Annotated in this window: 54 protein-coding genes (2 of these 54 cut by a window edge); 41 read left to right on the top strand and 13 right to left on the bottom strand. The window is 62.8% G+C overall.

From position 1 onward, the window contains the following. The 4 genes in view from EV686_RS06305 to EV686_RS06290 are tightly spaced (at most 25 nt apart) and all read right to left on the bottom strand, a layout consistent with a single transcriptional unit that may run on beyond the window. Positions 1-592, bottom strand: partial view of a M3 family metallopeptidase gene (locus EV686_RS06305; RefSeq protein WP_132474616.1) — the beginning only. It extends 1469 nt beyond the left edge of the window; the window shows 592 of its 2061 coding nt (coding positions 1-592); the start codon lies at positions 590-592; the stop codon falls past the left edge of the window. Between the two features lie 25 nt (positions 593-617). Further along, complete coding sequence (gene folD / locus EV686_RS06300) at positions 618-1481, bottom strand: bifunctional methylenetetrahydrofolate dehydrogenase/methenyltetrahydrofolate cyclohydrolase FolD (RefSeq protein ID WP_132474614.1); 864 nt, start codon at positions 1479-1481, stop codon at positions 618-620. Continuing rightward, positions 1478-2104: a response regulator transcription factor gene (locus EV686_RS06295; RefSeq protein ID WP_132474613.1), complete on the bottom strand. Its 627-nt coding sequence runs from the start codon at positions 2102-2104 to the stop codon at positions 1478-1480. Before EV686_RS06295 ends, folD begins: the two co-directional genes overlap by 4 nt. Next, complete coding sequence (locus EV686_RS06290; RefSeq protein ID WP_132474611.1) at positions 2101-3858, bottom strand: PAS domain-containing sensor histidine kinase; 1758 nt, start codon at positions 3856-3858, stop codon at positions 2101-2103. The genes EV686_RS06295 and EV686_RS06290 overlap by 4 nt, the downstream gene beginning before the upstream one ends. Positions 3859-4132: 274 nt before the next feature. Between EV686_RS06290 and aceE the strand changes: the two genes are divergently transcribed. The 8 genes from aceE (at position 4133) to purF (ending at position 14947) form a co-directional block, all read left to right on the top strand. Beyond that, the gene (gene aceE / locus EV686_RS06285; RefSeq protein ID WP_132474609.1) at positions 4133-6829 is read left to right on the top strand and encodes a pyruvate dehydrogenase (acetyl-transferring), homodimeric type; all 2697 of its coding nucleotides are present in this window, start codon (positions 4133-4135) and stop codon (positions 6827-6829) included. A 15-nt stretch (positions 6830-6844) separates the two neighbouring features. Beyond that, on the top strand, positions 6845-8218 hold the full coding sequence (aceF, locus tag EV686_RS06280) for a dihydrolipoyllysine-residue acetyltransferase (RefSeq protein ID WP_132474608.1): 1374 nt from the start codon (positions 6845-6847) through the stop codon (positions 8216-8218). Between the two features lie 8 nt (positions 8219-8226). Then, a complete protein-coding gene (gene lpdA / locus EV686_RS06275) occupies positions 8227-10023 on the top strand; it encodes a dihydrolipoyl dehydrogenase (protein ID WP_132474606.1) in 1797 nt (598 codons plus the stop codon). Between the two features lie 166 nt (positions 10024-10189). Further along, a complete protein-coding gene (locus EV686_RS06270; RefSeq protein ID WP_132474604.1) occupies positions 10190-10459 on the top strand; it encodes a hypothetical protein in 270 nt (89 codons plus the stop codon). A gap of 161 nt (positions 10460-10620) precedes the next feature. Continuing rightward, the gene (gene folC, locus EV686_RS06265) at positions 10621-12078 is read left to right on the top strand and encodes a bifunctional tetrahydrofolate synthase/dihydrofolate synthase (protein ID WP_132474602.1); all 1458 of its coding nucleotides are present in this window, start codon (positions 10621-10623) and stop codon (positions 12076-12078) included. A gap of 39 nt (positions 12079-12117) precedes the next feature. Then, a complete protein-coding gene (locus EV686_RS06260; protein ID WP_132474600.1) occupies positions 12118-12924 on the top strand; it encodes an SPOR domain-containing protein in 807 nt (268 codons plus the stop codon). Then, entirely contained in the window at positions 12921-13409 is a 489-nt protein-coding gene (locus EV686_RS06255; RefSeq protein WP_132474599.1) for a CvpA family protein, read from the top strand. Before EV686_RS06260 ends, EV686_RS06255 begins: the two co-directional genes overlap by 4 nt. 32 nt (positions 13410-13441) lie before the next feature. Continuing rightward, positions 13442-14947: an amidophosphoribosyltransferase gene (gene purF, locus EV686_RS06250; RefSeq protein ID WP_132474597.1), complete on the top strand. Its 1506-nt coding sequence runs from the start codon at positions 13442-13444 to the stop codon at positions 14945-14947. 142 nt (positions 14948-15089) lie between these two features. Here purF and EV686_RS06245 read toward each other — a convergent pair whose 3' ends face one another. Genes EV686_RS06245 through map form a run of 3 tightly spaced genes read right to left on the bottom strand, consistent with a single transcriptional unit; the run spans position 15090 to position 19020 of the window. Then, complete coding sequence (locus EV686_RS06245) at positions 15090-15581, bottom strand: disulfide bond formation protein B (RefSeq protein WP_132474595.1); 492 nt, start codon at positions 15579-15581, stop codon at positions 15090-15092. 46 nt (positions 15582-15627) lie between these two features. Next, on the bottom strand, positions 15628-18207 hold the full coding sequence (locus tag EV686_RS06240; protein ID WP_132474593.1) for a [protein-PII] uridylyltransferase: 2580 nt from the start codon (positions 18205-18207) through the stop codon (positions 15628-15630). A gap of 9 nt (positions 18208-18216) precedes the next feature. Beyond that, on the bottom strand, positions 18217-19020 hold the full coding sequence (map, locus tag EV686_RS06235; RefSeq protein WP_132474922.1) for a type I methionyl aminopeptidase: 804 nt from the start codon (positions 19018-19020) through the stop codon (positions 18217-18219). A gap of 313 nt (positions 19021-19333) precedes the next feature. Here map and rpsB point away from each other — a divergent pair, with 313 nt between their 5' ends. From rpsB to EV686_RS06155, 16 genes are all read left to right on the top strand, one after another. After that, positions 19334-20089 (top strand): 30S ribosomal protein S2, encoded by a 756-nt coding sequence (rpsB, locus tag EV686_RS06230; RefSeq protein ID WP_132474592.1) that lies wholly within the window; start codon positions 19334-19336, stop codon positions 20087-20089. Between the two features lie 126 nt (positions 20090-20215). Then, on the top strand, positions 20216-21091 hold the full coding sequence (gene tsf, locus EV686_RS06225; protein WP_165972520.1) for a translation elongation factor Ts: 876 nt from the start codon (positions 20216-20218) through the stop codon (positions 21089-21091). Between the two features lie 97 nt (positions 21092-21188). After that, positions 21189-21908, top strand: coding sequence for a UMP kinase (pyrH, locus tag EV686_RS06220; RefSeq protein WP_132474590.1), 720 nt, complete (start codon positions 21189-21191; stop codon positions 21906-21908). Positions 21909-21922: 14 nt separating this feature from the next. Then, positions 21923-22483 carry a ribosome recycling factor gene (gene frr, locus EV686_RS06215; protein ID WP_132474588.1) on the top strand — a complete coding sequence of 187 codons (561 nt, stop codon included), beginning with the start codon at positions 21923-21925 and terminating at the stop codon, positions 22481-22483. Between the two features lie 41 nt (positions 22484-22524). Next, positions 22525-23295, top strand: coding sequence for a polyprenyl diphosphate synthase (gene uppS, locus EV686_RS06210; RefSeq protein ID WP_132474586.1), 771 nt, complete (start codon positions 22525-22527; stop codon positions 23293-23295). Positions 23296-23325: 30 nt separating this feature from the next. Beyond that, positions 23326-24180 carry a phosphatidate cytidylyltransferase gene (locus EV686_RS06205; RefSeq protein ID WP_132474585.1) on the top strand — a complete coding sequence of 285 codons (855 nt, stop codon included), beginning with the start codon at positions 23326-23328 and terminating at the stop codon, positions 24178-24180. After that, on the top strand, positions 24180-25382 hold the full coding sequence (gene ispC, locus EV686_RS06200; protein ID WP_132474583.1) for a 1-deoxy-D-xylulose-5-phosphate reductoisomerase: 1203 nt from the start codon (positions 24180-24182) through the stop codon (positions 25380-25382). The genes EV686_RS06205 and ispC overlap by 1 nt, the downstream gene beginning before the upstream one ends. Positions 25383-25453: 71 nt before the next feature. Then, positions 25454-26785, top strand: coding sequence for an RIP metalloprotease RseP (gene rseP, locus EV686_RS06195; protein ID WP_132474581.1), 1332 nt, complete (start codon positions 25454-25456; stop codon positions 26783-26785). A gap of 54 nt (positions 26786-26839) precedes the next feature. Then, entirely contained in the window at positions 26840-29194 is a 2355-nt protein-coding gene (gene bamA / locus EV686_RS06190; protein ID WP_132474579.1) for an outer membrane protein assembly factor BamA, read from the top strand. A 54-nt stretch (positions 29195-29248) separates the two neighbouring features. Then, positions 29249-29812 (top strand): OmpH/Skp family outer membrane protein, encoded by a 564-nt coding sequence (locus EV686_RS06185; protein WP_132474577.1) that lies wholly within the window; start codon positions 29249-29251, stop codon positions 29810-29812. A 4-nt stretch (positions 29813-29816) separates the two neighbouring features. Continuing rightward, complete coding sequence (gene lpxD, locus EV686_RS06180; protein WP_132474575.1) at positions 29817-30926, top strand: UDP-3-O-(3-hydroxymyristoyl)glucosamine N-acyltransferase; 1110 nt, start codon at positions 29817-29819, stop codon at positions 30924-30926. 47 nt (positions 30927-30973) lie between these two features. Next, positions 30974-31429, top strand: a complete 456-nt coding sequence (gene fabZ, locus EV686_RS06175) for a 3-hydroxyacyl-ACP dehydratase FabZ (protein ID WP_132474573.1) — start codon at positions 30974-30976, stop codon at positions 31427-31429. Further along, on the top strand, positions 31429-32226 hold the full coding sequence (gene lpxA, locus EV686_RS06170) for an acyl-ACP--UDP-N-acetylglucosamine O-acyltransferase (RefSeq protein ID WP_132474571.1): 798 nt from the start codon (positions 31429-31431) through the stop codon (positions 32224-32226). Before fabZ ends, lpxA begins: the two co-directional genes overlap by 1 nt. Before the next feature lie 119 nt (positions 32227-32345). Beyond that, entirely contained in the window at positions 32346-33527 is a 1182-nt protein-coding gene (gene lpxB / locus EV686_RS06165; RefSeq protein ID WP_243650782.1) for a lipid-A-disaccharide synthase, read from the top strand. Continuing rightward, on the top strand, positions 33514-34134 hold the full coding sequence (gene rnhB, locus EV686_RS06160; protein ID WP_132474567.1) for a ribonuclease HII: 621 nt from the start codon (positions 33514-33516) through the stop codon (positions 34132-34134). The genes lpxB and rnhB overlap by 14 nt, the downstream gene beginning before the upstream one ends. Next, positions 34131-34955 (top strand): TrmH family RNA methyltransferase, encoded by an 825-nt coding sequence (locus EV686_RS06155; protein ID WP_341539328.1) that lies wholly within the window; start codon positions 34131-34133, stop codon positions 34953-34955. Before rnhB ends, EV686_RS06155 begins: the two co-directional genes overlap by 4 nt. Positions 34956-35038: 83 nt before the next feature. On the opposite strand, the gene ppsR is transcribed toward EV686_RS06155, so the two are convergent. Beyond that, complete coding sequence (gene ppsR / locus EV686_RS06150; protein ID WP_132474564.1) at positions 35039-35872, bottom strand: posphoenolpyruvate synthetase regulatory kinase/phosphorylase PpsR; 834 nt, start codon at positions 35870-35872, stop codon at positions 35039-35041. A 170-nt stretch (positions 35873-36042) separates the two neighbouring features. Here ppsR and ppsA point away from each other — a divergent pair, with 170 nt between their 5' ends. From ppsA to EV686_RS18700, 3 genes are all read left to right on the top strand, one after another. Next, positions 36043-38409 carry a phosphoenolpyruvate synthase gene (gene ppsA / locus EV686_RS06145; protein ID WP_132474562.1) on the top strand — a complete coding sequence of 789 codons (2367 nt, stop codon included), beginning with the start codon at positions 36043-36045 and terminating at the stop codon, positions 38407-38409. 202 nt (positions 38410-38611) lie between these two features. After that, on the top strand, positions 38612-39937 hold the full coding sequence (locus tag EV686_RS06140; protein WP_132474560.1) for an NAD(P)/FAD-dependent oxidoreductase: 1326 nt from the start codon (positions 38612-38614) through the stop codon (positions 39935-39937). Between the two features lie 17 nt (positions 39938-39954). Beyond that, positions 39955-40707, top strand: coding sequence for a methylated-DNA--[protein]-cysteine S-methyltransferase (locus tag EV686_RS18700; RefSeq protein ID WP_207901698.1), 753 nt, complete (start codon positions 39955-39957; stop codon positions 40705-40707). A gap of 2 nt (positions 40708-40709) precedes the next feature. Here EV686_RS18700 and smpB read toward each other — a convergent pair whose 3' ends face one another. Further along, positions 40710-41168, bottom strand: a complete 459-nt coding sequence (smpB, locus tag EV686_RS06130; protein ID WP_132474558.1) for an SsrA-binding protein SmpB — start codon at positions 41166-41168, stop codon at positions 40710-40712. A gap of 57 nt (positions 41169-41225) precedes the next feature. On the opposite strand from smpB, the gene EV686_RS06125 reads away from it, so the two are divergent. The 3 genes from EV686_RS06125 to EV686_RS06115 are packed head-to-tail and all read left to right on the top strand — an operon-like array spanning position 41226 to position 43115. Continuing rightward, positions 41226-41660: a type II toxin-antitoxin system RatA family toxin gene (locus tag EV686_RS06125; RefSeq protein ID WP_132474556.1), complete on the top strand. Its 435-nt coding sequence runs from the start codon at positions 41226-41228 to the stop codon at positions 41658-41660. Continuing rightward, positions 41650-41985 (top strand): RnfH family protein, encoded by a 336-nt coding sequence (locus EV686_RS06120; RefSeq protein ID WP_132474554.1) that lies wholly within the window; start codon positions 41650-41652, stop codon positions 41983-41985. Before EV686_RS06125 ends, EV686_RS06120 begins: the two co-directional genes overlap by 11 nt. Next, complete coding sequence (locus tag EV686_RS06115; RefSeq protein WP_132474552.1) at positions 41982-43115, top strand: enoyl-CoA hydratase/isomerase family protein; 1134 nt, start codon at positions 41982-41984, stop codon at positions 43113-43115. Before EV686_RS06120 ends, EV686_RS06115 begins: the two co-directional genes overlap by 4 nt. A 160-nt stretch (positions 43116-43275) precedes the next feature. Here EV686_RS06115 and ygfZ read toward each other — a convergent pair whose 3' ends face one another. Further along, entirely contained in the window at positions 43276-44214 is a 939-nt protein-coding gene (gene ygfZ / locus EV686_RS06110; RefSeq protein WP_132474550.1) for a CAF17-like 4Fe-4S cluster assembly/insertion protein YgfZ, read from the bottom strand. Positions 44215-44348: 134 nt separating this feature from the next. Here ygfZ and mltG point away from each other — a divergent pair, with 134 nt between their 5' ends. The 5 genes from mltG to EV686_RS06085 all read left to right on the top strand — a co-directional run bounded on the left by mltG (position 44349) and on the right by EV686_RS06085 (position 48912). Continuing rightward, on the top strand, positions 44349-45359 hold the full coding sequence (gene mltG / locus EV686_RS06105) for an endolytic transglycosylase MltG (protein WP_132474548.1): 1011 nt from the start codon (positions 44349-44351) through the stop codon (positions 45357-45359). After that, on the top strand, positions 45356-45991 hold the full coding sequence (gene tmk / locus EV686_RS06100) for a dTMP kinase (protein ID WP_377748089.1): 636 nt from the start codon (positions 45356-45358) through the stop codon (positions 45989-45991). The genes mltG and tmk overlap by 4 nt, the downstream gene beginning before the upstream one ends. A gap of 7 nt (positions 45992-45998) precedes the next feature. Further along, a complete protein-coding gene (gene holB, locus EV686_RS06095) occupies positions 45999-47069 on the top strand; it encodes a DNA polymerase III subunit delta' (RefSeq protein WP_377748090.1) in 1071 nt (356 codons plus the stop codon). Between the two features lie 87 nt (positions 47070-47156). Continuing rightward, positions 47157-47927, top strand: a complete 771-nt coding sequence (locus tag EV686_RS06090; protein WP_132474546.1) for a TatD family hydrolase — start codon at positions 47157-47159, stop codon at positions 47925-47927. Positions 47928-48117: 190 nt separating this feature from the next. Continuing rightward, entirely contained in the window at positions 48118-48912 is a 795-nt protein-coding gene (locus EV686_RS06085; protein WP_165972519.1) for an ankyrin repeat domain-containing protein, read from the top strand. A 40-nt stretch (positions 48913-48952) separates the two neighbouring features. Here the strand turns inward: EV686_RS06085 and EV686_RS06080 are convergent, their stop codons facing one another. Next, the gene (locus EV686_RS06080; RefSeq protein ID WP_243650765.1) at positions 48953-49795 is read right to left on the bottom strand and encodes an RsiV family protein; all 843 of its coding nucleotides are present in this window, start codon (positions 49793-49795) and stop codon (positions 48953-48955) included. Positions 49796-49872: 77 nt separating this feature from the next. Here EV686_RS06080 and arsC point away from each other — a divergent pair, with 77 nt between their 5' ends. Both arsC and EV686_RS06070 read left to right on the top strand, forming a co-directional pair. Continuing rightward, on the top strand, positions 49873-50217 hold the full coding sequence (gene arsC / locus EV686_RS06075; RefSeq protein WP_132474542.1) for an arsenate reductase (glutaredoxin): 345 nt from the start codon (positions 49873-49875) through the stop codon (positions 50215-50217). A gap of 8 nt (positions 50218-50225) precedes the next feature. Further along, the gene (locus EV686_RS06070) at positions 50226-51593 is read left to right on the top strand and encodes an NAD(P)H-dependent oxidoreductase (RefSeq protein WP_132474540.1); all 1368 of its coding nucleotides are present in this window, start codon (positions 50226-50228) and stop codon (positions 51591-51593) included. 74 nt (positions 51594-51667) lie between these two features. On the opposite strand, the gene EV686_RS06065 is transcribed toward EV686_RS06070, so the two are convergent. Further along, entirely contained in the window at positions 51668-52069 is a 402-nt protein-coding gene (locus tag EV686_RS06065; RefSeq protein WP_132474538.1) for a DoxX family protein, read from the bottom strand. 190 nt (positions 52070-52259) lie between these two features. Here EV686_RS06065 and rarD point away from each other — a divergent pair, with 190 nt between their 5' ends. Then, positions 52260-53147, top strand: a complete 888-nt coding sequence (gene rarD / locus EV686_RS06060) for an EamA family transporter RarD (protein ID WP_341539327.1) — start codon at positions 52260-52262, stop codon at positions 53145-53147. 181 nt (positions 53148-53328) lie between these two features. Here rarD and EV686_RS06055 read toward each other — a convergent pair whose 3' ends face one another. Further along, complete coding sequence (locus tag EV686_RS06055; protein WP_132474536.1) at positions 53329-53706, bottom strand: hypothetical protein; 378 nt, start codon at positions 53704-53706, stop codon at positions 53329-53331. A 180-nt stretch (positions 53707-53886) separates the two neighbouring features. Between EV686_RS06055 and EV686_RS06050 the strand changes: the two genes are divergently transcribed. From EV686_RS06050 to EV686_RS06040, 3 genes are all read left to right on the top strand, one after another. Continuing rightward, positions 53887-54879, top strand: coding sequence for a Bug family tripartite tricarboxylate transporter substrate binding protein (locus EV686_RS06050; protein WP_132474534.1), 993 nt, complete (start codon positions 53887-53889; stop codon positions 54877-54879). 126 nt (positions 54880-55005) lie between these two features. Continuing rightward, the gene (locus EV686_RS06045; RefSeq protein ID WP_165972518.1) at positions 55006-56127 is read left to right on the top strand and encodes an Ldh family oxidoreductase; all 1122 of its coding nucleotides are present in this window, start codon (positions 55006-55008) and stop codon (positions 56125-56127) included. A 101-nt stretch (positions 56128-56228) separates the two neighbouring features. Next, positions 56229-56717: the 5' portion of a response regulator gene (locus EV686_RS06040; RefSeq protein WP_132474530.1), read on the top strand. The gene runs 240 nt beyond the window's last position; 489 of the gene's 729 nt are visible here — the first part of the coding sequence; its start codon is at positions 56229-56231; its stop codon lies off the right edge, out of view.

Here is a 56717-nt window from a genome sequence, read left to right as displayed (position 1 = left end):
CGACGACGTCGGCCGGCAGGCCCGCCAGTTCCTGCTCGTCGGAGACGATCAGCGACCAGCGATCGACGGAGTCCAGCACGTTTTCGGAGAACTTCTGTGATGCCTGGGCCTCCAGGTCGGAGATCTCGGCATAGCGCTCGCGCTGCTCGCCCTGCAGCTCCACGCCGCTGAGCCGGAAGTCGCGCAAGGCCAGGTCGATGATGCGCTGGCGCACCGGAGACAGGCTGGCGAAGTCCGGGGCTTCGCGCAGGCGGCGGTATTGCATGTACAGGCCGTGATGCAGCCCTACCCAGGTCGAGAATTCGGTGACCTTGGGCAGGCATGCGTTGTAGGCGGCGCGCAGTTCAGGCGTATTGACGACGGCATTCAGGTGTCCCACGGCCGACCAGGCGCGCCAGAGGCGGGCCGAAGCGGTTTCTAGTGGTTCGACGACGGTATCCCAACTGGCATCGATCGTGGGGTCCGCGGCGTGCTCGACGGCGGCGCGGGCCTCGGCCATGAGGCTGTCGATGGCAGGCTCGATATGCGCCGGCTCGATGGCCGCATAATCGAGCAGGGTGTCGATGGGAACATTCAGGGGATTGCGGGACATTGTTGCCTTGATTCAGATGGGAGGATCAGCCGTCCGTGCGGGCGGCGTAGCGTTCGGTGGCTTCCAGCGTGTTGACCAGCAGCATGGCGATGGTCATGGGGCCGACGCCGCCGGGGACCGGTGTGATGGCGCCCGCGACTTCGCTGGCGGAATCGAAATCGACATCGCCGGCCAGCTTGCCGTCGGGCAGGCGGTTGATGCCGACGTCGATGACGGTGGCGCCGGGTTTGATCATGTCGCCCGTGACGATGCCGGGCTTGCCGGTTGCGACGACGAGCACGTCAGCGCGGCGCGTCTGGGCGGCCAGGTCGCGGGTCTTGGAGTTGCAGATGGTAACGGTGGCGCCCGCGGCCAGCAGCAGCATGGCCATGGGCTTGCCGACGATATTGCTGGCGCCGACGATGACGGCTTCCGCGCCGCGCAGGGGAATATTTTCGCTTTCCAGCATCTTCATGACGCCATAGGGCGTGCACGGGCGGAACAGCGGCTGCCCGGTCATGAGCAGGCCGGCATTGCTGATGTGGAAGCCGTCCACGTCTTTTTCCGCGGCGATCGTTTCGATGACGCGGGCCGAATTCAGGTGCGGGGGCAGCGGCAGCTGCACCAGGATGCCGTGGATGCGGTTGTCGAGGTTGAGCTCGCGCACGGTGCGCAGCAGTCGCTCCTCGGTGATATCGGCGGGCAGCCGCAGCACTTCGGAGTGCAGGCCGGCCTTTTCGCAAGCGGCCGCCTTGTTGCGCACATAGACCTGGGAGGCGGGATCTTCTCCCACCAGCACGACGGCCAGCCCGGGCTGTATGCCCGACTGTTTCAATGCCGCGACGCGGTGGGCCACGTCGGCCTTGATGGCGTCGGAAAGCTGTTTTCCATCGATGCGTTTCGCTGTCATGCCGAGGTCTCGTTGCTGGCGAGCGCGATCTTCATCAGATCGGCCACGGTTGTTACTTCAAGTTTTTCCATGATGTTGGCGCGGTGCGCCTCCACTGTCTTGATGCTGATGTTCAGGTCGCCCGCGATCTGCTTGTTGAGGCGGCCGGCCACGATGCGTTCCAGCACCTGCTGCTCGCGCGCGGTCAGGCGGCTGAGGATGAGCTGCTGGTTCTTGCGGGTCTGGGCCTGGGAAACGCGCTCGGCGGCCTGTTGCAGCATGCGGGCGACGATGCTGCGCAGCTCGCCTTCGTTGAAGGGTTTTTCCAGGAAGTCGACGGCGCCTTTCTTCATGGTGGAGACGGCCATGGGCACGTCGCCGTGTCCGGTGATGAACACGATGGGGATGGGAGAGTTGCGCTTGATGAGCTCTTCCTGCAGTTCCAGCCCGCTCATGCCCGGCATGCGGACGTCGACGATCAGTATGCTGATGCTGTCGGGGTCGTAGCCTTCCAGGAATTCTTCGGCGCTGCCGAAGCTCTTGACGCGGTAGCTGTTGGCTTCGAGCAGCCAGCGCAGGGAATCGCGTACGGCTTCATCGTCATCGACGATGTAGATCAGGCTTGGTGTCTGGGTAATGGTCATGCATGCAACTCCTGGGAATCCTCTGATGGTATCCGCACTTGTGGTGCGACGCGTGGCAGGGTGAATCGGAAAATGGTGCCGCCGTCCGGATTGGCGTCGGCCCATAGTCGACCGTGATGTGATTCGATGATGGTTCTGCAGATATTGAGCCCCATGCCCAGCCCCTCGGATTTGGTGCTGTAGAAGGGCTCGAACAGGCGCTCGGGGTCTTTCAGTCCGTGGCCCCGATCGATGACGGCGAACTCGACCAGGGGATCCTGCTCGGTAATGATGACGTGCAAGGTGCGATAGTCGCTGGCCTCCATGGCCTCGACGCCGTTCTTGAGCAGATTCAGCAGGACTTGCTCGATGAGAATCGGGTCGGCCATGACGTCAGGCATGGGGTCCGGCGTCGAGCATTCGATGCTGATCCTGCGCTTGCGTGCATCGATGTCGGCGAAAGCCACGGCATTGTCGAGGATGCCGGTGACGGAAACTGTCTGCCGCTGGGGTTCGCTGCGTTTGACGAACTCGCGGATGCGGCTGATGATCTTGCCGGCGCGCTGCGCCTGCTTGGCGGCCTTTTCCATGGCTTCGAGCACGTCCTCGGGCTTCGCCCGGCCGGAGCGCAGCATGGCGACGGCGCCCATGCTGTAGTTGGTGATGGCGGTCAGCGGCTGGTTCAGCTCGTGCGCCAGGGAGGAGGCCATTTCGCCCATGGTTGTCAGGCGGCTGGTCAACTGGATCTTCTCCTGCTGGATGCGCGAGGCTTCTTCATGATTGCGGCGTTCGGTGATGTCGCGCGCCACTTGCAGACGCACGCGCCTGCCGTCGGTCCACGCAAGGATGCGGTGGTGCACCTCGAACCAGCGCTGCGCCGTTTCGGAATGGATTTCCACGGTTTCATCGGTGAAGCGCCCAAGCCTGCCGCCCAGCAGTTCGCCATGTCCGCCGGCCTGCGCGCCGAAGAAGCGGCGATAGGTGCGATTGGCGAACAGCAATTCCAGGCCTTCCGGCGTATCGGCTACCACGGAGATGGCGTCATCCAGCCCTTCGAGCACGGTCATGAAGCGCTCATGCGCGGCGGTCAGGGCTTCGCGGATGCGCTTGGGTTCGGTGATGTCGGTCATGGAGGTCATCCAGCCGATCTGTTCTCCCTGGGGATCGCGCAGCGGGGAGACATACATGCGGGCCGTGAAGCGCGAGCCGTCGCGCCGCTGGGCTTCGATTTCGAGGCCGCTGCTGGGCGCGCGCCCCGACATCAGCAGGTTGAGGGTTTCCTGGTGCTGGGAGTGGCGGCCCGGCACCCAATATGGAAAAGGCGTGGTGCGGCCGATGAGGTCGGCCTCGTTCCAGCCTATCATGCGGCAGAATGCCGGATTCACATAGGCGATGCGGCCCTGCATGTCGAGCACGCGCATGCCGGTGGACATGGAGTTTTCCATGGCGCGGCGAAAACCGGTTTCCGCGATGAGCGCGGCTTCCGCGCGCGAGCGGATGCGGGTATAGCGCCAGAGGAACAGCAGGCTGACGACAATGACGCAGGACAGGGCTGCCACCACCATCAGCAGGCGTTGCTGGCGCGTTTCCTGGTCTATAGTGACGAACATGACGCTGTCGTTGTGGATCTGCTGCAGCCAGGCGAACATGCCCATGACGCAGAGGAACAGGATCAGAACGATGACCGGCGCCAGCCAGTAGAAACCGCGCCGGCTGCTCTTGGCCTGCTCATAGAAACTGGTCTGGATGAGGGTTTTCTTGCTCGGGCTTGCCATGCGTCGTACGGTTGGGGTCAGTCAGGCATTTTAGACTGTTACGGAAAGAAATGTGGGCGGGAGGCTTGCAAGCCTTTTTGTTGATTTCATATTGTGAAATATGATACCGTAAAGTGAAATTTTGCTTGCCCTGGATGGCAGTCTTTCCTAGAATGAGTGCATTCCCTCAGGGCCATGGCCCGTCCCTGCGCGTAATATACCCAGCACGCCAAGGGCGTTGGAACCGATGCGGCCCAAGAGCCGTGCCAAATGATCCTTCAACTGGAGACAGACAATGTCCTCTCTCGATCAAGCCAAGCAACAAGATAGCGACACCCAGGAAACACTGGAATGGATGGAGGCGCTCGAAGCCGTCCTTGATCGCGAAGGCCCTGAACGTGCGCACTTTCTGCTGGAGACCCTGATCGACCTGGCGCGTCGCTCCGGGGCGCATATTCCTTACTCGCCGAATACGGCCTATCTGAACACGATTCCTCCGGCGCTGGAAGCCAAGCACCCTGGCAATCTCGAGCTGGAAGCCCGCATTCGCGCCTATATCCGCTGGAATGCCATGGCCATGGTGGTCAAGGCCAATCGCCATTCGCCTCCCGACGGCGGCGACCTGGGCGGGCACATTGCCTCGTTCGCATCGCTGGCGACCATGATGGGCTGCGGCCAGAACCATTTCTGGCACGCCGAGACCGAAGATCATGGCGGCGACCTGGTCTACTTCCAGGGGCATTCCTCGCCCGGAGTTTATGGCCGCGCCTATCTCGAAGGCCGCCTGACCGAAGAGCAGCTCAACAACTTCCGCCAGGAAGTCGACGGCAAGGGCCTGCCATCCTATCCGCACCCCAAGCTGATGCCGGAGTTCTGGCAGTTCCCCACGGTGTCCATGGGGCTTGGCCCGCTGATGGCCATCTACCAGGCCCGCTTCCTGAAGTACCTGCACGCCCGCGGCATCGCCGATACGAGCAAGCGCAAGGTCTGGGTATTCTGCGGCGACGGCGAGATGGACGAGCCCGAATCCCTGGGCGCCATCAGCCTGGCTTCGCGCGAAAAGCTGGACAACCTGATTTTCGTCGTCAACTGCAACCTGCAGCGCCTGGACGGCCCGGTGCGCGGCAACGGCAAGATCATCCAGGAACTGGAAGGCGAATTCCGCGGCAGCGGCTGGAACGTCATCAAGCTGATCTGGGGCGGCTATTGGGATCCTTTGCTTGCGCACGACAAGGAAGGCATTCTGCGCAAGATCATGGAAGAAACGGTCGACGGCGAGTACCAGGCCTACAAAGCCAACGACGGCGCCTTCGTGCGCGAACACTTCTTCGGTAAGCATCCCAAGCTGCTGGAAATGGTCAGCCGCATGAGCGACGAAGACATCTGGCGACTGAACCGCGGCGGCCACGATCCGCACAAGGTCTATGCCGCATTCAAGGCTGCAAGCGATACGGAAGGCCGTCCCACCGTCATCCTGGCCAAGACGATCAAGGGCTATGGCATGGGGCATGTCGGCCAGGCCAAGAACCCGACGCACCAGCAGAAGAAGCTGGACATGGACGCTGTCCGCGAATTCCGCGATCGCTTCAATATTCCCGTTCCGGACGACAAGCTGGAAGAGCTGCCGTACTACAAGCCGGCGGAAGACTCGCCTGAAATGAAGTACCTGCACGAACGCCGCGAGGCGCTGGGCGGCTACCTGCCCAAGCGCCGCCGCAAGGCCGACGAGCAACTGCGCGCTCCTGCGCTGGAAGTCTTCAAGGCCGTGCTGGAGCCGACCGCCGAAGGCCGCGAAATCTCCACGACGCAGGCATTCGTGCGCGTCCTGAACCAGATCCTGCGCGACAAGGAGCTCGGTCCCCGCGTCGTGCCCATCCTGTCGGATGAGTCCCGCACGTTCGGCATGGAAGGCCTGTTCCGCCAGATCGGCATCTATGCGCCCGAAGGCCAGAAGTACACGCCGGTCGACAAAGACCAGGTCATGTACTATCGCGAAACCGAAAACGGCCAGCTGCTGCAGGAAGGCATCAACGAAGCCGGCGCGTTCAGCTCCTGGATCGCGGCGTCCACGTCGTATTCGACGAACAACCGCATCATGATCCCGTTCTTCATCTACTACTCGATGTTCGGGTTCCAGCGCGTGGGCGATCTTGCCTGGGCGGCCGGAGACATGCAGGCGCGCGGTTTCCTGCTGGGCGGCACGGCCGGACGCACGACGCTCAACGGCGAAGGCCTGCAGCACGAAGACGGCCACAGCCACATCATGTCCTCGCTCATCCCGAACTGCGTGTCCTACGACCCGACGTTCGCGCACGAACTGGCTGTCATCATGCGCGACGGCCTGTATCGCATGGTCGAAAAGCAGGAAGACGTTTTCTACTACATCACAGTGATGAACGAAAACTATGCCCAACCCGGCCTGAAGGAAGGCGACGAAGAGGGCATCATCAAGGGCATGTACAAGTTCCGCTCGGCCGGCGGCGACAAGCTGCGCGTCCAGTTGATGGGCTCAGGCACCATCCTGCGCGAAGTCATCGAAGCGCAGGATCTGCTGGAAAAGGACTGGGGCGTGGGCTCCGACGTCTGGAGCGTGACCAGTTTCACCGAACTGCGCCGCGACGGCCTGGATTGCGAACGCTACAGCCTGCTGCACCCGGAAGACGCCAAGGCTCCGGTGCCCTACGTCACCAGGCAATTGCAGGACACCAAGGGGCCGATCGTCATTTCCACCGACTACATCAAGGCTTTCGGCGAGCAGATCCGTCCATTCGTTCCCAAGGGCCGCAATCTGCGCGTGCTGGGTACCGACGGCTTCGGCCGCTCCGATTTCCGCTCCAAGCTGCGCGAGCACTTCGAGGTCAATCGCCACTTTGTGGTGCTGGCCGCGTTGCGCAGCCTGGCGGACGAAGGACAGATCCCCATGGCCAAGGTGGCGGAAGCCATCAAGAAGTACGGTATCAATCCTGAAAAAGCCAATCCGCATCACGCCTGATAAGGGGGGAAAGACATGAGTGCAACAATCGAAGTCAAGGTGCCGGATATTGGCGACGTCAAAGACGTGGAGGTCATCGAGGTGCTGGTCGCCGTCGGCGACAAGGTCGAGAAAGAGCAGAGCCTGGTGACAGTCGAGTCCGACAAGGCCTCCATGGAAGTGCCTTCGTCGCACGCGGGTACGGTCAAGTCGCTCAAGGTGAAGCTGGGCGACAAGGTAAGCGAAGGCTCGGTGATCCTGGAGCTGGACGCTGATGCGGCTTCGGGCGACGCCGCGCCGGCGGCCAAGGCGGAAGCTCCCGCAAAGGCGGAGCAAAAGCCTGCCGAGCCGGAGCAGAAGAAAGAACAGCCCAAGGCGGAAGAACCCAAGAGCGCTCCGGCCAAGGTCGAGAGCGAGGATGCTGGCTCTACGGCGCCGGTCGGCCGCCATTCCCCCACGGAGGCTCTCGTCAGCGCAGACGGGTCGCCACGCAAGCTGCCGCATGCATCGCCCTCCGTGCGCAAGTTCGCCCGCGAACTCGGCGTGGACCTGAACCTGGTGCAAGGCACGGGCGAGAAGCAGCGCATCACGCACGATGACGTCCGCCAGTTCGTCAAGCAGGCGCTCAAGGGCGGCGTTGCGTCGGCGGCTGCCGGCGTGGCGAGCGGCGAGGGCGGCCTGTCGCTGCTGCCGTGGCCCAAGGTCGATTTTTCCAAGTTCGGCGAATTCGAGGCCAGGCCGCTGTCGCGCATCAAGAAGATTTCCGGCGCCAACCTGCACCGCAACTGGGTGGTCATCCCGCACGTCACCAACAACGATGTGGCCGACATCACCGATCTGGAAGAACTGCGCCAGACCCTGAACAAGGAAAACCAGAAATCGGGCATCAAGGTGACCATGCTGGCTTTCCTGATCAAGGCGGTGGTCGCCGCGCTGAAGAAGTTCCCCGAGTTCAATGCGTCCCTCGACGGCGACAATCTGATCCTGAAGCGCTATTACCATATCGGCTTTGCCGCCGATACGCCCAACGGGCTCGTGGTGCCGGTGATCCGCGATGCGGACAAGAAGGGCGTGATGGAAATCGCGCAGGAAACCTCCGATCTGGCCAAGCTGGCGCGCGACGGCAAGCTGGCTCCCGCGCAGATGCAGGGCGGGTGTTTCTCGATTTCCTCGCTGGGCGGCATCGGCGGCACGTCGTTCACGCCCATCATCAATGCTCCCGAAGTGGCCATCCTGGGCGTTTCGCGCTCGGCCATCGCGCCGGTATGGGACGGCAAGGCGTTCCAGCCCAGGCTGCAGCTGCCGCTGTCGCTGTCCTATGACCACCGCGTCATCGACGGTGCGGCAGCTGCACGCTTCAATGCCTACCTGGCAAGCCTGCTGGCCGACTTCCGCCGAATTGCGATCTAGGAGCACGTATGAGCACGATAGAGCTGAAAGTTCCCGATATCGGCGACGTGACCGATGTCGAAGTTATCGAGATCCTGGTCGCGGTGGGCGATACGGTGCAGGCCGAGCAAAGCCTGGTCACCGTGGAATCCGACAAGGCTTCGATGGAAATCCCCGCGGAGCAGGGCGGCGTTGTCAAGGCGCTGCTGGTCAAGCTGGGCGACCGTGTTTCCGAAGGATCGCCGCTGATCACGCTTGAAACGGCGCAGGGTGGCGATGCCGCTCCGGCAGCCAAGGAAAGCCAGGAAAAGGCGCCCGCGGCCGAAGCCGCGAAGTCCGCCAAGGCGGAAGCCCCGGCCTCCAGGCCGGCGCCCGCGAATGCGCCGCAGGCGGCCAGTTTCTCCGGCAGCGCCGACGCCGAATATGACGTCGTCGTTCTAGGCGCGGGTCCCGGCGGCTATTCCGCCGCGTTCCGCGCCGCCGACCTGGGGCTGAAGGTCGCGCTCATCGAGCGCTACTCGACGCTGGGCGGTGTCTGCCTCAATGTGGGCTGCATTCCCTCCAAGGCCCTGCTGCATACCGCGGCGGTGCTGGAGGAAGCCAAGACCATGGGCGCGCACGGTATCCACTTCGCCGAGCCCAAGGTGGACATCGACGCGCTGCGCAAGCACAAGGAAGCCGTCATCGGCAAGCTGACAGGCGGCCTGGCCGGCATGGCCAAGGCGCGCAAGGTCACGGTGGTGCACGGAGTGGCCGAATTCGCCGATCCGCATCATTTCTCCGTCAAGGGCGCCGACGGCAAGACGCAGACGCTGAAGTTCAAGTCCGCCATCATCGCCGCGGGAAGCCAGTCGGTGAAGCTGCCGTTCTTCCCGGAAGACGAGCGCATCGTCGATTCCACCGGCGCGCTGGAGCTGCGCTCCATCCCCAAGAAAATGCTGATCGTCGGCGGCGGCATCATCGGCCTGGAAATGGGCACGGTGTATTCCGCGCTGGGCTCTCGCCTGGACGTCGTGGAAATGCAGACGGGGCTGATGCAGGGCGCGGACCGCGATCTGGTCAAGGTCTGGGAAAAGCGCAATGCGGGTCGTTTCGACCGCATCATGCTGGAAACCCGCACGATCGGAGCCGAGGCCCGTGACGACGGCATCTGGGTCACGTTCGAGGGCAAGGATGCGCCGTCGGAGCCGCAGCGCTACGACCTGGTCCTGCAGGCCGTGGGCCGTACGCCCAACGGCAAGAAGATCGGCGCGGAAAATGCAGGAGTGATCGTCACCGATCGTGGCTTCATCGACGTCGACCAGCAGATGCGTACCAATGTGCCGCACATCCATGCCATCGGCGATATCGTCGGGCAGCCCATGCTGGCGCACAAAGCGGTGCATGAGGCGCACGTGGCGGCCGAGGTCATTGCGGGTGAAAAGGCGGCGTTCGAAGCGCGCGTCATCCCGTCGGTCGCCTATACGGATCCCGAAGTGGCATGGGTGGGCCTGACCGAAGACGAAGCGCGCAAGTCGGGCGTCAAGATACAGAAGGGCCTGTTCCCCTGGGCGGCTTCGGGGCGCGCCATCGCCAATGGCCGCGACGAAGGCTTCACCAAGCTGCTGTTCGATGCGGAAACCCATCGTGTTCTGGGTGGCGGCATTGTCGGCACCGGGGCGGGCGACCTCATCAGCGAGGTTGCTCTGGCTGTCGAGATGGGCGCCGATGTCGTCGATATCGCCAAGACGATCCACCCGCACCCGACGCTGGGCGAATCGGTCGGCATGGCAGCGGAAGCGGCCGAGGGCACCTGCACCGACCTGCCTCCGGTGCGCAAGAAGTAAAGCCTTGCCTTCCTCTGCGACGGCCGGCGGATATCCGCCCGGCCGCGCTCCGGCGGCAGCCTGCAGCAAGGCTGCCGCTTTTGCGTTCTTTGCTGCTGGCAGGTCCTGCGGGTTGCAGGAAAGCCCGGTCCGGTTGCGGACGGGCTGTTACCAAAATGGTTGATCCATGAAGAAAACAGATCTGGAAAAGAACAAGGCGCTCAAGCTGGCCAACAGCTTGAAGGCTGCCTCGATACCGGCGCGCTTCGGCAATGCATCGTCGGTGCAGGACCGCAGGGAGCAGCGCAGGCAGGACCAGGCGGCGGGCCTGGTGCCTTATCCCGTAAAGCTGCACAAGGATACGGTAGCGGCGTTGCGCGAGCGCGCGCAAAAAGAGGGGGTCGCCGAGAATGAATTGGCGAATCGCCTGCTGGCGGAAGCGTTGAAAACGCTGTAATCATGCCGGCCCATGGCTTCCCGGCATGCGTGCGCGGGAAGCCCCTGCGCTCGCATCCGTTTCCCGCGGCGCGGCGCTCATGCGGTGCTACTATTACCGCTTCCTTTCCCAGTGCCCGCCATGCGGCGGATGCCTGAGCTCAACCGAATCGATACGACATCATGACCCTTCCTTTGCCTGGCGGCGATGCCGCATTGGACGAATGGCTGTCCTACCTGGAAAACCTGCATCCGACCACGATCGAGCTGGGGCTCGACCGCATACGGCGGGTAGCGCAGCGGCTGGAGCTTTCGCTGTCCAGCGTCGTCATTACCGTGGGCGGCACCAATGGCAAGGGATCCACCTGCGCCATGCTGGAATCCATTCTTAGGGCGGCCGGCTACCGGACGGGACTCTACACATCGCCTCATCTCGTCAGGTTCAACGAACGCATCCGCATCAATGGACAGCAACTGGATGATCTGGCCATCACCAGGCAGTTCCAGCGGATAGAGGTCGCGCGAGGCGACATCTCCCTGAGCTATTTCGAATACACCACGCTGGCGGCATTGCTCGCATTCGCCGAACAGCGCCTGGATGCCGCCATCCTCGAAGTGGGCCTGGGGGGGCGCCTGGATGCCGTCAATCTGATCGATGCCGATTGCTCCATCGTTACCAGCATCGATATCGATCACGTCGAATGGCTGGGCAGCACGCGCGAGCAGATCGGCTACGAAAAAGCGCATATTTTCCGGCCGGGAAGGCCGGCCATCTGCGCGGATCCCATGGCGCCGGGCAGCCTGGTATCGTATGCGCGCGACATCGGCGCCGATCTCTGGCTGTTCGGCCGGGACTTCAACTATTCCGGCGACAGGCAGCAATGGGCCTACGGCGGCAGGGACCAGCGGCGCCCGGGGCTGGCCTATCCCGCATTGCGCGGCATGAACCAATTGCTCAATGCCAGCGCCGCGCTGGCCGCCCTGGAGTCCCTGCGGGACCGCCTTGCGGTGCCCGCACAGGCCATCAGGGTAGGACTGGCCCAGGTGGAACTACCCGGCAGGCTGCAGGTCGTGCCCGGCACGCCGCCCATCATCCTGGACGTCGCGCACAACCTGCATGCCGCAGCGGCCCTGGGGCAGAACCTGGACAGCATGCCGCAGCAAGGGGTGACCCATGCCGTCGTCGGCATGTTGCGTGACAAGGATGTTGCGGGCGTCATCGCCAGGCTGGCCTCCAGGGTGGATCACTGGTACTGCGCCGGGCTGGACGGCCCGCGCGGCATTCCGGGCAGCGAGTTGGCGGAGATCGTCCGCGAAGCCCTGGCGCAGGACGGTCCATCCAGCTCAGAAGGAATGCAGGATAGTTCCCACCTGCTTGCGGTCCCCGAGCATCGGGAGGCCGCGGCGCAGGCGGAAGAGGGCGCTCCGAAATCGGGCCGCGTCGTACCCAGGGCGTCGGCACCAGCATCGGGCTCCGCGGGCAAACGGCGCAACGCAACCGTGTCAAGTTTCGAAAACCCGTTACAGGCGCTTGCGGAGGCGAAGAATAGTGCGGGCGGGAATGATAGAATTCTCGTATTCGGTTCCTTCCACACGGTGGGGCCGGTGTTGCAGGAGCTTGAACGCGGCTCCTTGTCGTAGGCGGCAGCCTGCCAGGTACAGACAAAGGCTTTTGTTCACATGGGACTATTCTCTCGCAAAGACACTTCTGAAACGAAGGGTTCACGAACAGGGACGCGTCCCTCGGTTTCCAGCGAGGCGCAGGCACGGGAATTGCGCGTTCGCGCAAGGCGTCGCCTGATCGGCGCGCTGGCGCTTGTTCTGGCCGCCGTCATCGTCGTGCCTATGCTGTTCGATCCGGCGATCCCGGAAGACGAAGCGGCTACGCCCGTCGTCGTTCCTTCCATTGTGGCTCCCTCCCCGGACGCGACGTTGATGCCCGAGACTCCCCTGATTGCGCAGTCCCCGTCGTCGGGCTCCGTCACGGATGAGAATGCCGCTCAAGGCGAGCCGTCGCCGCCCGCGCCCGCGGCCCCAGCCGAACCCTCGGCCGGCACGCAGCCCCCCCGGCCTGCGCAGGAACCCGCGCGCCCCGAGACGCCGCCGCAACAGCAGCCCAAGCCCGAAGCTCCCGCCAAAGAGCCGCAAAAGCCGCCGCGCAAGCCGGAACGCACGGACGATGGATCCGTGGCGCTGGCCCTGCTCGAAGGCAAAAATCCTTCCGGCGCCGCATCGGCGCCCGCGCAGCAGAAAGGCAATTTCGTCCTGCAGATCGCTGCCTATACATCGGATCAGGATGCCAGGACCAGGCGCGACCGCCTGCGCGAGGCAGGCGTCACCAATGCCTATGTAGAGACGGCTCAGGCGGGAGGCAAGACGACGCACCGCTTGCGCGTGGGCCCGTTCCCGACCCGCGAGGCGGCCCAGGCGGCCCAGGCGCGCCTGCGCGCCCTGGGATATGACAACGGATTCATCTCAAGCAAGTGACCAGCTTCGATTTCATCGTGCTGGCCATCCTGGCCGTTTCATCGGTGCTGGGATTGCTGCGCGGCCTGCTGAAGGAAATCCTGTCCCTCATCGCCTATGTGCTGGCCTTCATGGCCGCGATATGGTGGGGGCCGAAGATGTCCATCTGGCTGGAAGCGTATATCGATAATGCACTGCTGCGTACAGGCACCGCTTATGGGGTGGTGTTCCTGACCGCGCTGTTGCTGGTGGGGCTGCTGAATGTCACGGCTAATTTGCTGATACAGAAAACCGGGCTGACGCCGGCGGATCATGGGCTGGGCATGCTGTTCGGTTTTTTGCGCGGCCTGGTGCTGGTGCTTGCGCTGGTAACGCTCGCCGGCTACACGGAGCTGCCGCAGGAAGCCTGGTGGCGCGAAGCGAGGCTTTCCGGCGCGGCGGTCGGCGCGGTCCAGTCCGTCAAGGGCTTCCTGCCGCCATCGCTGGCTTCGTGGCTGCCATATTGAATTATTGAATTCATCCAACGGGAAATGAAATCATGTGTGGAATCGTAGGGATTGCCGGCAGGTCGCCGGTCAATCAGTTGGTGTATGACAGCCTGCTGCTGCTGCAGCACAGAGGGCAGGACGCGGCGGGGATCGCCACTTCGCACGACCAGTTCTTCAGCATGCACAAGGCCCATGGGCTGGTGCGCGACGTGTTCCGCACACGCAATATGCGGGCGCTGCCAGGCAATTCCGGCGTCGGCCAGGTCCGCTATCCCACGGCGGGCTCCAGCGACAGCGTGGATGAAGCGCAGCCTTTCTATGTCAATGCGCCGTTCGGCATCATGTTCGTGCACAACGGCAATCTGACCAACTGGCGCGAGTTACGTCAGGAATTGTTCCGCATCGACCGCCGCCACATCAATACCAATTCCGATTCGGAAGTACTGCTCAATGTCTTCGCGCATGAGCTGCAGCAGGCATCCACGGGCGTCACGCTGGACGAGGACAAAGTGTTCACGGCGGTGTCCGCAGTGCACAGGCGCGCGCGCGGCGCCTATGCCGTCATCGCCCAGATCGCCAACTACGGCATGGTGGCGTTCCGCGATCCCTACGGCATCCGGCCGCTGTGCCTGGGCAGGAACGAGTCGGAGCAGGGTGTGGAGTGGATGGTGGCTTCGGAAAGCGTGGCGCTGACCGGCAGCGGCTTTACGCGCGTGCGCGACATCGCCCCCGGCGAAGCCGTTTTCATTGATCTCGACGGCAATCTGACGAGCCGCCAGTGCGCGGAAGCGCCGGTGCTGACGCCCTGTGTGTTCGAGTATGTGTATTTCGCCCGCCCCGACTCCATCATGGACGGCGTATCGGTCTACGATGCCCGCCTCGGCATGGGGGAGCACCTGGGAGAGCGGGTAGCCAAGACCCTGCGCCTGGGCGATATCGACGTGGTCATGCCCATCCCCGATTCCTCCCGGCCCTCGGCCATGCAGCTCGCCTCCAGCCTGAACCTGAACTACCGCGAAGGCTTCATCAAAAACCGTTATATCGGCCGGACCTTCATCATGCCGGGCCAGGCGGTGCGCAAGAAATCGGTGCGCCAGAAGCTCAGCGCCATCGATACTGAGTTCCAGGGCAAGAATGTACTGCTGGTGGACGATTCCATCGTACGTGGCACGACCAGCCGCGAAATCGTGGAGATGGCCAGGGCGGCAGGCGCCAACAAGGTCTATTTCGCCTCGGCCGCGCCCGCCGTGCGCTTTCCCAATGTCTACGGCATCGACATGCCCACGCAAGCCGAATTGATCGCCACGGGGCGCGACACAGACCAGATCGCGCGCGAAATCAGTACCGACGGTCTGGTCTACCAGGAACTGGCGGACCTGGAGCAGTCCATCCGCGACCGCAATCCCGCATTGACGCAGTTCGAGACCTCGTGCTTCAACGGCAGGTACATCACGGGCGACATCGATGAGGCCTATCTGGAGCGCCTGCAGCGCGAGCGCGGCGTCAAGGGCGAGTCCGGCGGCATGTCGGCCAGCGATTCGGACTCGGAGGACTGACCCCCTTGCTTACTTGCCCTGGGCGCGCGCGGCTGGCTCGCCGCCCTAGAGGCTGGCGAAACCTGCCGCGCAGGAGGAGCGCTTGCGGGCGAAGCGATGCGGGACAAGACGGGAACGGAAGATCACGCAACCGCCTACCGGATTATTGTGGCTTGCGGTTCGCCAGGTGCCGAATGCCCAGAACGGCGATCACCAGGAACAGCGCCAGGCTCCAGATGGCATACTCGACGCCGAGCAGGTCGACCTTTGCGTCGAGGCAACTGGCCTGTATGCCGAACAGCCATGGCAGGCCCGCGTCCAGGCCGCTGTTCACCATGAAGCGGTCAGCGAAGGTCAAATCGCACGAGAACATTTCCGAGGCCACATCGTATTGATACCATGCGGCCAAGGCGCCGCCTATGGCGGCCAGCGGCACCGCGGCGCAGAACAGGAAGGAGACGGGCTGCCAGCGCCGCGCAGCCAGGGCTCCCCAGCACAGCACGGCAATGAGCAGGTAGATCAGCCGCTGGAAGACGCACCATGCGCAGGGCCGCATATCGAACACATGCTGGGAGATCAGGGCGACGAGGACGGCGCCGATGCACAGCAGGGCAATACCATGCAGCAGTCGGTCGGATGCGGGAAAAGAGGTCATTCGGATTCCATGCTGTTGAAAGAGGGGTGGCGCTGCCGGGTTGCGCTCATTTGGCGTCTCCCAGGAGCGCGGCAAGGATATCGCGTTCGAAGAGGCCTGAGAAGCGCGGCTGCAGAAAGACCTTGCCGCGCAGGATGAATACGTCCTCCACGCGATCTCCCAGCGTCATGATCTTGGCCATGACCAGTATGGCTTCATGCCGGGCGAATACCCGAGCCAACTGGTAGAGCAGGCCGGGCCTGTCCGCGGCCGAGACGGACAGGCGCCATGTCATGCCGTTGTCTTCGGATACCAGTTCGGCATTGGGCACGATGGGAAATGCCTTCGCCTGCCGGGACTCGCGCCGCCTGCCCGCCGGGGCGCCGTCGGACGGCGACTGTGACATGTTCTGCAGGCACTGCGCCAGATCATGCTCGATCAGCGCGGCGTGGGAGCGGTAGTCCTTTTCGTGGGCGGGCAGCATGACGATGAAGGTATCCAGCGCCCAGCCGGCCGCCGTCGTGTGGATCTTGGCGTCCTGGATGCTGATCATGCGCGCGTCGAAGTACTGGCAGATCGATACGAACAGGTCTTTCCTGTCCCTGATGTAGACCATGACCTGCAGCGCTTCGTGCTGGCCGAGGATGCGGGTCTTGACGACGGGCTCGGGAGAGTTGACGCAGCGGTATAGATGGCGCGTCTGCCAGGCGATGTCGCTGACGTCGTGGCGCAGGAAATAGGCAACGTCCAGCTGGGACCAGAAGCGGTCCCGGCTGTCATCGCTCAGGCCCAGGCGGCGTATTTCGGCGATTGCCGCGTCCTTGCGCTGCGCCAGCAGGTCGGCAGTTTCCAGCTTGCCGCTGCCCAGGGCCTGCAGGGTCTGCCGGTACAGGTTCTCCAGCAGCTTGCCTTTCCAGGCGTTCCAGACTTTCGGGCTTGTGCCGCGAATGTCCGCCACCGTCAGCAGATAGAGCGCGGTCAGGTGGCGTTCGTCTCTCATGAGGGTGGCGAAATCGCGTATGACGCGGGGATCGCTGAGATCCTGTTTTTGCGCCACGGACGAAAGCTTCAGGTGGTGGCGCACCAGGAATTCCACGAGTTCGGCATCGGCGGGGTCCAGCCTGTGCTCGATGCAGAAGCGTCGTATGTCCCTGGCGCCGAGTTCGGAGTGATCGCCGCCGCGGCCCTTGGCGATGTCGTGGAAGAGGGCGGCGACATAGAGCAGCCAATGGCGGTCGAACCCCGCCATCAGCTCGGTCGCCAGAGGGTGTTCCTGTGCGTATTCGGCCAGCGTGAAGCGCCGGATATTGCGTATGACCATCAAGGTATGTTCGTCGACGGTATAGGCGTGGAACAGATCATGCTGCATCTGTCCGACGACGCGCCGGAACACGGGCAGGTAGCGCGGCAGGATGTTGAGCAGGCTCATGCGGCGCAGCGTGTGGACCACACCTTGCGGCTGCTGCAGTATCTGCAGGAAATGATGCTGGTTGACCGGATTGCGCCGGAATTGCGAATCGATGTGTCGGCGCGCATGCCACATGGCGTGCAGCATGCGCGCACTCATCCCCTGCAGGTCTCGACGCTGCTGCAGTATCAGGAAGGAGCGGAATATCAGGGAGGGATTGCGCTCGAAGCCGTCGTCGCGGCAAAGCTCCAGGCGGTTGTTGCGGATCTGGAAGTGCTCGTCGATGGGCGTGGTGGCGGCATCCGGCTGCAGGAAGAGGATTTCCTCGATGCTTTGCAGCAATATGGTGTGGAACTGGCTGACCACCCGGGCGGCCCAGTAATAGCGCTGCATCAGCAGTTCGCTGGCGCGCCGGGTACGGCTGCCGGTGAAGCCGTAGACTTCGGCCAGCCGGGGCTGAAGATCGAACAGTACGCGATCCTCCCGGCGTCCGACAAGCAGGTGGAGTTCGATGCGCAGCCGCTTGAAAGCCAGCTCGGCCTTGCGCAGCGAGCGGAATTCGGATGCCGTCAGCAGGTCGGTCCGGGCGATTTCCCGCCAGTTGTTGCCGAGACCTGCCGCCTGCGCCAGCCACTGGATGATCTGCAGGTCGCGCAGGCCACCGGGCGACTCCTTGCAGTTGGGCTCCAGCGCGTAAGGCGTGCCGTGGTAGCGTACATGGCGTTGCTGCATTTCGATGCGCTTGGCCTGGAAGAAGCGCTGCGGATCCAGCTGCCCGCGCATGGCGCCGATCAGTTCGCGCAGCAATTGAAGATCGCCGGCCAGCCAGCGGGACTCCAGCAGCGAGGTTTCCACTGTGACGTCGTTCGCCGCCTCTTCCTGGCATTGTTCCAGCGTGCGCACGCTGTGGCCCAGGTCCAGGCCCAGGTCCCACAGCGCCGCGATCAGGGATTCGATGCCCGAAGCTTCCTCATCGCTAGGCGGCTTGCGCAGCAGGATGAGAATATCGATATCCGAATAAGGGTACAGCTCGCCGCGCCCGTAGCCGCCTACGGCGGCCAGCGTGGCGCCCGCAGGCAGGGGAAACAGCCGCAGAAGCTCGTGGATCGCCTGGTCGACGGCTTTGCGCAGGGCTGTCAGCAGGGTTTCCGGCCGGCGCTGTTGCCGGAACTGCTGGAAGGCCTGGAGCCGGCGCTGCTCCAGCGCCTGGCGGACAGCGACGACTCCGGGCTCTTGCATGGCGTCAGCTCAGCCGGCTTGCGCGACGAATTCCGGCGGAGCCGGCATGTCGGGCGAAGTCGTAAGGACTTCGTAGCCATTGTCCGTCACCAGCACGGCGTGCTCCCACTGCGCGGAAAGGCTGTGATCGCGCGTCACGACGGTCCAGCCGTCGGCCAGCACGCGCAACTCCTTGCGGCCCGCGTTGATCATGGGTTCGATGGTGAAGATCATGCCTGGCTGCAGCTTGACGCCCGTGCCCGCCTTGCCGTAGTGCAGGACCTGGGGATCCTGGTGGAACTGGCGTCCTACGCCGTGGCCGCAGTATTCGCGCACGACGGAAAATCCCTGCTTTTCGGCATGGGACTGGATGGCGTTGCCGATATCGCCCAGCGTGGCGCCCGGACGGACCTTTTCGATGCCCAGCCACATGCAGTCGTAGGCCGTCTGGCTGAGCCTGCGGGCCAGGATGGAAGGCTCGCCGACATGGAACATGCGGCTGGTGTCGCCGAACCACCCGTCCTGGATGATGGTGACGTCTATATTCATGATGTCGCCGTTCTTCAGCACCTTGTCGCCGGGGATGCCGTGGCAGATGACATGGTTGACGGAGGTGCAGATGGCGCCGGGGAACGGCGTATGGCCGGGCGGGGCGTAGCCGACGGTGGCGGACTTGACGCCCAGCTCGGCGATGCGTTCAACGCACAGGCGGTCCAGCTCCGCCGTGGTGACGCCGGCCTTGACGTGGGGGGTCAGGTAATCGAGCAGGCCCGCTGCTGTCTGGCAGGCCTTGCGCATTTTTTCCAGGTCGGAGGGGTCGGTAATGAGAGGAATCATGACAGCTTGAATATGTAAAGCAAAAAGTAGTAGAATTATAGGCTTACTTGGAAAAACCTGTTTTAGCCATGCGCGGCGCAGGGAGTATCTCGGTAAAGCAGTCCCGGAAAGGTTACCCCGGTAAAGCAGGTTGTCAAGCAAGCGTGAGGCTGGCTGCGCCCAAGTGTACTACTTGGGTTCCGTGCGGGAATCATGCGAACAACGCAGTAAAAATAGCGCAGCAGCCCACTCAGGGTGTCCGTGGCGTCGCCTTTTATCTTTGACGGCACGGATGCAGGGTTGCTGCAGGACCAAACCCTAGGAGAATCATATGTCCCTGATGCGCGAAATGCTGGAAGCTGGTGTTCACTTCGGTCACCAGACCCGTTACTGGAACCCCAAGATGGCTCCGTTCATCTTCGGCCACCGTAACAAGATCCACATCGTCAACCTCGAACAGACCGTCGTCAAGTACCAGGAAGCCCTGAAGTTCGTGCGCCAGACCGTTGCACGCGGCGGCACCGTCCTGTTCGTCGGCACCAAGCGCGCCGCCCGTGAAATCGTCGCGGCCGAAGCTGCCCGCGCCGGCCAGCCTTACGTCGACAGCCGCTGGCTGGGCGGCATGCTGACCAACTTCAAGACGGTCCGCACGTCCATCAAGCGTCTGAAAGACATGGAAGCCCAGCAAGCCGAAGGCGCCAACGAGCGCCTGAGCAAAAAAGAAGCCCTGATGTTCGATCGCGAGCTGGAAAAGCTGAACAAGGGCCTGGGCGGCATCAAGGACATGAACAAGCTGCCCGACGCAATCTTCGTCATCGACGTTGGCTACCATAAGATCGCCATTGCCGAAGCCCGCAAGCTGGGCATCCCCGTCGTCGGCGTCGTCGATACCAACCACTCCCCCGACGGCATCGACTACGTCATTCCCGGCAACGACGACTCCGCCAAGGCCATCGCGCTGTACGCGCGCGGCATGGCTGACGCCGCGCTGGAAGGCCGCGAGCAGAGCATCAACGGCCTGGTCGAAGAGCTGTCCGAAGGCGGCGCCGGCGAAGAATTCGTCGAAATCGAAGCCGACCAGGAATAAGCTGCGGCTGGATCACGCGCCATGCCGCCAGGCATGGCGTCCAGCGCGATGAACGCACAGGGCCGCGCCCTGTGCCGGGCCGCCGCCGCAACGGCGGCGCACGTATCAATCTACCGGAGAACACAAGTGGCTCAAATTACTGCAGCGATGGTCAAGGAACTGCGTGAAAAGACCGACGCCCCCATGATGGAATGCAAGAAGGCGCTGACGGAAGCCGACGGCGACATGGACCGCGCTGAAGAAATCCTGCGTGTCAAGCTGGGCAGCAAGGCCAGCAAGGCGGCATCGCGCGTCACGGCCGAAGGCCTGGTGGGTGTCGACATTGCAGCCGACGGCAGCAAGGGCAGCATCGTCGAGATCAACTGCGAAACCGACTTCGTCGCCAAGAACGACGACTTCATCGCTTTCCTGGGTCAGGTCGGCAAGCTGATCACCGAAAACAAGCCCGCCGACCTCGCCGCGCTGGCTGAACTGCCCCTGGGCGAAGGCACGGTCGAAACCACTCGCGCCGCCCTGGTCGGCAAGATCGGCGAGAACATCTCCATCCGCCGCTTCGAGCAGTTTTCCACGGCAAACAAGCTGGCCAGCTATGTGCACGGCGGCAAGATTGGCGTTCTGGTCGAGTTCTCCGGCGCCGATGAAGTTGGCAAGGATCTGGCCATGCACATCGCCGCCACGCGTCCCAAGGCGCTGGATGCCAACGGCGTGCCTGCGGCCGACATCGAAGCCGAACGCTCGGTCGCCGCGCAGAAGGCTGCCGAATCGGGCAAGCCCGCCGAAATCGTCACCAAGATGGTCGAAGGCTCCATCCAGAAGTTCCTGAAGGAAGTCACGCTGCTGTCGCAGCCTTTCGTCAAGAACGACAAGCAGACCGTCGAACAGATGCTCAAGGCAAGCAATGCGGCCATCAACGGCTTCGCGCTGTACGTTGTCGGAGAGGGCATCGAGAAACGCACGGAAGACTTCGCCGCGGAAGTTGCAGCTGCCGCCGGCCAGGCCTGATTCACCGTTTCTTCCCGGACAGCCGGCCGCACGCCATGCGCGCGGGCCGGCTGTGTCGTGTAAACTCCTCTCGTTATTCCCTCCTGGATCCTCACTCATGACGACCACCAGATCATACAAGCGCGTTCTTCTGAAGCTCTCCGGCGAAGCACTGATGGGAGAGGACGCCTTCGGCATCAATCGCACGACCATCCTGCGCATGACCGAAGAAGTGGCGGAAGTCGCCGCGCTTGGCGTGGAATTGGCCATTGTGATCGGCGGTGGCAACATCTTCCGTGGCGTCGCGCCCGGAGCGCAGGGTATGGATCGCGCCACGGCCGACTACATGGGCATGATGGCGACCGTCATGAATGCGCTGGCGCTGCAGGATGCGCTCAAGCACCGCGGCATCGATGCGCGGGTGCAGTCCGCTCTCAATATCGACCAGGTCGTCGAGCCCTACATCCGTCCCAAGGCGCTGCGCTACCTGGAAGAGGGCAAGGTCGTTATCTTCGCCGCGGGCACCGGCAATCCCTTCTTCACGACGGATACCGCGGCCGCGCTGCGCGGCGCCGAAATCGGCGCCGAGGTCGTACTCAAGGCGACCAAGGTGGACGGTATCTACAGCGCCGACCCCAACAAGGATCCCGAGGCGACACGCTATGCCCGCATCAGTTTCGATGAGGCGATCGTGCGCCGCCTGGAGGTCATGGACGCCACGGCATTCGCGCTGTGCCGCGACCAGAAGCTTCCCATTAAAGTGTTTTCGATCAATAAACCGGGTGCGCTGCGCCGCGCCGTTGGCGGCGAGGACGAGGGCACGCTGGTCCACGTCTAGAAAGGAATCCATCCATGAGTGTTTCTGAAGTCAGGAAATCGGCCGACAGCCGCATGAGCAAGTCCATCGAGGCGCTGAAGGCCGCCTTGTCCAAAATCCGCACCGGGCGCGCCCATGCGGGCATTCTCGATCACGTCATGGTCGAATATTACGGCTCGCCCGTTCCAGTCAGCCAGGTCGCCAATGTCAGCGTCGTCGATGCGCGCAACCTGAGCGTCCAGGTCTGGGAAAAGAACATGGCCGCCGTGGTGGAGAAGGCCATCCGCGAGTCGGACCTGGGGCTGAACCCCATCGCCATGGGCGATAACATACGCGTTCCTATGCCCGCCCTGACCGAAGAGCGCCGCCGCGACCTGAACAAGGTGGTCAAGAGCGAGGGCGAAGACGCCAAGGTGGCCATCCGCAATCTGCGCCGCGAAGCCAACGAAGCGCTGAAGAAACTTGTCAAGGACAAGGAAATCTCCGAAGACGAAGAGCGCCGGGGCCAGGACGAAATCCAGAAGCTGACGGACCGCAGCGTTGCCGAAATCGACAAGCTCGTCGCCCAGAAAGAAGCCGAGATCATGACGGTCTGAGGACTGTCCGCTCCTCTTTATCACGCGCAGCCACACACCACATGCCCCCTGTCAGTACCACACTGGATATACCCGGAAGCTCGGACGTACCGAGGCACCTGGCTGTCATCATGGACGGCAACGGCAGATGGGCCACGCAGCGCTACCTGCCCAGGTCCGCGGGGCATGCAAAAGGCGTGCAGACTGTAAGGCGCGTGGTCGAGACCTGCGGACGGCGGGGGGTGGAGTACCTGACGCTGTTTGCTTTCAGTTCCGAGAACTGGCGGCGTCCGCCGGAGGAAGTCTCCCTGCTGATGCGCCTGTTCATCCAGACACTGGAAAAACAGGTCGGCCAACTGGCCGACCAGGGAGTCCGGCTGCGTGTCATCGGCGACCTGAAGCCGTTCGAATCGCGGCTGCAGGACCTGATCCTCGAATCCGAGCAGCGGACCAGCCGGAATACCGCGCTGCACTTGACCATTGCCGCCAACTATGGCGGACGATGGGACATCCTGCAGGCCATGCGCCGCCTGCTGCAGGCAAGGCCGGAACTGGCGGCGACGCCCGACAGCATTGACGAAGCCCTGCTGACGCCGTACCTTTCCATGGCATTCGCGCCGGAACCCGACCTCTTCATCCGCACCGGGGGAGAGCAGAGGATATCGAACTTCCTCATCTGGCAGCTGGCCTATACCGAGCTTTACTTTACCGAAGCCTATTGGCCGGAATTCGATGCGCAGTGCCTCGATCAGGCCTTCGAGTGGTACCGCACGCGCGAACGCCGCTTCGGCCGGACCAGCGAGCAGCTCCTGGCCGACCGCAAGCCGTCGTAATCCTCCATACCTATCGACAGGGAGCCGCACATGCTGAAGCAGAGGGTCATTACGGCAGTCATCCTGCTGATCGTCATTATCTCGGCATTGCTGGCGCCGCGTCCCGAGCCACTGGTCGCCATCCTGATCGTGGTGGCGGCATGCGCCGCCTGGGAGTGGCTGAGGCTGGTATCCTCCGGTTCCGGAAGCGTTCCGCTGGCGGGCGCCGCCGCCATGTTCCTGATTCTGTGCCTGCTGGCGTTTCAATGGTTCAGTGGCTCACCGGCGGCCTGGGCCATGGATCTGCGGGCTGTCCTGTCGGATATCCTGATCCCCCTGGTCGTGTTTGGCTGGATCGTTGGCGCAACCTTTTCGGTCTTCCGCGCGGATACCGCGCTTCGCCGCCAGGCCTGGCGCATCGTGCCCGCCTATGCGGCGATGCTGGCTATCTGGACTGCGCTGGTCCTGCTGTTCCAGGCGCATGGCTGGTGGTTGCTGCTGTCGCTGATGATGCTGGTGTGGCTGGCCGACATCGCGGCATATTTCACAGGGAAAGCCTTCGGCAGGCACAAGCTGGCGCCGGCCGTCAGCCCGGGCAAGACCTGGGAGGGCGCTGCGGGCGGCGTCCTGGCCGCCACGGCCTGGACTCTGCTCAGCATCCGCTGGGAAGGCAGCTTCGGCGCCTTGCTGGCCGAGCGCTTTCCTCTGGCGGTGGTCGCGCTGGCCGCCGTGCTGCTGGCCGCGCTTTCCATCGTGGGAGATCTGTTCGAATCCCTGCTCAAGCGCCGCGCCGGAGTCAAGGATTCCAGCGGGCTGCTGCCGGGCCATGGCGGGGTATTCGACCGTATCGATGCCTTGTTGCCGGTGGCTCCAGCGGCCTATCTGCTGATTGAAATGGGGCGCTGATGCAGCAACTTTGCATACTGGGCTCGACCGGATCGATAGGCGAGAGCACTCTCGATGTGGTCGCCCGCCATCCCGATCGGCTGAAAGTATATGCCCTGAGCGCCTACAGCCGCATGGAGCGGCTGGCCGCGCAGGCGGCGCAGACGCAGGCTGCGGTTGTGGTCGTGCCGACGGAAGACGCCAGACAGCGCTTTCTCGAGGCTTGGAGCGCCGGCGGTGCGGCGAAGCCGCCCGAGGTTCGGGTGGGAGAGCAGGCGCTGGCGCAGACCGCTGCAGCCCCCGAAGTCACTTCCGTCATGGCGGCCATCGTCGGCGCGGCGGGGTTGCCGGCGGCCATGGCTGCGGCAATGGCTGGCAAGCGCATCCTGCTGGCCAACAAGGAAGCGCTGGTGGCCGCTGGCGGCCTGTTCATGAAAGCCGTGGCGCAGCATGGGGCGCAGCTCCTGCCCATCGACAGCGAACACAACGCCATTTTCCAGTGCATGCCGCGCAATGGCTCGGGACTCATGGAGGACCCCCTGTCGCACGGCGTACGGCGGCTGCTGCTGACCGCCTCCGGCGGCCCGTTCCGTGCAACGCCGCTCGAGCAGCTGGATGATGTCACGCCGGAGCAGGCCTGCGCCCATCCGAACTGGAGCATGGGCCGGAAAATCTCCGTCGACTCAGCGACAATGCTGAACAAGGGGCTCGAGGTTATCGAGGCCTACTGGCTGTTCTCCGTCCAGGCGGACGCGATAGAAGTGGTGATTCACCCCCAAAGCATGATCCACTCCATGGTCGAGTACACTGACGGGTCCATCCTGGCGCAATTGGGGCAGCCCGACATGCGAACCCCGATCGCTTATGGCCTGGGCTTTCCCGAACGCATCGACAGCGGAGTCGGAACGTTTCCCCTGTCCGGCCTGGCCCGGCTGGACTTCCAGGAGCCCGATCTGCGGCGCTTTCCTTGCCTGAAACTGTCTTTCGACGCTTTGCGGGAAGGCCAGGTCGCCTGTATTGCGCTGAATGCGGCGAATGAAGTCGCCGTCGCCAGATTCCTGGACAGGAAAGTCCGTTTTACGGATATTCCGCGTATCATTTCGGCTGTCGTGGAAGACGCCGTATCGCATGCGGCAGGAGAGCCCTCGTCGCTGGAAGACGTGCTGGCGCTCGACCGCCATTTCCGCACCGTGGCCCGGCAGCGCTGCCCGAGCCGGTCCTGATCCGCCATCGGCGCTCCGGCCGGGCGAAACGCTTCGCTTGCAACAGCAACCATCTGGAACCTGAAATCTGAATGCTTTTGACCTTGCTCGCCTTTGCCGTCGCACTCGGCATCCTGATTACCTTTCATGAGCTGGGCCACTACTGGGCGGCCCGCTGGTGCGGCGTCAGGGTGGAGCGCTTTTCCGTCGGCTTCGGCAAGGTCCTGGCGCATCGCTGCGACCGTCATGGCACGGAATGGGCGCTGTCGGCCATTCCTCTTGGCGGGTACGTGAAAATGCTGGATGAGCCGCCCGCCGGCGCATCGAACGAGGAAATCGCGGAGTCCTTCAATCACAAAAGCGTATGGCAGCGCATCGTCATCGTCGCCGCCGGTCCGGTTGCGAACCTGGTGCTGGCCGCGTTGCTGTATGCCGCGCTGGGCATGATGGGCACCAGGGAGCCGGAAGCCTACGTAGCCCAGCCCCAGGCCGGTACGGCCGCCGCCATGGCCGGATTCTCCGCTGGAGACCGCATCCTCTCCATCGACGGCAGGCAGGTCGATTCCTGGAACGAAGTGCGCTGGCACTTGCTGGACCGGCTTTCCGCGGGCGGCGAGGCATATATCCAGGTGCAAGCGGGCGATGGCAGGCAGCTCGAAAGACGGCTCGAGCTCCAGCCGGCCACGATCGATCCGGACGCGGAAGATCCTTTGCGCCAGGCGGGCCTGTCGCTGCTGATTCCCGCGCCCGGCATCAGGCAGGCGGATCCCGGCGGCGCCGGAGCGCAGGCTGGCCTGCAGGCCGGCGACATCCTGGTCGCAGTGGGTTCGATCGAGCGCCCGTCGGCGCGCCAGGCTGTCGAGGAGATCAGCCGGCATCCCGAACAGCCGCTGGAAGTGCGCGTGCTGCGCAACGGCGCCGAGCACCGGCTGCAGGTCACGCCGCGCGCTCATCAGGGCGAAAACGGGACCATCGGCCGCATCGGCGTCATGCTGACGACTGACTTCCCCATGGTTGATGTGCGCTACGGCCCCCTGGAAAGCCTGCATCGCGGCATCGTGCGCACTGGCGAGACAATCATGTTTTCGCTGAAAATGATGGGGCGCATGGTGACTGGAGATGTGTCGCTGCGCAATATCAGCGGGCCCGTGACCATTGCGGATTACGCTGGCCAGACGGCCAGGGTGGGCCTTGCCGCCTATGTCGGGTTCCTGGCCTTGATCAGCGTCAGCATCGGGGTATTGAACCTGCTGCCCATTCCCATGCTCGATGGCGGCCATCTGATGTATTATCTTCTGGAGATCCTGCGGGGCAAACCTGTACCGGATGCCTGGATGGAATACGGCCAGCGCCTTGGCATAGTCCTGCTTGCGGGCTTGATGGGGCTGGCATTTTTCAATGATTTTTCGCGCCTTTTCAGTTGAAGGCGTTCTGACTTACAATCTTCCACCATTCAGATCGACTGAGGACTACCCAGGATGTCGCTTCGCCGGAGTAATTTTTTTGCCAAACGCATTCTGCCTGCATTGCTTGCGGCTGCGCTTGCGCCAGGCCTGTCACATGCGTTCGAGCCGTTCGTCGTTCGCGATATCCGCGTCGAGGGCATTCAGCGCGTCGATGCCGGAGCCGTCTTCAGCCACCTGCCGGTCAGGGTGGGCGACCAGTTTTCCGACGACAAGGCGGGGGAGGCCATCCAGCGCTTGTATTCCTCGGGCTTCTTCAGCGACGTCAGCCTGGAAATCGACGGAGACGTACTGGTGGTCAATGTCGTCGAGCGACCGACCATCGCCTCGGTCACTTTCAACGGCATGCGCGACTTCGACTCCGCCGCTCTTTCCAAGTCGCTGGCGCAGGTGGGCTTCGGCCCCGGGCGTGTTTTCGACCGTTCCATGCTGGAACGCGCCGAGTTCGAGCTGAAGCAGCAGTACCTGGCCAAGGGCAAGTACGGCGTGGAGATCACGCCCACCATCACGCCGCTGCCACGCAACCGCGTCGGCGTCAGCTTCGAGATTTTCGAAGGCGATCTGGCCAAGATCAAGGAAATCCGCTTCGTGGGCAACGAGGCATTTTCCCAGGGCACGCTCGAAAACCAGCTCGAGCTGACGACTTCGGGCATGATGACCTGGTACACGGGCACAGACAAGTACTCGCGCGAAAAACTCGAAGGCGATGTCGAGCGCATCCGCTCCTACTACCTGGATCGCGGCTACCTGGAGTTCTCGGCCGAGCCGCCGCAGGTCACGATCTCGCCAGACCGCAAGGACATCCACATCACCTTCACGCTGCACGAAGGCAAGCCCTACAGCATACGCAAGGTCGGGCTGGCCGGCGAGCTGCTGGGCCTGGAAGACAAGCTGCAGCCGCTGCTGGGCGTCAAGGAAGGCGAAACCTTCTCCGCCGAGAAGACCAACGATACGGCCAAGGCCATTACCGACTACCTCGGATCGCTGGGCTATGCATTCGCCAACGTCAATCCCAACCCCGTTCTCGATTCCGACACGCAGGAGGCGGACCTGACCTTCTACGTCGACCCGGGCAACCGCGTCTATGTACGGCGCATCCAGATCGGCGGAAACGTCCGCACGCGCGACGAAGTGATCCGCCGCGAAATGCGCCAGAACGAAGCCGCCTGGTACGATTCGAACAGTATCCGCGCCTCGCGCGACCGCGTCGACCGCCTGGGCTACTTCAACGAAGTCAACGTCACTACGGCCCCGGTGCCTGGCTCCACGGACCAGATCGACGTCAATGTCGATGTCAAGGAAAAGCCCACGGGAATGATCAACCTCGGGGTAGGCTACGGCTCCACCGACAAGGTCATGCTGTCGGCCGGCATCAGCCAGGACAACATCTTCGGCAGCGGGCATACGCTGTCGCTGCAGGTCAATACCAGCAAGACCAATCGCGCCGCCATCCTGTCGCATACCGATCCCTACTGGACGCTGGACGGCATCAGCAAGACGACCTCGCTGTACTATCGCCGCACCAAGCCCTACGAAAACAGCTATACCGACTATTCAACCTATCACCTGACGGCGATCGGCGGCGGCCTGAATTTCGGCGTGCCCATTTCCGAGTACGACCGCATCTTCACCGGCTTCAATTTCGAACGTAATACGCTGGAGCTGAACGAGGACAATCCCAGCGGGGTATCCAAGGCGTACAAGGACTACGTCGACGAATACGGCAAGACGACGAATTCCGTGGTCTTCAACGTTGGCTGGTCCAAGGACACGCGCGACAGCGCGCTGGCACCGACCAAGGGCAGCTATACGCGCCTGAGCGCCGATATCTCCACGATGGACCTGAAGTACTACATGTTCAGCGCCCAGCAGCAGTACTACATGCCGATGGGCCGCAGTTTCACGCTGGCGTTCAACGCCATGGCCGACTGGGGAAAGACATACGGCAGCAAGAACTTCCCCATCATCAAGAACCTCTACGCCGGCGGTATTGGTTCGGTACGCGGCTACGACGGTGCCTCTCTCGGCCCGCGCGATCCGAACAGCGGCGACTACCTGGGCGGTTCGCGCCGCCTCGTGGGCAATGTGCAGCTGTACCTGCCGTTCCCGGGCGCATCGCGCGATCGTACGCTGCGCTGGTTCCTGTTCGCGGACGCCGGCCAGGTCTCCACGGAAGACAAGCAGTACTGCTACGATGGCGGTACGCAGTATCACGTGGAAGATCCGTGCGGATGGCGTTATTCGGCCGGTATCGGCCTGTCGTGGCAGTCTCCGCTGGGTCCGCTGCAACTGTCGTTCGGCCGCGCGCTCAACGCCAAGGACGGCGACGACAAGCAGGCCTTCCAGTTCCAGATCGGTACCGCGTTCTGATTTAATGGCACAATAAACTCTTTTCCATCAGGCAGCTTTTTGCAAGGTATTTTCATGAAGTCTCAAACCGCCTTTTCCGTTACTGCCTCTGCTTGCGCCACCATTGCGAGTTCTCGCAAGCTGCTGGCGGCGGCCGTGCTCGGCGCCAGTCTTTTCGCCGTGGCGCCGGTGCCGGCGCAGGCGCAGCAGGCCGCCAAGATCGGCTTCGTCAGCACGGAACGCATTCTGCGCGACTCGAAGCCCGCGCAGCAGGCGCAGGCCAAGATCGAATCCGAGTTCAAGAAGCGCGATGACGAACTGCAAGCCCTGGCCAACCGCCTGCGCACCGAAGCGCAAAAGTTCGACAAGGACGCTCCCGTGCTGTCGGAGTCCGAGCGCATCAAGCGCCAGCGCCAGCTGACGGACATGGATTCCGACCTGCAGCGCAAGCGCCGCGAATTCCAGGAGGATTTCAACCGCCGCCGCAACGAGGAATTCACCGCCATCATCGAGCGCGCGGACGCCGCCATCAAGAGCATTGCCGAGCAGCAGGGCTACGACATCATCCTCCAGGATGCCGTCACCGTCAGCCCGCGCGTGGACATCACCGAACAGGTCCTGAAAGCACTGGGCGGCTGATCCAATGCCCGTATTACTGACGCCTGAGCAGGCGCTGGCGCTCGACGAGCTGATTGCGCAGGCGAACACGGTAGGCCTTGATTGCGCCATCCGTCTCGCGGACGGCGGTTCCCAGCCACGGATCCGCGGACTGGGTTCCCTGCAGGGAGCAGGGGAGTGGGAGATCAGCTTCCTGTCCAATCCCAAGCTCCAGCACCAGTTGTCCGGCTGCAAGGCGGCGGCGGTCATCCTGACCCAGCCCGCCTACGACGCTCTCGCGGAGACGAGTCCGGTCATGCCGTACGCTGTCGTGATCTGTTCCCAGCCATATCTGCTGTATGCCTTGCTGGCGCAATGGTTCGACCAGCATCGCATCGACCGCCTGCCGACAGGCATCCATGCCAGCGCGATCATTGCCGAAGATGCTGTCATCGCAGAAGGGGTGTCCATCGGCCCGTATTGCGTGATCGAATCCGGCTCCAGCATAGGAGCGGGTTCCAGGCTGGGAGCCGGCTGCGTCATTGGCCAGAACTCCAGCATCGGCAAGGATTGTACGCTGCATGCCCGTGTCACGCTGTATCACGGCGTCGAGGTCGGAGACCGTACCATCCTGCATACGGGCGTCGTGCTGGGCGCTGACGGCTTCGGTTTCGCACCTGATCCGCGCACGACAGGGGCCTGGGTGAAGATCGCGCAGATCGGCGGCGTGCACATCGGCTCGGATGTCGAGATCGGCGCCAACACCACGGTGGACCGCGGCGCCATCGAACCCACCTGGATCAGCGACGGCGTCAAGCTGGACAACCAGATCATGATTGGACATAACGTGCATGTGGGTGAACATACCGCCATGGCGGCATGCGTCGGCGTTTCAGGCTCCACTCGCATAGGCAAGCGCTGCATCATTGGCGGCGCCGCCATGTTCGCAGGCCACCTGGTGCTGGGAGACGATGTCCAGATATCGGGCGGCACGGCCGTGACCTCCAATATCGACACGCCGGGACGCTATACCGGCGTCTATCCCTTTGCGGACCACCAGGGCTGGCAGCGCAATGCCGCTGTCGTCACGCAGCTGGGCCAGCTGCGCAAGCGGCTGCGCGCGCTGGAAAGCGCCCTGAAGGCCACAGAAAAATAATCAGATCAATCAGCGACGGCGCGCGATGCGCCAGACAGGACAAGAAGATGGAATTGGATATCAAACAGATCATGGCGCGTTTACCGCATCGCTACCCGATGCTGCTGGTGGATCGTGTCCTGGAAATGACGCCGGGCAAGAGCATCGTCGCCATCAAGAACGTGACGCTCAACGAGCCGTTCTTCAATGGCCACTTCCCCGGCAATCCGGTCATGCCGGGCGTGTACATCATCGAAGCGCTGGCGCAGGCTGCGGCGCTTTTCTCGTTCGAGGGCAATACCGAGCTGAACCCGGCCGACAAGCGCGTCGCGTACTATCTGGTCGGCGTGGACGGCGCGCGTTTCCGCAAACCGGTCGTGCCTGGCGACCAGTTGCGGCTGGAAGTCGATGCCGACCGCATCAGCCGCGTGATGTGCAAATACACCGCCAAGGCCACGGTCGACGGCGAAGTGGTGGCTGAAGCCAAGATCATGTGCGCCATCCGGGTAGTGGAAGAGAGCTGATGTCTGCCGAACGCATTCATCCAACCGCCATCGTATCCCCTTCGGCGAAGCTGGCCGAAGATGTCAGCGTGGGCGCCTACAGCATCATCGGCGACCACGTCAGCATCGGCAGCGGCACGGTCGTGGGGCCGCACTGCATCATCGACGGCCATACGACCATCGGCAGGAACAATACGTTCTACCGCTTCTGCTCGGTGGGCGGCATGCCGCAGGACAAGAAATACGCCGGCGAGCCGACACGCCTGGAAATCGGCGACGGCAACATGATCCGCGAGTACGTCACGATCAATACGGGCACTATCCAGGACGTTGGCGTCACCCGCATGGGCAACGACAACTGGATCATGGCTTACGTGCACATCGCTCATGACTGCCAGTTGGGGGACCACGTCATCATTGCCAACAGCGTCCAGCTGGCGGGCCACGTGCAGCTCGGCGACTGGGCCATCATCGGCGGACTGTCGGGCTTCCACCAGTTCGTCAAGGTAGGCGCGCATGCCATGATCGGCGGAACCAGCTCCGTGCGGCAGGACGTGCCTCCTTACCTGATCGGCGCAGGGGATCCGTTTCGCCCGGCCGGCATCAACTCCGAAGGACTGAACCGCCGCGGATTCTCGCAGGAGTCCGTCTCCGCGCTCAAGGAAGCCTACAAGCTGCTGTATCGCCGCGGCCTGGGCGTCGAAGAGGCGGTCGAACAGATGCAGCAATTGCAGCAGGATCGCCCGGACGCCCATGACGCGCTGGAACCCATGATCCGCTTTCTTCAAGCCTCGGGCCGGGGCATCGTGCGCTCATGAGCCTGCATAGCCATTCCGGATCCGGCGCGTGGAATTCCGGCGCTGGCGCCGGAGCGGCTGCAGCCGGCATCCGGCCGCAAGACGGCCAGGCCACGGCAAATACGCCATTGAAAATCGGCATGGTGGCCGGGGAGCCCTCCGGCGACCTGCTGGCCTCGCGCATCATCCAGGGAATCCGTGGCAGCGCCGCCGACGCCGTATGCGAAGGCATCGGCGGCCCGCGCATGCGCGAGCAGGGCTTCGACATGCGCCATCCCATGCATGCATTGTCCGTATTCGGCTATGTCGACGCCCTCAAACAGTTGCCGCGCCTGCTGCGCATCTATGGGGATACGAAGAAGCACTGGCTGCGCCATCGTCCCGATGTCTTCGTCGGCATCGATGCGCCGGACTTCAATCTCAGGCTGGAGCACCAGCTTCGCAAGGCCGGCGTTCCCACCGTGCACTTCGTGGGGCCGTCGATCTGGGCGTGGCGCTACGAGCGCATCCATGCGATTCGCGAAGCGGTCTCGCACATGCTGGTGCTGTTCCCGTTCGAGGAGGCGCTCTATCGCAAGGAAGGCGTACCGGTCACCTATGTCGGCCATCCGCTGGCCAGCGTGATCCCGAGGCAGGCGGACCCCCTGGAGGCCCGCGAACGCCTGGGCATAGCGGCCGGCGCCAGAGTGCTGGCCATGCTGCCCGGCAGCCGTTCCTCGGAGGTCAAGCTGCTGGCGCCGCGCTTTCTCCAGGCGATGCAGCGGCTGCAGGACCAGGATCCCGCGCTGGTCGTTGCGGTTCCGATGGTAAGCGAGCAGCGCAAGCACGATTTCGAGCAGGCCTTGCGCCTGCACCCTATCAAGAATCTTCACCTTGTGCAGCAGCAGGACGGCGCAACACGATCGGATGCCCTGGTTCGCCCGGTCGCCTGGGACGTGCTGCAGGCGTCCGACGCCGTGCTGGTCGCCAGCGGCACTGCGACGCTGGAAACCGCGCTGTTCAAGAAGCCCATGGTCATTTCCTATGTGCTGTCTCCCATGATGCGTCGCCTGATGGCCTGGAAGTCCGGACAAGAGCGGCCTTACGTGCCCTGGGTCGGCCTCCCCAATGTGCTGGCGAATGATTTCGTCGTGCCCGAATTGCTGCAGGAGGAAGCCACGCCGGACGCGCTGGCGCAGGCCACCTGGAAGGCGCTAACGGATGCGGAGCATCGCGCCAAGGTTTGCGCCGTGTTCGAGCGCCTGCACGCGGACCTTGAACGGGATACGCCGGCACTGGCCGCGCAGGCCATTCTCAGGGAGGCAGGCCATGGAGCAGGGTAGCCTGGCGCTGATGCCGGCTTCCGATACGGTGCTGGTTGCCGGGATCGACGAGGCGGGACGCGGCCCGCTGGCCGGTCCCGTATTCGCGGCAGCAGTCATTCTGGATCCGGCGCGCCCGATCGCGGGCCTGGCCGATTCCAAGACGCTGACCGCCGCCCGCAGGGAGCGCCTGGCCGACGAAATACGCGCCAATGCGCTGGCCTGGTGCGTGGCTCAGGCCAGCGTCGAGGAAATCGACGACATCAACATCCTGCATGCAGCCATGCTGGCCATGCGGCGCGCATGCCTGGGACTGGCGACGCAACCGGAAATGGCCATGATAGACGGCAACCGCCTCCCCACCGGACTGCCGTGCCAGGCGCAGGCCATCGTCAAGGGCGATGCCAAGGTGCAGGCCATTTCGGCGGCTTCCATCCTGGCCAAGACGGCGCGTGACGCCGACTGCCTGGTATTGCATGCGCAATATCCCCAGTACGCATTCGACAAGCACAAGGGCTACGGCACTGCGCTGCATCTGCAGCAATTGCGCCTGCATGGTCCCAGCCCCGCGCACCGGCGCAGTTTCTCCCCGGTACGGCAACTGCTGATCCGGCCGGAGGGCGCATGAGCGCGCCGGACGCCGGCGGCCTGCGGGCCATACAGTCGAAGGACAATCCCCTCTACAAGCGGCTGCTGCGGCTGCGGCAGGACACGGCGTTCATCGCCCGCGAGCGCCGCAAAGGCAACGCGGCAGTCGTACTGGAAGGTGTGCATCTCGCGCAGATGTGGCTTGCCTATGTCGGCCAGCCCGAAGCCGTGCTGTTCAACCAGGCGCAATTGCGGCAGAACCATGAGTTGCAGGACTTGTGCGCCACGCTGCCGCAGGAAATCTGCATCGTCCTGGATACTGACCTGGCGGAAGCGCTTTCCATGGTGGGGCATGGCCCGGGTGTGTTCTGCCTTGTGGCGCCGCCCGCGCTGGAGCTGCCCGAACGGCTTGCCGAAAACGCCTTGTGGCTGGATCGCGTGCAGGACCCAGGCAATGTCGGAACCCTGCTGCGCACGGCCGCGGCCGCCGGCATCCGGCAGGCGTTTCTTTCGCGCGGCTGCGCATTCGCCTGGTCGCCGAAAGCCCTGCGCGCGGGGCAGGGCGCGCAGTTCGGCATGCGGATCCACGAAGATTGCGAGCTGTCCGCGCTGCGGTCCAGACTGGACATCCCCATGGTCGTCACCGCGCTGGAAGGCGCGCAGTCCCTGTATCAGGCGGAATTGCCGCGAGCGTGCGCATGGGTGTTCGGCAACGAAGGACAGGGCGTGTCGGAGCAATTACTGTCCCAGGCCGATCTGCGCCTGCGCATTCCGCAGTCGGACGCCGTCGAATCGCTGAATGTCGCCGCATCCGCCGCCATCTGCCTGTTCGAGCAGCGCAGGCGGCAGCTGAGCGCCTGAAAGCGGGCCGGAAACGGATTCGGGGCGGAATCAAAAGCCGGCGTCAGACAGGCTGAGCGCCGGCTTTTTCAACGATGGACGGATCAGAACACCCGGCGGTTCAAGCCTACGTCTTCGAGCACCTTGCTGGAGATTTCCTCGATGGATTTCGTAGTGGTGGAAAGCCAGGGAATGTTTTCCATGCGCATCAGGCGCTCGGCCTCGGCGACTTCGTAGCGGCACTGCTTCAATGACGCGTATTCGCTGTTCGGCCGGCGCTCGTTGCGCACTTCGGACAGCCGGGAAGGCTGGATGGAAAGGCCGAAGAGCTTGTGGCGGTATGGATGCAGCGTGGCGGGAAGGGAGCCGCGTTCGAAATCTTCCGGAATGAGGGGGAAGTTGGCCGCCTTGACCGCATACTGCATGGCAAGGTACAGGCTCGTGGGCGTCTTGCCGCAGCGCGATACGCCCACAAGGATGACGTCGGCTTCTTTCAGGCCATGGATGAACTGCCCGTCGTCATGCGCCAGCGTGAAGTTGATGGCTTCGATGCGGTTGCTGTATTCCTTGGAGCTGCCGCCCATGTGCGAGCGGCCCACGGAGTGGCTGGACTTGATGCCCAGGGCATCTTCCAGGTTCTGGACGAAAGTGCCGAACAGGTCGAGAAAAATGCAATCGGCTTCGCGGATCTTCAGCACGCTGTCCTGGTTGACCAGGGTGCTGAAGACCAACGGGCGCTGCTGTTGCGCCTGGGCGCACAGATTGATGCGTTGCGCGGTGGCCGCCGCTTTCTCGGGACTGTCGATGAAGGGGATCCGGATCAGCTCGAATTTGATCTGCTCGAATTGCGAAAGGACTGAGTTACTGAATGTTTCGGCAGTGACGCCCGTGCTGTCGGATACGATGAATACCGTACGCACATTGGAAGAAGATGTCATTGGTGGAAGTCGCTAGGTCCGAATGGAAACAGGTACAATCGCAAGATTAACAGTCGCCGGAATACCAGACAAGGCAGGTTTGCCCAGGGCGGTCATCGCGGGAGTGCGGCCATCGTGCCGCCCGAGCACCTTGAGCAAACACGCTTTCTTCTATCTTCAAAGGTGACTTTATGTCGTATGTAGTATCTTTCGAGCAGCTCCGCATGACGGACGTTGACTCGGTCGGAGGCAAGAATGCCTCGCTGGGCGAAATGATCAGCCAACTGGCAGGCGCCGGTGTGCGCGTGCCCGGCGGTTTTGCGACCACGGCCGACGCTTTCCGCGCATTCCTGAAGCAGTCCTCGCTCGAGCAGCGCATCGCCGAGCGCCTGTCCACCCTGGACCCCGAAGACGTGCGCGCCCTGGCCGCCGCAGGCGCCGAGATCCGCCAGTGGATCATCGATGCGCCGTTCCCCGCCGAACTCGAATCCGCCATCCGCGAGGCTTTCGCCAAGCTCGACGCCGACGGCAAGGGTTCGTTCGCCGTGCGCTCGTCGGCCACCGCCGAAGACCTTCCCGACGCCTCGTTCGCCGGACAGCAGGAAACCTTCCTGAACGTCGTCGGCATCGACGACGTGCTGGACAAGGTGCGCCAGGTGTTCGCCTCGCTGTACAACGACCGCGCCATTTCCTACCGCGTGCACAAGGGCTATGCCCACGCCGAGGTGGCATTGTCGGCCGGCATCCAGCGCATGGTGCGCTCCGACGTCGGCAGCGCCGGCGTCATGTTCACGCTGGACACCGAGTCGGGCTTCAACGACGTCGTGTTCATCACGTCGTCCTACGGCCTGGGCGAAACCGTGGTGCAGGGCGCAGTGAATCCCGATGAATTCTACGTCTTCAAGCCCACGCTGGCCTCGGGCCACTATCCCATCATCAGCCGCCGCATTGGCTCCAAGCTGATCAAGATGGAGTTCGACGCCGAGCGCAAGTCCGGCCATGCCGTGCATACGGTCGACGTGCCTGTCTCCGAGCGCAACCGCTATTCGCTGACCGACGAAGAGGTCATCGAGCTGGCTCGCTACGCCACCATCATCGAGAAGCACTACCAGCGTCCGATGGACATCGAGTGGGGCCGCGACGGCATCGATGGCAAGCTGTACATCCTGCAGGCGCGCCCTGAAACCGTGAAGTCCCAGCAGGGCCACAACGACGTGCAGGAACGCTATCGCCTGAAGGCCACCGGCCAGGTGCTGGTCACGGGCCGCGCCATCGGCCAGAAGATCGGCGCGGGCAAGGTTCGCATCGTGGGCGACATCTCCGAAATGGATCAGGTCAAGGCCGGCGACATCCTTGTGACCGACATGACGGATCCCAACTGGGAGCCCGTGATGAAGCTGGCGTCGGCCATCGTCACCAACCGTGGCGGCCGCACATGCCATGCGGCCATCATCGCCCGCGAGCTGGGTATCCCCGCCGTCGTCGGCTGCGCCAACGCGACCGATATCCTGAAGGGCGGCGCCGAGGTCACGGTATCCTGCGCCGAAGGCGACGAGGGCCGTATCTACGAAGGCCTGATCGAGACCGAGATCGAAGAGGTTAGTTGGGGCCAGATGCCGGAGATCGGCGTCAAGATCATGATGAACGTCGGCAATCCGCAGCTGGCCTTCGATTTTTCCCAGATTCCGAACGCCGGCGTGGGCCTCGCCCGCCTGGAATTCATCATCAACAACAATATTGCCGTGCACCCCAAGGCCGTGCTCGACTATCCCAATGTCGACAGCGAGCTGAAGACGGCGGTCGAATCCGCCGCCCGCGGCTATGCCAGTCCGCGCGCCTTCTTCGTCGAGAAGCTGGCCGAAGGCGTGGCCACGCTGGGCGCGGCCTTCTATCCCAAGCCCGTCATCGTGCGCCTGTCGGACTTCAAGTCCAACGAGTACCGCAAGCTGGTCGGAGGCTCGCGCTATGAGCCCGAGGAAGAGAATCCCATGCTGGGCTTCCGCGGCGCATCGCGCTACATCTCCGACGACTTCGCGGAGTGCTTCCGCATGGAATGCGAGGCGCTGAAGAAAGTGCGCGACGACATGGGCCTGACCAACGTCGAAATCATGGTTCCGTTCGTGCGCACCACCAGCCAGGCCGCCAAGGTCATCGATCTGCTGGCGAGCAACGGCCTGCGCCGCGGCGAGAACGGCCTGCGTGTCATCATGATGTGCGAGGTTCCTTCCAACGCGATCCTGGCCGAAGAGTTCCTGGAATACTTCGACGGATTCTCCATTGGCTCCAACGACATGACGCAGCTGACGCTCGGCCTGGACCGCGACTCCGGCATGGAGCTGCTGGCGGCGGACTTCGACGAGCGGGATGCCGCCGTCCAGTTCATGCTGCGTCGCGCCATCCAGGCTTGCCTGAAGGCTGGCAAGTACGTGGGCATCTGCGGCCAGGGGCCCAGCGACCATCCGGACCTGGCGCAATGGCTGATGAAGGAAGGCATTCTTTCCATGTCGCTGAACCCGGATACCGTCGTGGATACCTGGCAGCGCCTGGCGAAGGCATAACAGACTCGCCTTCCTGAGCCTGACCCGAACTGGGCCAAAGGCATTGCCGCTTCCTGATATGCGGCAGTGCCTTTTTTTCTTTCCGGGCGGCAAGCGCATGCCGAGCTGCGCATTTTTCCGTAAAAGACGCTGATTTGCCTCCCGGCTTGTGTTCAAATCGAACCGTACGGCACATTCCTCCATTACCCACAGGACTTGCAGTATGACTTCAACGTCTTTTTCGGACGACTCCTCCCACCGGGTCGTCATCGTCGGCGGCGGCGCAGGCGGGCTCGAGCTGGCAGCCAAGCTGGGCCGCAAGTTCGGTACCAGCCATATCACGCTGATCGACAAATCCACAGAGCACATCTGGAAACCTTCGCTGCACGAGGTGGCGGCGGGAACACTGGACATCCATCGGGAAGGCCTGTCGTACTTCATGCTGGCGCGGGATCGGCGCTTCAGCTTCGTGCTCGGCGAAATCGAAGGCGTCGACCGGCCGAATCGCAAAGTCAGGCTCAAACCCGTGCTGTCGCCTCAAGGCGAGGAGATGGTTCCCTCCCGCGAGATCGCCTACGATACGCTCGTGCTGGCCGTAGGCAGCCGATCCAACTTCTTCGGCACGCCCGGCGCGGCCGAGCATGCCATCGCACTGGATTCGACCGCGCAGGCGGAGCGTTTCCGGATGCAGCTGATGCGCGAACTGGTATTGCTGAACCAGCGCAAGAATCATGAACCGGATGCGATCCTGAACATCGCCATCGTCGGAGGAGGCGCGACCGGAGTCGAACTGGCCGCGGAACTGCTGGAAGCCCGGCGCGGCATGTCCTTCTACGGACTGGAAAACTTCAATCCCGCAACGGATATCCGTATTACGCTGCTGGAAGGCAGCAACCGCCTGTTGTCGGCGCTGCAGCCCAGGCTATCCCAGACGGCGCGCAATCTGCTCGAAGAACGCGGCGTATTCGTCGCCACCTCGGTGCGCGTGACGCGCGTGACGGACAAGGGCCTGTACGACAGCAACGAGGTCTTCTATCCGGCCAACCTGTGTGTGTGGGCGGCCGGTATCGAGGCTCCGGCATTCCTGGCGGAGCAGGGGCTTGCGGTCAACCGCCTGAACCAACTGCAGGTCGACGACCGGCTGAGGACGGTGGACGCCGATATCTATGCCATGGGAGACTGCGCCCAGGCTCCGTGGGACGATGACAACGCCTTCCTGCCGGCCAGGGCGCAGGTGGCGCACCAGCAGGCCTCGTACCTGGTGCCCATCATGCAGGCGCGCATTCAGGGCGGGCCCGTTCCGGACAAGCCATTCGTGTTCAAGGACTACGGCTCCCTGGTATCCGTGGGCCACAGCCGCGGCGTAGGCAGCCTGATGGGAGTGCTCGCAGGCCGCAGCTGGTTCGTGGAGGGCCTGCTCGCGCGCATGATGTACATGAGTCTGCACATCATGCACCATATGGCAGTGCTGGGCCCGATAAGAACAGCATCCATGGCGCTGGGACGCTTGCTGCTCAAGCGCAGCACGCACCGGGTCAAGCTGCATTGAGAAGAGGGGAAATCGGCATGCAGGCAGAACAGACGACAGGCAAGGATTTCAGCGCCCTGGCGGCCTCTCCGCTGGGCCGGATCCGGCTTGGTAGCCGCTCGGGGCGATTGACCGCCCTGGATTTCGTAGACGAGGCTGAAAGCCCGGCTGCGCAGGCTGCGGCAGGAAAAGCCCTCCACGCCGCGCCTTCGGTTTCCTGCCCTCCCGAGGAGGGCGCTTTTTGCCCAGGGAGCGGCCCGTCGGCAAAAAAACCCTCCGAAGGGTTGCTGGACGGACGCCGGATATGCACCTTCCGCCTGGCGGGGGAAGGGGAACTGGCCTTTCCCATGTGGGACGAAGAGGCCGATACCGATGCAGCCGAAGGCTGCCGCCTCATCGACGACAGCCTGCAGCCGGACACGCCGCAAGCCGATATCGCACTCATGCACAAGGCGGTGGACGAACTGGACCGCTATTTCCGCGGCGCCCTGAAGGTTTTTTCCGTCCCGCTGCAACTGGACGGCTCGGAGTTCCAGCGCCGCATCTGGCAGGCCTTGCTGGAAATACCGCTAGGGTCCAGCCTTTCCTACGGCGAACTTGCGGAGAAAGCCGGTTATGCGCCGTCCAGCTATGGAAGGGCGGCGGGAACTGCGGTGGGGAGCAACCCGGTGTCCATCATCGTTCCGTGCCATCGTATCGTCGGCAAGGACGGCAAGATGACGGGCTACTCGGGAGGCTTGTGGCGCAAGCTGCGCCTGTTGTCGCTGGAAGGTTTCAGGATCGCCGCCTGAGCTTACTGGCGGCGCGTGTTGTCGTGCTTCATCAGGCGCTCTTTTTCGCGCGCCCAGTCCTTGTCGCGGGCGGTATCGCGCTTGTCATGCAGCTTTTTGCCGCGCCCCAGCCCGAACTCCAGCTTGATGCGCCCGTTGCGGTAATGCAGGTTCAATGGAACCAGCGTATAGCCTCGCTGTTCGACCTTGCCGATCAGTTTGCTGATTTCCTCCGCGTGCAGCAGTAGCTTGCGCGTCCTGGTTGCATTGGGATGGATGTGGGTGGAGGCCGTCGGCAGGGCGCTGATATGCATGCCGATCACCCACAGCGCGCCGTCGCGGACGATGATGTAGCTTTCTTTCAGTTGCACGTGGCCGGCCCGGATCGCCTTGACCTCCCAGCCTTCCAGCACGAGTCCAGCCTCGAAGCGGTCTTCGATGAAGTAGTCGTGCGTTGCTTTGCGGTTCTCAACGATGCTCATGAATCAATAAGGCCATAGAAGGTAAAATCGGTACATTCTATCCATTTAACAGTTTCGATGCATACCGTAAAACGCTCTGTCCTGGTTCCCTACAGCTGCGCCCAGATGTTCGATCTGGTGGCGGACGTGGGCAAATATCCCGAATTCATGCCCTGGTGCGGGGGAAGCGAGGTGCATCACCGAGATGAATCGGGGATGCAGGCTTCCGTGACGATCAGTTTCGCGGGAATCCGCCAGACCTTCGTCACGCGCAACACGCACAATTACCCCCATGAAATCCTGATTTCCCTGGTGGACGGGCCGTTTTCCGCCCTGACGGGGCGCTGGGAGTTCGTGGAGCTGGCGGAAGATGCCTGCAAGGTCAACTATACGATGGAATATGCGTTCTCCAATCGCGCGCTGGAAGCGCTGGTCGGACCGGTGTTCAACCGCATCGCCAGCAGCTTCATCGACTCCTTTACGCAGCGAGCTCAGGCCTGCTATGGCGAATAAGGGAGCAGCGCAACTTCAGGTCGAATTGATTCATGCGGCCTCCTCGGGCCGCATCTGGCGCCAGACCCTGGAAGTGGCCGCTGGCTCCACCATCCAGCAGGCCCTGCAGGGCAGCGATTTCCATCGCGAGTTTCCGGATATCTCGCAATCCACGCTTGAGACCGGAATCTACGGACAGGCCTGTTCCCCGGATCGCATCGTTGCCGAAGGGGATCGCATCGAAATCTACCGGCCCTTGCGTTTCGATCCGATGGAGTCGCGCAGGCGCCGGGCGGAGCACAAGCGCAGGCAGCAGGCGCAGTCCCGCAAAGGATCTTCCTCATGACGCAGGCCCCCGTCGCATTCGAACTCCTCCCGGCAGCAGGAGGCAGCAAGATAGCTGTCGCCACGCTCAACCGCCCGCAGGCGCTCAACAGCCTGACGCTGGAAATGTGCCAGTTGCTGAGGGAGCAATTGCTGCGCTGGCGGTCGGACGACGGAATCGCACTGCTCGTCCTGAGGGGCGCGGGGGAAAAAGCGTTCTGCGCGGGTGGCGATCTCCAGGGGCTCTACCGCTCCATGCAGGCGCATGCCGGGGAGGGTGCCTGGGGCAATCCGTATCTGCGCGATTTTTTCGCGACCGAATACCGGCTGGACTACCTTCTGCACACCTATGGCAAGCCTGTGCTGGCCTGGGGCAGCGGAGTCGTCATGGGAGGCGGAGTCGGCCTCTTCATCGGAGCCAGCCACCGAGTGCTGACGGAAACATCGCGCTTCGCTATGCCGGAAGTGGCCATCGGCTTGTTCCCGGATGTGGGCGGCAGTTGGATGCTGGGACGCCTGCCGAAGCACGTGGGGCGCTTCCTGGGTATGACAGGCGCATCGATTGAGGCCGCGGATACGCTGCATCTGGGGCTGGCGGACTATCTGGTTCATGGTCAAAAAGAGGCGGTAATCCTCGCGGACATGCAGGCATGCGACTGGACCGGCGATGCAACAAGCAATCATGAGCTTCTGTCCCGCCTGCTGCGGGCGCATGAGGCTCAGCCGGAGGTGCAGGGACCGCTGCAGGCGCATGCGGACCTGATCCGCCGCACGGCCGGCACAGGGTCTTTCCTGGAAATCTGCGAGAACATTGCGGCGCTGCGGAAGCACGAGAATCCCTGGCTGCAGAAGGCGGCCCTGGGGCTGGTCCATGGCTCGCCGGGCACGGCGCGGCTGGCCTATACGCTGCAGGAGCGGGCCAGGCTGCTGTCACTGGCCGATGTCTTCAGGATGGAGTATGTCGCGGCGCTGCAATGCGGCGTGCATGGTGATTTCCAGGAGGGGATACGGGCGTTGCTGGTGGACAAGGACAAGTCTCCCCGATGGAATCCGGCAACGCTGGAGCAAGCCGACGAGGCATGGGTAGAGAAATTTTTTGTCCAGCCGTGGCCGAAAAACATGGCGCATCCGCTGGCGGATCTGGAATCCTGATTTACAGCCGCTCTGGAAGAGACAAATAGCGGCTCTGGAAGAAACAAATAGCGGCTTCACAGAAGCAAGCAGAGCCCGCAGCATGCCAGAGACCCGTTGCCCCCGGGTTAATTTGTTTTTACATACACCGCCTCCTGCCAGCGCCTAGGCTTCTGAGAGGTTATTGCGCCGGCGGACGGATCTCGTAGGGCAAGGCCTGTATCGTGATTTCGGCGCCATCGGCGCTGCCCAGACGGAATTTGGCCGAATCCAGGTCCGCCAGCTGGACTTCCAGCAAGAACCACAGCTTGCCCTGGCCATCGCTGGCCACATTGATGACACGGCCGCAGGGATTGCCGGGGCGCAAGGCATCGAAAATATCCGTGCCCGGCTGGACCATGCCTTCCGGCAGGCTCGAGCTATCGGCCTGGCCGCAAGCCATGCGGCGCTTGATCGTCCCCCTGTAGTGGCTGCGGGCCACGACTTCCTGGCCCGGATAGCAGCCCTTGGTGAAGCTCACACCGCCGATCAGATCCAGATTGAGCGTCTGGGGAATAAACAGATCCTGCACGGCCTGCGTGATCCATGGCAGGCCGGCGCGGATATCGAGGCTTTGCCAGGCTTGCAGATACGACGCGTTGTCTTGCGCTTCTTGATGGCCGGCCGTACCGATGCGCCACCAGCGGCAGGCGCCAGCTTCGGGAGAAGGGGCCAGTATCCAGATTGCGTCGTCCCGGTGCCGGATGCTGAACGAAGGCGCCACCGTTGCGCCGTCTTCCAATACTCCGGCGACGACGGCGTCGGTTTTCCGGATGACGACTTTCGCGCGCAGCACGAACATGCTCAGGCGCTTGACCAGGGCATCGGCGATATCGGACTTGACCAGGGCCAGATAGCCGTCCCCGTCCTGCGCGGCCCAGACGATCAGAGTGGCCAGCAGGCGGCCCTTGGCGGTGCAATAGCCCGCCAGATGCGCCTGCGTGGCGGTAACGGCCTTGATATCGTTGCTCAATTGCCCCTGCAGGAAGGTAGCGGCATCGGCTCCGGAGAACGAGATGACGGACAGATCGGGCAAGGCAACAGCCTGGCCGGCGGGGATGGCGGAAAGCGGAGTGGTCATTTTCTCTGACAAAGCATGAAACGGGAACAATAGACAATGATAACGGTCTTGCCTTCAGGACAGTGAAGAATCCGGCCTGCTGGCCGGGATTTCTCCGCCTCACGGCCTGGCTTGTCGGCTACACTCACGGCTTCATGAAAAAAATCACCACCATTCTCCTTTCCCTGCTGCTGCTTCTCTGCCTGGGCGCGCTGGCCGTCTCCGGCCTGGCCTGGTATTGGTCCCGGCAACCCGTTGCCATGCCTGCCGAGCGCGTGGACTACATCATCGAGAGCGGCGCCGGAGTACGGGCAGTGGCTCGCACCATGCGCAGGGAAGGCATCGATATCCACGAAGATGCCTTCGTGGCGCTGGCGCGGGTGACGGGCCTGCACACCAGGCTGCAGGCGGGCGCCTACGAGGCCGTGCGCGGCGATTCGCCCATGGCGCTGCTCGAGCGCATGGCCAGCGGCGACATGTTGCAGACAAGACTGACCTTCGTCGAGGGATGGACATACCAGCGCATGCGCGAAGCCTTGCGCAATGATCCCAATGTGCGCCAGACCCTGGATGGGGTAACGGACGCCGAACTTATCGGGCGCCTGGGCATCCAGGCGGACTCCCTCGAAGGCATGTTCTATCCGGACACCTACGTCTTTGTGCCCGGTTCCACCGATTTCGATCTGCTCAGGCGCGCCCATCATGCGCAGAAAGAGCTGCTGGAAGGGCTCTGGCAGGAGCGCGCGCCCGATCTGCCGCTGAAAACGCCTTATGAAGCGCTGATACTGGCTTCCATCGTGGAAAAGGAAACTGGCCACGGCGAGGATCGCGCCAGGGTCGCGGGCGTTTTCATCAACCGCCTGAAGGCGAGAATGCTGCTGCAGACCGATCCCACGGTTATCTATGGCATGGGAGAAGCCTACCAGGGGCGCATACGCAAGCGCGACCTGACGACGGACACCCCCTGGAACACCTATACCCGTCCGGGCCTGCCGCCGACGCCGATCGCCAATCCCGGCAAGGCGGCGTTGCTGGCCACCTTGCAGCCCGAGACGCACCGCTATTACTATTTTGTTTCCCGTGGGGACGGCACCAGCGAATTCTCGCAGAACCTGGCTGAGCATAATCGCGCCGTGTCCAAGTACATTCTCAGGCGGTCGAATTGAAGCAGATTTCACGCGGCCGGTTCATCACGCTGGAAGGCGTGGATGGCGCCGGCAAGAGCACGCACCTGCAATGGCTCGAAGAACAGTTGGCGGCAACGGGCGCCCGTGTGCTTTCCACGCGCGAGCCCGGCGGCACGGCGTTGGGAGAAACGCTGCGCGAACTGCTGCTGACCCGCCCCATGACGCTCGAAACCGAGACGCTGCTGATGTTTGCCGCACGTTGCGAGCATCTGCGCACAGTGATCGAGCCGGCCCTGGCGGATGGCATCTGGGTGGTGTGCGACCGTTTCACCGATGCCAGCTATGCCTACCAGGGCGGCGGCCGCGAGCTCGGCGCACAGCGCATCGCCGTGCTGGAGGACTGGGTGCATCCCGATCTCCAGCCCGATTGCACATTCCTGTTCGATGTGCCGCTGGAAGTGGCACGGCAGCGCCTGGAAAACGGCAAAAACCTGGATCGTTTCGAGCAGGAGAATGCCGATTTCTTCCAGCGGACGCGCGCCGCCTATCATGCGCGGGCTCAGCAGCATCCCGGGCGCTTCCATATCATCGACTCCACGCGCAGCATTGCGCAGATCCGCGAGCAGATCGCCGGCATTCTTGCGCAATTGCGGCCCGGCAAGCAAGGGTAAGTCCGGCATGCAGCCTGAAACCGCGCCATCGGATATCGCCATCCCCGTCTTTCTTCCCTGGCAGCGTGAGCTTGCGCGCCAGTGGCTTTCCAGGCAGCAGGACCGCTTCGCCCATGCATGGCTCATCCACGGGCTCGCCGGTATCGGCAAACGGCAGTTTGCACTCGCTGCCGCGGCCAGCCTGTTGTGCGAAGCGCCGGCGGAAGGCCTGGCATGCGGTCATTGCAATGCCTGCCGCTGGGTAGCCGCGGGCAATCATCCCGATCTCAGGCGGATCCGCCCGGACGCCGTTGCGCTGGAGGAAGGCGAGGGCGCGGAAGACGACACGCAGAAGGCGGCAGCCAAGAAAGCGCCTTCCAAGGAAATCCGGGTGGAGCAGTTGCGCAGCCTGGGAGACTGGTTCAATACCGCCACGCACCGGGGCGGATGGCGGGTGGCCGTCATTTATCCCGCTTCGGCCATGAATGTCATTTCCGCCAATGCCTTGCTCAAGGTGCTGGAGGAACCGCCGGAGCATACAGTATTCCTGCTGGTGGCCGACGCGCCGGACCGCCTGCTGCCTACGCTGGTATCGCGCTGCCGGCGCCTGCCGCTGCCTACGCCGCCCGAGAAGGAAAGCCTGGCGTGGCTGGGCGAGCATGGTGTGGCCAGGGCGGCGCAGTGGCTGGCAGCCGCCGGCGGGGCTCCTGTGCAGGCATTGCAGCAGGCAGGCACCCAGGATGCGCCATATCCCGCCTGGCTTGAAATACTGCTGGATCAAGCGGCGGCCGCCGATGGCGTCAATGTGGCGTCCATGGCGGACCAACTGGAGCCCCAGGATCCGGCGATATGGATCGATACGCTGCAGCGCCTGTTGACGGATATGGCGCTGGCGGCCTCCGGCGTGAAGGTCAGGTACTATCCCGCCTTGCAGTCGAAAATTGCCGCACTGGCCCAGCGCTCATCGCCCCAGGCCCTGGCGCAGTCCAGCAAATGGCTGACATCCCAGCGCGCCATTGCCTCGCATCCGCTCAATGCCAAGCTGTTTTCCCACGCGTTCATCCAGCGCATGGCTACTGTACTGGGAAGAGCTGCCTGAGCGCGACTTTTGCCAGCACAAGAGGGCCAGCGGGGACTATCATCCTGTATGGGATGCACGCTTCATTTTCCGTAAAAGACAAGATTCATGTACGTTGACTCGCATTGCCACCTGGATTTTCCGGATCTGGCCGAAAACCTGGATGAAATACTGCTTCGCATGAAGCAGAACCGTGTCTGCCATGCGCTGGTCGTCAGCGTCAGCCTTCCGGACTGGCCGCGCCTGATGCAATTGGTGGAGGAGCACGAGGAGCTGTCCGCTTCCGTCGGGGTGCACCCGGACTATCCGGATACGGAAGAGCCGGACGTGGCCATGCTCGTGAAAATGGCGGCATCGTCGCCCAAGGTCGTTGCAATCGGCGAGACCGGGCTGGATTATTTTCGGCTGCAGGAACCGCTGGACTGGCAGCGGGAGCGTTTCCGCACCCATATCCGGGCCAGCAGGGAGACAGGGCTGCCGCTGATCATTCATACCAGGTCGGCCAGCGAAGATACGCTGCGCATCATGCGCGAGGAGCATGCGGAGCTGGCTGGCGGGGTCATGCATTGCTTCACCGAGTCCTGGGACGTGGCCCAGGCCGCCCTGGATCTGGGGTTCTATATTTCCCTGTCTGGCATCGTCACCTTCAAGAAAGCAGTCGATCTGCACGAGGTCGCCCGGAAAGTGCCCCTGGATCGCCTGTTGATCGAGACAGATTCCCCGTACCTTGCTCCTGTGCCGTTCCGCGGCAAGCAGAACGATCCTTCAAAGGTCGTTCATGTGGCTGAGCATATCGCGAATCTTCGCGGCATCAGTGTCGCAGAGATAGCTTCCACGACAAAAAATAATTTCTTCAATTTATTCAATAAGTTAAATTGATAATTTAATTTAGATTATCTGAAGTATTTTATTTAAAGTAATTTATCTGGAGTGATATATCTAAAGTAATTTATTTGAAGAAAATTATTTAAAGTAAATTATTATATAAATCACTCAACTATATGATATGAAACTGATTTATCCAATATTTCTTGGAGTTTTCCAAGCGTTCTCCAGCTCGAACCGAAGAATGCGGCAGGCGCTGGTGTGTCTGTGCTTGCTGATCGCCTTGCCGCTCCAGGCCCACCAGGCGCCTCCCAGCGACTGGTGGGTCCATATCGCCAACGACAGGGTCTCTCAAGTACGGGATATGCTTGCAAGGGGCGTGGATCCCAACGCGTTCGGCCCCCAGGGCCTGCCGGCGGCCATGTTCGCCGTCACGGAAGGCGCCTGGAACGTCTATGACCTGCTGCTGGCCCAGCCCTCCACGGACATCCATGTCGAAAATGCCAGCCACGAATCCCTGCTCATGTACCTGGCGCTGGTAGGCGACGAGAAGAGGGCGGAGGCGCTGATCAAGAAGGGTGCCGAGGTCAATCGGCTGGGATGGACGCCGCTGATGTATGCCGCATCGACGGGCAGGGAAGCAACCGTGAAATTGCTGCTGGATCATGGCGCCATCGTCAATTCTCCGGGCCCGCAGGGAGAAAATGCATTGATGATGGCCGCCCTCGGCGGGCACGAGGCGGTGGTGCGCCAGTTGCTGGCCGCTGGCGCCGATCCCACCATCCGCGACCTGGAAGGACGCTCGGCGGGAGATTGGGCCAGGATGAAAAGCCACACGGCGCTAGGCGGCAAGCTGGATACGCTCATGCAGAGCGTACTGGCCCGCCGCGAAGCGCAGCGCAACCCAGCATCGGCGACAAAGGCCAAGCCCGAGGCGGAAGCGCCTGAAAAGCCCCTGGATGCAGAGGCGCCTGCCAGCGGCGGCCAGCGCTACTTCGACCTGAAGCGCTTCGAGTCCGGCGAAGAAGCGCTTCCCTGAGTTCGTGCGCCTTTCCAGGCCCGAAGCCTTGCGCCCGGGCTCAGGAAGCGGCGGGGACGAATTCGGGACGCAAGGCCGAGCGCAGTGCGGAATAGGGGATGCGCAATTCGGGCTGCCCGGCGGAGTATGGCGCCAGCGCATAGGCGTCGTATTTCACGACGACGCCCTTGTCCGTCAGCGCGAAATTGTCGCTGGCCTGGAATGGCCACAGGCGCCGATAGCCCGCGGGATCCTCCTGCGCTTCCTTGTTGCCGGCCAGCCAGGCCGCATGCGCCTGGCGCAGGGCCTGCAGATAGGTCTCGCGTCCCCCGGGAGCCAGGACATCGTCCAGGGACAGCACGCGCTTGCGCTGATTGTCCCAGTTCAGGTACTGGGTGGCCGATATGCCGTGGGCGGCTCCAGTGAAGTACTGGTAGCTGTTCAGTTCCAGCACGGTCAGATTGCGGTTGCGATAGACGGTCTTGGCCTCGAGAATGACCTCGTCGCGCGGCGCAGCGGTTCGCCAGTAATGCGCTTCGAACTCGGCGATTGTCTGGTAAGCCTGGGGGGTTGAGTCGCCCGTGCCCGTCATGGTGGCCAGCGCGTGATCCACCAGTTGCGTCAGCGTTCCGTTGCCGGGAAACGCCAGCGACTCCACCTTGAGGGAGGCGCATTCGCCCGAGCATTCCGGCTTCTTGCGCTCGAACTTGACGGGCTGGGAGAAAAGGCCATCCTTGCGGGTCTGGGCGTCAACCTGATCCGCCGGGATCAGCGAAATGACTTCCGATGGCTTGCTGGCGCAAGCGGAGAGCAGGGCTGTGCAGGCCAACAGCGTTGCCATGCGGGACAGGCGCAACGCCGTGGGACTGAGAGGAGACCTGGCCATGGAAAAACTTTCTGTCATGATGCGAGTACTACCTGTTTGAATAAGGTACGATGCCTTTGCCATCCATCACCATACCGGAAAAGGATTCAGGACATATGAGCGCAATCTATCACAATCCCCGCTGTTCCACCTCCAGAAACGCACTGGAACGCTTGCAGCAGGCCGGTTACGAGCCGCAGGTCATCGAATACCTGAAAACGCCGCCCGATGCCGGGACGCTGGCCGAGTTGATCAGGGATGCGGGGCTTTCGGTGCGCGATGCCATCCGGACCAAAGAGCCGGAATACCTGGAGCAAGGCCTGGATGATCCGAGCCTGGGCGACGAGGTATTGCTGGCGAAGATGGTGGCGACGCCCGTGCTCATCAACCGTCCGTTCGTCAGGACGGAGAAGGGCGCAAGGCTGTGCCGGCCAGTATCGGTGCTTGAAGACATCCTATAGGCATCGCCATGAGTCTTTACTCCCAGTTGTTGAAACGACAGGCTCAAGGACGGCCGATTCGCGTCGGCCTGATCGGCGCGGGCAAGTTCGGCTCCATGTATCTGGCCCAGGCGCCGCGCACGCCGGGCATCCATGTAGCGGCCATTGCTGATCTGTCGCCGGATGGGGCCAGGCGGAATCTTCACAGGGTAGGGTGGGACCCGCAACGAATGCAGGCTGGTTCCATGGCGGAAGCCCTGCGCAGCGGCGGCACATGGATCACCGATGACTGGGAGGCTCTGGTTCGCGCCCCCTCCATAGATATCATCGTGGAAAGCACGGGCCACCCGATTGCCGCCGTGGCGCATTGCCTGGAAGCGTTTCGCCACGGCAAACCTGTGGTCAATGTCACCGTCGAGGCGGATGCATTCTGCGGCCCGCTGCTGGCGCGCAAGGCGGCTCAGGCGGGCGTGGTGTATTCGCTGGCGTTCGGCGACCAGCCCGCGCTGATCTGCGATTTGGTCGATTGGGCACGCGCCTGCGGGTTTCCTGTCGTGGCGGCGGGGCGCGGCCACAAGTGGCTGCCGCATTTTTCCGCTTCTACGCCGGATACCGTCTGGGAAAACTATGGCCTGACACCGGAGCAGGCAGTGCGCGGCGGACTGAACCCGAAAATGTTCAACAGCTTTCTGGACGGATCCAAGCCATCGATCGAAAGCGCGGCGGTGGCTAATGCCACAGGCTTGGCGGCGCCGTCCAACGGGCTGCTGTATCCGCCGGCCAGCATTGCGGACATTCCTTCCGTCACGCGTCCGCTCAGTGAAGGCGGGCTGCTGGAAAGACGAGGGATGGTGGAGGTGGTGTCATCGCTGGAAGCGGACGGCACGGCAATCCCCTACGACATCCGCATGGGCGTCTGGGTGACCGTAGAGGCGGAAAGCGACTATATCAAGCATTGTTTTGAGGAATACAATGCGCATACGGATCCGACGGGACGTTTTTTCACGCTGTACAAACGCTGGCATCTGATTGGCCTGGAAGTGGGCGTGTCGGTCGCCAGCGTCGTGCTGCGCGGCGAAGCTACCGGTACGGCGCAGGAGTGGAACGCCGATGTCGTGGCAACCGCCAAGCGTGATCTGTCGCCTGGGGCAATTCTGGATGGCGAGGGCGGCTATACCGTATGGGGCAAGCTGCTGCCAGTGGAAACCTCGCGGCGATTGGGCGGTTTGCCGCTTGGGCTTGCGCACGATGTCAAACTGGTACGGCCCGTAGCGAAAGGGCAGATCGTGACGTGGGACGATGTTGTCATCGATCGCACTACCGAAGCGTACCGCATTCGCCGGGAACTGGAAGCCATGCATGCCGGCACCGATGACGCGGGCGCTGCGCCCGCCTGAGCACGAAGGCGTCTGGCGCGCCTGGAGAGGGCGGCCGACGGCCGGGTGAGTCCGGACAGGCGGCCTGGCTCGTCCTAGTTGTAGCGTCCGCCGGCTCCGCCTACGCTGTAGCGTCCCGCTCCCAGCAGCGAGATGGCGAAAGCGCCGAACAGGAAGAGCCCCTGCAACTCCAGCCGCCAGCCGCCGTTATTGCCCAACTGGAACAGTTGCCCCATGTGCGCCAGGAATATCGCGACAAGCATGTGGCAGACCACAATGAATGCGGCCGCCCGGGTGTACAGGCCCAGGATCAGCAGAACGGGCGCAAGCACCTCGCCAATATAGACACCGTAGGCGATGAAGTGCGGCCATCCTTGCGATGCCACCAACGAGGAAACGCCACCCATCCCATACATGAGCTTGTGCAGCCCATGCAACAGCAGCAGAACGCCGATCGTCAGGCGCAATACGAGTTTTCCGGCATTGTCGTGCGTCATGTGTCAGTTGCCATGATATGAAACCAAGATGAAGTGTACTTTGCTTCACTCCCGGCAGTCGATATCCTGGAGGTTCCATGAGACAATCCCGGGTTTCCGAACGTCTTGCGGCGGTCGGTCTATTGCCCGTGCGTTCGGGCATTTTCTGGTATTTTGCAGCGGTATCCGCGAAATTATTGGCGATTCCATATTGAAAGGCGTTATTTTTTCCGTCGGCGCATCGGTCCTGTTCGCGGTGCTGTATTACTATGCCGTGCTCCTGGCGCCGCTGGATGGCTCGCAGATACTGGGATGGCGCGTCGTGCTGAGCCTGCCCGGACTGCTGCTGATACTGACATTGACGCAGGGCTGGCACCAGCTTCGGCTGTTGCTGCGCCGCATTCCCCGGGAACCCGCGCTTTGGGCCGTCATGCCGGCCTGTGCGGCCATACTTGGCTTCCAGCTCTGGCTGTTCATGTGGGCGCCGCTGCACAATATGGCCATGGACGTTTCCCTGGGGTATTTTCTGCTGCCGCTGATCATGGTGGTGGTGGGGCGCTTGTTCCTGGACGAACGCCTGTCCGGCCTGCAGACTGCAGCTGTGATTTTCGCCCTGGTCGGCGTAGCTCATGAATTATGGCGCACGGCCACGTTTTCATGGGCCACGGCAGGGGTCTGCCTGCTGTTTCCCGTGTATTTCCTGATGCGGCGAGTGTTCCGCATCGAAGCCGTGCCAGGGCTGATGGTGGATATGCTGCTGATCATGCCGTTTGCCGTGATGATCCTGGCGACGGGCGACACCTTCAATTTGATGGCCGAGCATATTAAATTATTTGCGCTCGTGCCTTTGCTTGGCATCATCAGCACGACGGCGCTGTTTCTCTATCTGTCCGCCGGGCGGCTGCTGCCGATGGGCCTGTTCGGCTTGCTGGGCTACGTAGAGCCCGTCCTGCTGTTTTTCGTGGCGACGCTGTTGCTGCGGGAACCGTTCGCCGCCAGCCAATGGCTGACTTACGGCCCCGTATGGATCGCCGTAGGGCTGCTGGTCGTGGAAGGCGCGCGAGCCTTGGCCAAGGGACAAGCCGGGAAACAAAGATGAACTCCGGTCTCCAGAGGCACAACCAGCCAGGCCAAAGGTGCTGCGAGTTGCGGCGATATATCCCGATTTTGCGCGAGAGCCGTTTGAGTCCGGATTTGCTGCAACTGAGCTCTTCCGCCTTCCTGGGTAAATTACGCATAATGTATATTATGTAAAGTAAAATAGATCTGGGCGAAATATATCAATCATCGCCCACGTTATCGGTCTCCACGTAGAACCTCAGATCAAACGCTCCGCTTTCCAAGAAGCCGCACTTCAGCCTCCAGTGCTCGATTTCGTCCAACGGCACGCAGGGCCGAGGCAAACGATGGAAATCGAAAACATCGGCAAGCAGCACTGCTGGCAGGTCCGGATTTTCGCCTGCGGACTTGGCCAGTGAGACGGCCTCGGCCATAGGAGTCAAATGTGGAATGAAGGCTGCGCGCCGCTCCCACTCATGCTGATGGTGCCCACGCGCAAGGGTCGAAGCGCCCGAGTGCAAGCGCTCTGCCACTTCTTTGAGGCAGAGCTGGATGATTTCCAGCAAGGCTGAATGGAGCGGCTTTTCCTGGGTCGGCATGATCCAACTACTGAATCAATTGATGCCATTCACGCATTGGACAGCATCCACTCCGTCGACTACATTTGACTGCCCATCTGATATGTACGATGTCGGATGGCCGCCCAAGACAACAAATAAACCGGCGGCGATCGAATCGCATTGCCGTATTGCCTCGGCGATTACACAGCAGACAAGACAATGTCCAAGAAAACCAGCACCATCAAGCGCCTGGCCCAGTTCATGGTGGCAAGCGCGCTCAGCATCGGCGCCGCGCATGCGGCATGGCCGGAGCATCCCGTCAACCTGCTCGTCGGCGCGCCTCCCGGGGGCACGACCGACATCCTGGCCCGCCTGATTGCTCCCTACCTGGGCGAAGAGCTCTCCCAGCAAGTCGTGGTCGTCAACCGCGGCGGCGCCAGCGGGCTGATTGCCAGCAACCAGGTCGCGAAATCCAAGCCCGACGGCTACAACCTGCTGTTCTCCACCAGCCATATGGCGGTGTTCGAAAGCCTGTATGCCAACGTGCCGTTCAAGCCGCAAGAAGACTTCGAACCCATTACGCTGATGGTAAAGACGCCTTATGTCATGGTCTCGCATCCCAGCCTGCCGGTGAAGACGGCGCAGGAACTCATCGACTACGCCAAGCAGAATCCCGGCAAGGTCGACTATGCCGCATCGTCGCCCGGCGGCGGCCAGCACCTGGCCTGGGAAATGTTCAAGCGCCGCACTGAAACCGACATGATGTACATCCCGTACAGCGGCACGGGCGCGCTCATGACCGACCTGCTCTCCGGCCGACTTGTCGCCGGCATCGACAACGTGGCGGTTCTTACGCAATACATCCGCCGCGGCGAATTCAACGGACTGGTCACCACGGGCAAGAACCGCTCCCCTCTCCTTCCTGAACTGCCCACACTGTTCGAAGTACTGGGCCAGGACAAAGGCTTCGAAGTCGTAGGCTGGTTCGGCATGTTCGCGCCGAAGGGAACACCGCAGCCCGTCGTCCAGCGCATGGACGAAGCCCTGAAAAAAGTGCTGAAGAACCCCGAGCTCAGCAAGCGCCTGCTCGATCTGGGCGCCGAGGTCGACGGCGGCGGTCCGGCGGAACTGGCGGCCTTCCTCAAGAGTGAAACGGACCGCTGGGGCAAGGTGATCAAGGAAGTCGGCGTCACGCTGCAGACGGCTCCCTGAGCACAGGCCAAAGCGCAAGCTCCCGGCCTCAGGCTGGAGTGACTCACCTATACTGCTGAAAGCCGATCCAGCGGCAGCGCGATGCCGCCGCTGTCTTTTCATTTCATGTCTGACGGGGCAATCCTCATGCGTATCGACGTCTCCCATGCAAGAACCGTAGTACAGAACATCATGCAGGCGGGCGGCATGACGCCTGAGCAGGCGCAGGCCGTGGCCCGGCGCATGGTGGCCAGCGATCTTTATGGACATGTGACGCATGGCGTGGCGATGGTACCCATGTATCTGGAGCGGCTGGGCGACGGCCGCATCTGCGCGGACGGAACGCTGAAAACCCTGCAGGACCACGGCTCCGCCTTCTCATGGGAGTGCGGCCGCCTGCCCGGAGCATGGGTCATGGAGCAGGCTATCGGGCAGATGCTGGAGCGGATCGAGTCCCATCCTGTCGTGACCGCCACGATCGCCAATTGCGGCCACATCGGCGCCTTGCAGGTCTATTCCGACGAAATCGCCCAACGCGGTCTGCTGGGCCTGATGATGGTGACGGATCCCGGTGTCGTCTCTGTCGCCCCGTTCGGCGGCGCGACTCCGGTACTGACCTCCAATCCCATGGCCGTCATCATCCCCACGCGGGACCAGCCCGTGCTGGTCGATGTCTCCACTTCCGTCACCAGCAATACCGCTGTGCGCAACTACCAGGAAGCCGGCCGCAAGCTGCCCGGCAACTGGCTGCTGGACAACCAGGGAGTGCCCACGAACGAGCCCTCCGTGCTGGCGGACGATCCTCCCGGCACCATCCTGCCCCTGGGCGGCGAAGATTTCGGCTACAAGGGATTCGGCCTGGGCCTGATGGTGGAGGCCTATGCGTTGGCATTGACGGGCTATGGCCGTCACCAGGGGCACAAGCGCGGCGGCCAGGGGGTGTTCTTCCAGGTCATCGATCCGGCCAGATTCTGCGGATCCGACGTATTCCTCGATGAAACGACCTTCGTGCGCAAACAGTGCCTGGACAGCACGCCGGCGAAACACGCCTCCCACGCTGCGCCTTCGGCTTGCTGCCCTCCCAAGGAGGGCGCTTCTTGCCTAGGGAGCGGCCCGTCGGCCAAGAACGGCCCGGGCGTGCGCATGCCAGGGCAGCGCGCCCAGGAAAAGCGCGCCGACCAGTTGGCCAATGGCCTGGCCGTCGACGACGCCGTCGTCGCTAGCATCGATGCCTGCGCCGCCAGGCTCAAGGTGCCTGGCCTGAGCTAGGTGCGCCTGAGTTCACCGCGTATGGCCTTTGCAGGACGCCTGGCCTTAAAATGGCCGGAATCCCGCCATGTGTGTCATGGCTTTCATGGTGTTTGCGAACCATGCGCGTACTTCTTGTGGAAGACGAGGCGGACCTGGCCCACTGGCTTTCCCGTGCGCTGGCCCGTCACGCCGGCTTTATCGTGGAATGGGCCAACGACGGGCTGATTGCCGACCGCAGGCTCAGCCTGGAGGAATTCGACGCTCTCATCCTCGACCTGGGCTTGCCGGGCATGGACGGCCACACAGTTTTGCGCCGCATGCGCAACCGCGACGACCGGACGCCCGTCCTGGTGCTGACCGCGCGCGACTCCCTGTCCGAGCGCGTCGAGCTGCTCAACGATGGCGCCGACGACTTCCTTCCCAAGCCCTTCCGCATCGAGGAACTGGAAGCCAGGCTGTTGGCGCTGATACGCCGCAGCCGGGGCCGGGAACATCCGCGCTTCACCTGCGGCAGCTTGTCTTTCGACCCGGCCAGCCAGAAATTCCTGATGGCGGGGGAGCCTTTGGCGCTCTCGCCCAGGGAACATGCCGTCCTGCGCACACTGATC

Origin of the sequence: Paracandidimonas soli, assembly GCF_004342005.1 — a bacterium.
Classification (GTDB): Bacteria; Pseudomonadota; Gammaproteobacteria; order Burkholderiales; family Burkholderiaceae_B; genus Paracandidimonas; species Paracandidimonas soli.
The sequence above is the reverse complement of the archived record's forward strand: the minus strand, read 5'-3'. Positions and strand labels throughout refer to the sequence as shown.

What these genes read in the sequence shown, in the direction of transcription:
- EV686_RS06115 (WP_132474552.1), top strand. Translation starts at nt 41,982, where the DNA reads ATGACGCAGGCCCCCGTCGCATTCGAACTCCTCCCGGCAGCAGGAGGC.
- EV686_RS06205 (WP_132474585.1), top strand. Translation starts at nt 23,326, where the DNA reads ATGCTGAAGCAGAGGGTCATTACGGCAGTCATCCTGCTGATCGTCATT.
- EV686_RS06155 (WP_341539328.1), top strand. Translation starts at nt 34,131, where the DNA reads ATGAGCGCGCCGGACGCCGGCGGCCTGCGGGCCATACAGTCGAAGGAC.
- frr (WP_132474588.1), top strand. Translation starts at nt 21,923, where the DNA reads ATGAGTGTTTCTGAAGTCAGGAAATCGGCCGACAGCCGCATGAGCAAG.
- EV686_RS06270 (WP_132474604.1), top strand. Translation starts at nt 10,190, where the DNA reads ATGAAGAAAACAGATCTGGAAAAGAACAAGGCGCTCAAGCTGGCCAAC.
- lpxB (WP_243650782.1), top strand. Translation starts at nt 32,346, where the DNA reads ATGGTGGCCGGGGAGCCCTCCGGCGACCTGCTGGCCTCGCGCATCATC.
- EV686_RS06085 (WP_165972519.1), top strand. Translation starts at nt 48,118, where the DNA reads ATGCGGCAGGCGCTGGTGTGTCTGTGCTTGCTGATCGCCTTGCCGCTC.
- lpxA (WP_132474571.1), top strand. Translation starts at nt 31,429, where the DNA reads ATGTCTGCCGAACGCATTCATCCAACCGCCATCGTATCCCCTTCGGCG.
- folD (WP_132474614.1), bottom strand. Translation starts at nt 1,481, where the DNA reads ATGACAGCGAAACGCATCGATGGAAAACAGCTTTCCGACGCCATCAAG.
- aceE (WP_132474609.1), top strand. Translation starts at nt 4,133, where the DNA reads ATGTCCTCTCTCGATCAAGCCAAGCAACAAGATAGCGACACCCAGGAA.
- rpsB (WP_132474592.1), top strand. Translation starts at nt 19,334, where the DNA reads ATGTCCCTGATGCGCGAAATGCTGGAAGCTGGTGTTCACTTCGGTCAC.
- EV686_RS06240 (WP_132474593.1), bottom strand. Translation starts at nt 18,207, where the DNA reads ATGCAAGAGCCCGGAGTCGTCGCTGTCCGCCAGGCGCTGGAGCAGCGC.
- EV686_RS06050 (WP_132474534.1), top strand. Translation starts at nt 53,887, where the DNA reads ATGTCCAAGAAAACCAGCACCATCAAGCGCCTGGCCCAGTTCATGGTG.
- ppsA (WP_132474562.1), top strand. Translation starts at nt 36,043, where the DNA reads ATGTCGTATGTAGTATCTTTCGAGCAGCTCCGCATGACGGACGTTGAC.
- EV686_RS06120 (WP_132474554.1), top strand. Translation starts at nt 41,650, where the DNA reads ATGGCGAATAAGGGAGCAGCGCAACTTCAGGTCGAATTGATTCATGCG.
- EV686_RS06080 (WP_243650765.1), bottom strand. Translation starts at nt 49,795, where the DNA reads ATGACAGAAAGTTTTTCCATGGCCAGGTCTCCTCTCAGTCCCACGGCG.
- uppS (WP_132474586.1), top strand. Translation starts at nt 22,525, where the DNA reads ATGCCCCCTGTCAGTACCACACTGGATATACCCGGAAGCTCGGACGTA.
- ygfZ (WP_132474550.1), bottom strand. Translation starts at nt 44,214, where the DNA reads ATGACCACTCCGCTTTCCGCCATCCCCGCCGGCCAGGCTGTTGCCTTG.
- lpdA (WP_132474606.1), top strand. Translation starts at nt 8,227, where the DNA reads ATGAGCACGATAGAGCTGAAAGTTCCCGATATCGGCGACGTGACCGAT.
- pyrH (WP_132474590.1), top strand. Translation starts at nt 21,189, where the DNA reads ATGACGACCACCAGATCATACAAGCGCGTTCTTCTGAAGCTCTCCGGC.
- EV686_RS06090 (WP_132474546.1), top strand. Translation starts at nt 47,157, where the DNA reads ATGTACGTTGACTCGCATTGCCACCTGGATTTTCCGGATCTGGCCGAA.
- rseP (WP_132474581.1), top strand. Translation starts at nt 25,454, where the DNA reads ATGCTTTTGACCTTGCTCGCCTTTGCCGTCGCACTCGGCATCCTGATT.
- holB (WP_377748090.1), top strand. Translation starts at nt 45,999, where the DNA reads ATGCAGCCTGAAACCGCGCCATCGGATATCGCCATCCCCGTCTTTCTT.
- EV686_RS06260 (WP_132474600.1), top strand. Translation starts at nt 12,118, where the DNA reads ATGGGACTATTCTCTCGCAAAGACACTTCTGAAACGAAGGGTTCACGA.
- arsC (WP_132474542.1), top strand. Translation starts at nt 49,873, where the DNA reads ATGAGCGCAATCTATCACAATCCCCGCTGTTCCACCTCCAGAAACGCA.
- EV686_RS06065 (WP_132474538.1), bottom strand. Translation starts at nt 52,069, where the DNA reads ATGACGCACGACAATGCCGGAAAACTCGTATTGCGCCTGACGATCGGC.
- purF (WP_132474597.1), top strand. Translation starts at nt 13,442, where the DNA reads ATGTGTGGAATCGTAGGGATTGCCGGCAGGTCGCCGGTCAATCAGTTG.
- EV686_RS06055 (WP_132474536.1), bottom strand. Translation starts at nt 53,706, where the DNA reads ATGCCGACCCAGGAAAAGCCGCTCCATTCAGCCTTGCTGGAAATCATC.
- mltG (WP_132474548.1), top strand. Translation starts at nt 44,349, where the DNA reads ATGAAAAAAATCACCACCATTCTCCTTTCCCTGCTGCTGCTTCTCTGC.
- lpxD (WP_132474575.1), top strand. Translation starts at nt 29,817, where the DNA reads ATGCCCGTATTACTGACGCCTGAGCAGGCGCTGGCGCTCGACGAGCTG.
- EV686_RS06185 (WP_132474577.1), top strand. Translation starts at nt 29,249, where the DNA reads ATGAAGTCTCAAACCGCCTTTTCCGTTACTGCCTCTGCTTGCGCCACC.
- smpB (WP_132474558.1), bottom strand. Translation starts at nt 41,168, where the DNA reads ATGAGCATCGTTGAGAACCGCAAAGCAACGCACGACTACTTCATCGAA.
- EV686_RS18700 (WP_207901698.1), top strand. Translation starts at nt 39,955, where the DNA reads ATGCAGGCAGAACAGACGACAGGCAAGGATTTCAGCGCCCTGGCGGCC.
- bamA (WP_132474579.1), top strand. Translation starts at nt 26,840, where the DNA reads ATGTCGCTTCGCCGGAGTAATTTTTTTGCCAAACGCATTCTGCCTGCA.
- fabZ (WP_132474573.1), top strand. Translation starts at nt 30,974, where the DNA reads ATGGAATTGGATATCAAACAGATCATGGCGCGTTTACCGCATCGCTAC.
- aceF (WP_132474608.1), top strand. Translation starts at nt 6,845, where the DNA reads ATGAGTGCAACAATCGAAGTCAAGGTGCCGGATATTGGCGACGTCAAA.
- EV686_RS06140 (WP_132474560.1), top strand. Translation starts at nt 38,612, where the DNA reads ATGACTTCAACGTCTTTTTCGGACGACTCCTCCCACCGGGTCGTCATC.
- rnhB (WP_132474567.1), top strand. Translation starts at nt 33,514, where the DNA reads ATGGAGCAGGGTAGCCTGGCGCTGATGCCGGCTTCCGATACGGTGCTG.
- EV686_RS06290 (WP_132474611.1), bottom strand. Translation starts at nt 3,858, where the DNA reads ATGGCAAGCCCGAGCAAGAAAACCCTCATCCAGACCAGTTTCTATGAG.
- EV686_RS06045 (WP_165972518.1), top strand. Translation starts at nt 55,006, where the DNA reads ATGCGTATCGACGTCTCCCATGCAAGAACCGTAGTACAGAACATCATG.
- EV686_RS06245 (WP_132474595.1), bottom strand. Translation starts at nt 15,581, where the DNA reads ATGACCTCTTTTCCCGCATCCGACCGACTGCTGCATGGTATTGCCCTG.
- folC (WP_132474602.1), top strand. Translation starts at nt 10,621, where the DNA reads ATGACCCTTCCTTTGCCTGGCGGCGATGCCGCATTGGACGAATGGCTG.
- EV686_RS06295 (WP_132474613.1), bottom strand. Translation starts at nt 2,104, where the DNA reads ATGACCATTACCCAGACACCAAGCCTGATCTACATCGTCGATGACGAT.
- ispC (WP_132474583.1), top strand. Translation starts at nt 24,180, where the DNA reads ATGCAGCAACTTTGCATACTGGGCTCGACCGGATCGATAGGCGAGAGC.
- ppsR (WP_132474564.1), bottom strand. Translation starts at nt 35,872, where the DNA reads ATGACATCTTCTTCCAATGTGCGTACGGTATTCATCGTATCCGACAGC.
- EV686_RS06125 (WP_132474556.1), top strand. Translation starts at nt 41,226, where the DNA reads ATGCATACCGTAAAACGCTCTGTCCTGGTTCCCTACAGCTGCGCCCAG.
- EV686_RS06070 (WP_132474540.1), top strand. Translation starts at nt 50,226, where the DNA reads ATGAGTCTTTACTCCCAGTTGTTGAAACGACAGGCTCAAGGACGGCCG.